We start from the raw sequence: 56,418 nt of genomic DNA, 5'->3' as shown, positions 1-56,418 counted from the left end.
GGCGGCTGGGAAACTAAATACAAATCATCTGGAGAAGACAAAATGAGCTGGATTTTTAACCGACCGTCAGACTTCGCAAAAGAAATGGTGGCGGGCTTCGTCAGCGCCCACGCGTCAATGGTGCGCCAGGTTCCGGGCGGGGTCGTACGTAACACGCAAAGCAGGCAGGGCAGCGTGGCCGTCGTGGTCGGCGGCGGATCCGGGCACTACCCCGCCTTCGCCGGGCTGGTCGGTCAGGGCCTGGCCCACGGCGCGGCGATGGGCAATCTTTTCGCCTCACCTTCGGCGCAGCAAATCTGCTCCGTCGCGCGGGCGGCCAATAACGGCGGCGGCGTGCTGCTGATGTTCGGCAACTACGCCGGCGACGTGCTCCATTTCGGTCTCGCCTGCGAGCGGCTGCGCGCCGAGGGGATTCCCTGTGAAACCATGGCCATCACCGACGACGTCTCCAGCGCGCCGCTGGCTGAAAAAGAGAAGCGCCGCGGCGTAGCCGGCGATCTGGTGGTGTTTAAAGCCGCCGCCGCCGCCGCAGAGCGCGGCGATTCCCTGGCCGAGGTGCTGGCTATCTCCCGCCGCGCCAACGAGCAAACGCGCTCGCTGGGCCTCGCCTTCAGCGGCTGCACCTTCCCCGGCGCGGAGCATCCGCTGTTTACCATTCCGGAAGGGAAGATGGGCTTTGGCATGGGGATCCACGGCGAACCGGGCATTAGCGAGCTGGACACCGTGTCGTCGCACGAGCTGGCGCAGATGCTCACCAGCACCCTGCTGGAAGAGCGCCCGCAGGCTATCGCGCAAACCAAAGGCGCGCGCCTGGGCGTGATCATTAACGGTCTTGGCTCGGTGAAATATGAAGAGCTGTTCGTCTTCTGGCACGACGTGCAGCCGCTGCTGCAGAAAGCCGGCGTCGAAGTGGCTGACATTCAGATTGGCGAGTTTGTCACCAGCTTTGATATGGCCGGGATGTCGATGACCTTCGTCTGGTTTGATGACGAACTGGAGGCCCTGTGGCTTGCCCCGGCCACCACTCCCGCCTTTAGCCGCGGCTCCGTCCTGCCGCACGTCCCTCTCGATCCGCAGCGCCTGGAGCAGAGCGGCGAGGTCAAAATTCCCCAGGGCAGCGCCGAATCGAAAGAGGTCGCCGTTAAGGTGATGCGGATGGTTGACGCCGTCGCGCAAACGGTGATTGATAACGCCGAGGAGTTTGGCCGTATCGATGCCATCGCCGGCGATGGCGACCACGGCATCGGTATGGAGCGCGGCGTCGTTGCCGCCCGCAGCGCGGCGAAAAAGGTGCTGGAACAGGGCGCCGGAGCCGGTACCCTGCTACAATTCGCCGCTGACGCCTGGGCCGATGAGGCCGGCGGTACCTCTGGCGCCATCTGGGGCGTGATTCTTAATACGCTGGGTATCACCATCGGCAATCAGGAAAAACCTGACGCCGCGCGGGTTGCGCTGGCCATCGCCAAAGCCAACGCCGGGGTGATGCATTTTGGCAAAGCCAAACCCGGCGATAAAACCCTGGTCGACGTGCTGCTGCCGTTTAGCCAGGCGCTGAGCGCGGCAACGGACGAGGGTCTCTCGCTCGCGCAGGCCTGGGATAAAGCCGAACGCGTTGCCCGCCAGAGCGCGCAGGATACCGCCCAGCTGCTGCCGAAAATCGGCCGCGCCCGCCCGCTGGCGGAGCGCAGCCTCGGCACGCCGGACGCCGGCGCGGTGTCGCTGGCGATGATTATCGCCGCGGTGGGCGCCTGCCTGAGCGATAACGCAGAAACTCAAGAACCCCGGGAGAACGTATGTCCCTAAGCCCCATCGTCGGCACCAGCCATAAAACCTATTTTGGCTATGGCCAAACCCGGGCGTGGTGCCAGCAGGTTGCCGAGCTGCTGCGCCAGCAGCCGGCAGAGCTGACGGCGCGGCTGCAGCTGTTCACCTTCCCGGCAATGCCGGCGGTGGCGGAGGCGCTGCGCTGCTTTGAGGGAACGGCAATGGCCACGGGAGCGCAGAATATCTGCGCCACCCCGCCCGGCGCCTGGACCGGCGAGAGCAGCGCCGCCATGCTGCAGGAGATGGGCTGCCGCTACGTCGAGCTCGGCCATGCCGAACGGCGCCGCCACTTCGGCGAAACCACCGACGTCATCAACCAGAAGATCGATATGGCCTACGCAACTCATCTCACGCCGGTCGTTTGTATTGGTGAAGAGCAGCAAATGCGCGCTGAAGATGCCGCCGCCTGGGCCATCGGTCAGGTGCAGGAGCTGCTGGCGCACCGCGGAGACGACGCGCTGCCGCCGACGATTTTTGCCTGGGAGCCGCAGTGGGCCATCGGCGCGCCAAAGCCCGCCAGCGACGACTATATCCGCCACGTCTGCCGGGAGCTGCGCGCGCATTTGCGGCAAAATTACGGCCCGCAGTTTCAGGTTATCTACGGCGGAAGCGCGGGCCCAGGCCTGCTCAGCCGCCTGTGGCCCGACGTTGACGGCATTTTTCTTGGCCGTTTTGCCCACCGGCCCGAGGCCTTTGCGTCAATTCTTGCCGAAGCGCAGCAGATAGCGGTCGGGCGCCCGGAGAGCTAGCCGCCCTTCCCCAGGCGCGACGGGTTCATGGAGGGCCGTCGCGCTTACCCTGCTTGAGGTAAAAACGTTTCTGATATACTTTCAGCAAATGTTCACCCCCTAAACATTAATCTACCGCGTGGAGAAAGCAGCCGAATGGAAAAATCGAGCGCGTCCCAGGAGTATGAGCTACTCACCGAGATTGCCGTAGCCTACTACAGTGATGAGATAACGCAGGAAGAGATTGCCAACAAATTTGGCTTCTCGCGTATTAAGGTCGGACGTCTGCTGAAACGGGCAAAAGAAGAAGGGATCGTCGAGATCAACGTCCGCTACCACCCGATCTTCAGCACCCAGCTTGAGAAGCAGCTCAAAGATCGTTTCCCCATCAGCCGCGCGCTTATCGCCCTCGACCATAACGATGAAGAGGAGCAGCGTCGCCAGGTTGCTACCCTGGTCTCCAGCCACCTTAACAATATGCTGAAAGATAACGTGGTGGTGGCGGTAGGTCAGGGTCGCAACGTGGCGGCGGTCGCCGAATTCTCCGGCACCATCCAGGCGCGCGACTGCCGCTTTATTTGCGGCATCGGCGGCACCCATCGCCCGGGCGATATCATCAATGCCGATCATATTAGCCGCCTGCTGGCGAAGAAATTTGGCGGCAGCAGCGAGTCGCTGTACGCGCCGGCCTATGTCGAAAACATGCAGCTAAAAGAGCTGCTGCTGCAGAACGGCACCATTAAAGAGACCCTCGATCGCGCCCGCAAAGCCGATATTGCACTGGTTGGCATCGGCGACATGAACGAAGAGAGCTACATGGTGAAGCTGGGCTGGTTCACGCCGCAGGAGATCAACGATGCCAGCATTAACCAGGGCGTCATCGGCGACGTCGCCGGCTACGACTTCTTCAACTCCCGCGGCGAGCACGTCAACACGGTGATGGACAACCGGGTGATTGGCCTGAGCGTTGAAGAGCTCAAGCAGATCCCCTGCGTGATTGCGATTGCCTCTGAAAATACCAAAGCGATGGCGATTATGGGCGCGCTGCGCACCGGGGCGATCGATATCATCGCCACCAGCGCCCGCAACATCCGCACGATTTTAAGCATGAGCCAGTAACCCGTCGGGCTGTCCCAGGCCGCGCGGCCGTTTGGCGCCGACCTGGGCGCAAAAAAGCTCGATAGGTTAAAAAACCGCGGAAAAGGAGCACGAAGTGAAGAGGAAGTTATAAACACGGCACTTACCATATTGTTTTTCAATATCTAACGTGGTGCTAATGTCTGTACTCAGAAGCCTTCTCTTTTTCCTCGGCGCAGGCGCCGCCTCCGCCGTCGCGGTACTCTGTCTATGGATTGACGTACGGGTATTCGATAACAACATTGCGGAAATCTCGCTCACCGAAATCATGCAGGAGCTGGTGCTGGCGGCAATCGTGCTGATTCACTTCTGCCTGGCAAAGCAATATGCGCTTCTGCGCTACTGCAATATTCTCGTCGGCGGCTTTTTCCTCGCCATGCTAATCCGCGAGCTGGACGCGGCCTTCGATCTGATTTCCCACGGCAGCTGGGTCTGGTTTGCCCTCTTCTCCACGCTCTGTACGCTTATTTATCCGCTCATCCATTTCCGCCAGACCCTTGCGCAGCTGGCGCAATATACCCGCACGCCTTTTTACGGAATGATGCTCAGCGGCCTGCTGGCGGTGCTGGTCTTCTCGCGTCTGTTCGGGATGCACGGCCTGTGGTTCGCCATCCTCGCCGAGGATTACGCCCGGGCGGTGAAAAACGCCGTCGAAGAGGGCAGCGAGTCGTTTGGCTATATGCTCTGCCTGACGGCGTCGATCGGCTACTTCTGCTATTTTCGCTTTGTCGCCCGCGCTTCGGCAGCGGCCAGCGCCCGATCGCCCGCCGCAGGGGCAGACGGCCCTTAATAGTTCCACTTCGGCCTAGCGACGGTATTCTTCTTCAGCAAATTACGAAACTCTTTCAGATAGGGCTCGTTGCTGCGCCCGCGTTTGCAAATCGCCGAGAACGGCGACTGGAAGCCGAATTCGTTGGGCAGCAGCACCCGCAGCCGGTTCTCCTTGATCCACGGCCAGGCGTAGTGTTCCGGGAGATAGCCGATATATTTCCCCGAGAGGATCAGCAGCAGCTGCGCATCGACCGTCTCAACGGTGGCGCTGCCTTTACTGAAGCCGCGCCGCCGCAGATCGCTGGTGTTCCAGTAGCTGCGGGTCACCAGCGGGCACTGGCTGATCTGCTCTTTATCGAGCTGGCGGCTGAAGAACATCGGGTGCAGGTCGCTGCAGTAGAGCCAGTGCTGCTCGCGATAGAGCGGCTCGCTGATGATGTTATGCACCTGGGAGTTGTAGCTGCCGATAGCCAGATCGATATGGTTGTTGAGCACGCCGTTCAGCTGCTCCGCCGGGGTGCGGATAATCAGTTTGATGTGCACGTGGGGAAACTTATCGCTGAAGCTGCGCAGCACCACCGGCAGCGACAGCGCGGTTTCCGTTTCAATCGAGTCGAGCGTCGAGATGCAAATCGTGCCGCTGTGCTCGCCCTTCAGCAGCGCCGACTGGCGTTCCAGCTCGTTCAGCTCGCTGAGCACGCGAATCGCCTGCTGTAAAAACTGCTGTCCTTTCTCGGTCAGCGCAAAGCCGCCGCGCCCGCGCTGGCACAGGCTAAACCCCAGTTGACCTTCCAGCTGAGACATCGCGTTGCTGATCGCCGACACCGAAATTCCCAGCTCCTGCTGGGCCCTGCCGTAGCTTTCAAGGCGGGCCACCGCCTCAAAAATCTGCAGCTGGCGAATGTTAAGGCTACCGTCGTTGAGCATGATTAGTTCACCGTTAAATGAACTAAGTATTTGCAGCAGACGATTTAAAGTCCAGTACATCTTTCGCACTATCACCTCATCGAGCATTTGTGCGTCAGATTCAGGAGCTGAAATGGACAACGTCTTTCATCAACCGCAGGGCGGCAACGAGATGCCGCGTTTCGGCGGCCGCGCAACGATGATGCGACTGCCTTTTATCGAAGATTTACAGGGGCTTGACGCGGCTTTCGTTGGCATCCCGCTGGATATCGGCACGTCGCAGCGCTCCGGCACCCGCTACGGACCGCGCTATATCCGCGCCGAATCGGTGATGATTCGTCCCTACAACATGGCAACCGGCGCGGCGCCTTTTGAATCGCTGTCGGTGGCCGATATCGGTGACGTACCGATAAACACCTACAGCCTGCTCAAATCGGTGCAGATCATCGAGGATTACTACACCGGCTTAAATAGTTTTCCGCTCATCCCGCTGACTCTCGGGGGAGACCACACCATCACCCTGCCGATTCTCCGCGCCCTGACCAAAAAACATGGCCCGGTGGGGCTGATTCATGTGGATGCCCACACCGACACCAACGACGAGATGTTCGGCGAGAAAATCGCCCACGGCACCACCTTCCGCCGCGCCGTCGAAGAGGGGCTGCTGGATCTTAAACGCGTGGTGCAGATTGGCCAGCGCGCCCAGGGCTACGCCGCCGGCGACTTCCAGTGGGGCGTCGACCAGGGCTTTCGTCTGGTGCAGGCGGAGCAGTGCTGGCACCGGTCGCTGGCGCCGTTAATGGCGGAGGTTCGCCAGCAGATGGGCGCAGGCCCGGTCTACCTCAGCTTCGATATCGACAGCCTCGATCCCATCTGGGCGCCCGGCACCGGAACCCCGGAAGTCGGCGGCCTGACCTCCATTCAGGCGCTGGAGATCGTCCGCGGCTGCCGCGGCCTGAACCTGATTGGCTGCGACCTGGTTGAGGTCTCCCCGCCTTACGATATCAGCGGCAACACCTCCCAGCTGGCGGCCAACCTGCTGTATGAAATGCTCTGCGTCCTGCCGGGCGCGAAATATCCATAGGGGATTCCGAATGCAGCCAACCATGCAGCTCAAGGTTTTTCGCACCCTCTGGGGCGTGACGACTCCGTGGCAACAAACCCTCAGCGAGCTAAAAAGCGTCGGCTGCTGCGGCATCGAGGCCCGCGTGCCGCTAAGCGCCGATGAGCGCCAGACGCTGGCCCAACGCCTGCAGGAGTCCGAGCTGGAGTATATCGCTATCGTCTTTAGCGGCGGCGGCGTGATCCCGGCGCAGGCCGAAACGCCGCGCCAGCATTTGGAGCGCTTAAAAAGCCGCTTTGAAGACGCCAGGACGCTGAATCCGCGCTTCGTCAATCTGCTGGCCGGCAACGACCGCTGGCCGCTGGCACAGCAGGTGGATTTTCTCGGCCGGGCCCACGAGCTGGCCGCCGCCTGCGAGGTGGCCTGCAGCTTTGAAACCCATCGCGCCACCTCGCTGTATAGCCCGTGGCTGACCCTGGAAATTATCCAGCAGCTGCCGCAGCTGCGTTTTACCGCCGATATCAGCCACTGGCTGGTGGTGAGCGAGCGACTGCTGGATGACCCCTGCGATGATTTCAGCGCCTTTATCGACCGCGTCCACCACGTTCAGGCCCGCGCCGGCTACGACCAGGGGCCGCAGGTGCCGCATCCGGCGGCGCCGGAATATCAGGCTGCGCTGGGGTTCCAGCAGCGCTTCTGGCAGCAGGTCTGGCAGTCGCAGCGTCGGCGCGGGTATCAGCAGACCACCCTGACGCCCGAGTTTGGCCCCGACGGCTATCTGCACCACCTGCCGTTCACCAACGTCCCGGTGGCCGACCTGTGGTCGCTGAATGCGTGGATGGCGAAACATGAACAGCAGCATTTCGCCGAGTTTTTATCGCTAACCGAAAAGGATCTGTCGTAATGAGCGTCGCAAAAAGTTCTTTCACTGAGTTACCGACCATCGATATCAGCGATCTTGCCAGCGATAGCCTGGCAAAACGTCAGGCCGTCGCCGACACCATCGGCAAAGCGGCGCGGGAGGTCGGCTTTTTCTACATCACCGGCCACGGCATTGACCCTGAGCTGATCGCCGGGATCCGCACGGCGGCCAAACGGCTCTTCGCCCTACCGATGGATCAAAAGATGCAGTACTACATCGGCCACTCCCGCAGCCACAAAGGCTACGTCCCGGAAGGGGAAGAGATCTACGGCTCCGGTAAACCGGACCACAAAGAAGCGTTTGATATTGGCTTTCAGGCCGCGGATGACCATCCGTTTGTGCTGGCCGGCACGCCGCTGATTGGCGCCAACGAGTGGCCGCAGCTGCCCGAGTTTCAGTCCCGGGTGCTGGCCTACTATGAAGCCGTGTTTGCCCTCGGCCATCGCCTGTTTGACGCCTTCGCCCTCGCCCTTGGCCTGCCGGAGGGGTATTTCAAGGCGATGGTGACCTGCCCGCCGTCGAAGCTGCGCCTGATCCACTACCCCTTTGACGCCAGCGCCGAAGACGTTCCCGGTATTGGTGCACACACCGATTACGAATGCTTCACCCTGCTGCTCGCCGACCAGCCCGGCCTTGAGGTGCTGAATGAAGATAGCGCCTGGATTGACGCGCCGCCGCTGAAGAACGCCGCCGGCGAAGAGGCTTTCGTGATCAATATCGGCGACATGCTGGAAGTGCTAAGCGCTGGCACATTTGTTGCTACAGCCCACCGTGTCCGCAAGGTGCCGCAGGAGCGCTACTCCTTCCCGCTGTTCTTCGCCTGCGATTACCACACCCTGATCCGCCCGCTGCCCAACTTTTTAACCGCCGGGGAGGCCAGCGACTATCAGGAACTGAGCATCGGCGAGCATATGTGGAGCCAGGCGCTGCAGACCTACCGCTACCTGCGCGAGAAGGTCAACAAAGGCGAGCTGCAGCTCCCGGAGCGCGCCCGCGGCACCAACACCTTTGGCCATCTGAAAAAACAAGCCCAGCAAAAAACCGTTACTAACCCGTGAGGATACATGATGAAAAAAACGCTCCATAAGCTCTCGCGCCGTGTGGCGGTGGGCATCGCCGTCGCCGCCTGCTTTTCACCGCTGACCCAGGCGGCAGAACTGCTGACGGATGGCGTATTTAAAGTCGGGATGGAGGTGACCTATCCGCCGTTTGAATCCTACGACAGCAATAACAACATCGTCGGCCTCGACCCGGAGTTCGCCGCGCTGATTGCCGAGCAGCTGAAGGCCAAACCGCAGCTGATCGACACCAAATTCACCAGCCTGATTCTGGGGATTGGCAAGAAATATGACGCGGTAATCTCCGGGATGTACGTCACGCCGGAGCGCCTTAAACAGGCCGACGCCGTGCCTTACGCCTTATCCGGCGCGTCGATTATCGCCCTGAAAGGCAGCGATATTCAGCCGAAAACGGAAGATGATCTCTGCGGCGTCAAGGTCGGGCTGCAGCAGGGCACCAGCTGGGTCGCCAGCCTGAAAAATCACTCCGATGAGTACTGCCTGAAAAACGGCAAACCGGCGATCGGCATTCAGGAGTTCCCGACCGCCCCGGAAGTCTCTCAGGCCCTGATATCGAAAAACATTAACGCGCAGTTAGAGATCGCTCCGGCGGCGCAAATTCTTGTCGACAAGAGCCGCGGACGGCTGGCAATCAGCTCCACGCGGCTGGTCTACCCCCTGCCGCTGGGGATTTACGTCAGCAAAGGCAATAGCGAACTGGTGGAAGCGATTAAATCGACGTTAGCCACCTTAAAAGCCAACGGCAAATATGACGCCATCATCAAGAAATACAACTTAGAACGCATCGATTAAATACGATCAAGCCAATGCGCAACAGGAGTCGGTATGGAGTTCGATTGGGGATACTTTTTCTCGTTATTTAGCATTGGGACATTCTGGCAGGCGTGCGTGACCGTCATCGTCGTCAGTGCATTGTCGTGGTTTATTGGCCTGGTATTAGGTTTTCTTTTAGCCTGCGCGAAGCTCTCCGGCCCGCGCTGGCTGAAGGTTCCCGTCGAACTCTATATTTGGTTTTTCCGCAGCGTGCCGCTAATGGTGCTGCTGGTATTTGTCTATAACCTGCCGCAGCTGTTTCCGGCCACCCAGCCGCTGCTCGGCGTTCCGTTTATTGCCGGCCTGGTCTCGATGACCGTCACCGAGGCGGCCTATATGGCGGAAATTCATCGCGGCGGTTTAATTTCGGTGGCGAAAGGACAAAGCGAAGCCGGTCACGCCTTAAGCTTCAGCTTTATCGGCATTCAGCGCCTGATTATTATCCCGCAGGCGTTTCGCATCTCGCTGCCCACGATGATTAATGAATACATCACCATCATTAAACTCAGCTCGATTTTGTCGGTGATCTCGTTGCCGGAACTGCTGCTCACCGGCCAGCGCCTGTATGCGCAGAACTTCCTCGTGATGGAGACCCTGCTGGCGGTAGCGGTGTACTACGTGATGGTGGTGACGGTATTTACCTGGCTGTTCCGGGCGCTGGAAAACCGGCTCGATATTCAGCAAAAGCGCCCGCAAACCTTCAACGACGCCGAATGCGAGACCCTGCGCCAGAGCCTGAAAGCGCCGCCGCAGGCGGTGAAGGCCGAAGCCGCCAGCGGCAGCCCGCCGGCTCTCGACCTGCGGGCGATCGAAAAATCCTGGGGCCAGCATCAGGTGCTGAAAGGCATCGACCTGAAGGTCGATAACGGCGAGGTCATCAGCATCATCGGGCCGTCCGGGTCGGGCAAAACCACCCTCATCCGCACCATCAACGCCCTGGAAAGCCTAGACGGCGGGGAAATTATTCTCTACGGCGAAGATTACCTGAAAGGCGCGGCGATCGTCGATAAGCCGCAGATGCGCGCCGGCGTACGCCGCATCGGCATGGTTTTCCAGAGCTTCAACCTGTTTCCTCATCGGTCGGTGCTCGACAACGTCATGCTCGCCCCGCTGTACCACAAACTGGCCGATCGCCGCGCGGCAAAAGAGCAGGCCCTCTATCTGCTGGACCGCGTCGGGCTGCTGGCCCACGCCGAAAAGTACCCCTGGCAGCTCTCCGGCGGCCAGCAGCAGCGCGTCGCCATCGCCAGGGCGCTGGCCTTAAAACCGGACATCATGCTGTTTGACGAACCCACCTCGGCGCTGGATCCGGAGCTGGTCGGCGAAGTGCTGAAGGTGATTCAGTCTCTCGCCCGCGAAGGGATGACGATGCTGATCGTGACCCACGAGATGGACTTCGCGCTATCCATTTCCGACCGGGTGGTGATGATGGAAAACGGCGTGGTGGTCAGCGATGTGCCGCCACGGCGCATCCGCGACGGCGCCGGCGATCCGCCACTGACCCGCATCCGTGAATTTATGGGAGTACAATAAATGGCTACTGAACGTGAACTGCGCCAGGATCTGGCCGCCGCCTACCGCCTGGCGGCGCTGTTTGGCTGGGAAGATACCCTCTATACCCACTTTTCCGTGCGCCTGCCGGGCGACGGCGAACCACGGTTTCTGATTAACCCGTTCGGCATGATGTTCGATGAGGTGACCGCCAGCAATCTGATTGTCGTCGACATGCAGGGCAAGGTGGTGGAAGGCCACGCTCCGGCTAACTCGGCCGGTTTTACCATCCACAGCGCGGTGCATATGGCGCGGGAGGATGCCCACTGCGTGATCCACACCCATACTCTGCCGGGCATGGCGGTCGCAGCCTGTCAGGATGGCCTGCTGCAGCTTAACCAGATCAGCACCGAGTTTTATCAGCGCGTCGGCTATCACCCGTATGAAGGGGTGGCGTTTGACCTCGACGAACGCGAGCGTATTCAGCGCTCGCTCGGGGATAATATCGCCATGATTTTACAGAGCCACGGGCTGCTGTCGGTGGGACGCAGCGTCGCCGATGCGTTTTGCATCATGTACTACCTCAACCGCGCCTGCGAAATTCAGCTGGCCGCCGCCCAGCTCGCTCCGCTCAGCCCGATTCACCTCATCCCGGCGCACCTGAGCCAGCACGCCTGCGAACAGCTGATGGGCGTGGAGCACGAGCGCCAGCTGGTCTGGCAGGCGTGGCTGCGCCGCCTTAACCGCCTCGACACCTCTTATAAAGACTAACGCCTATGCCGAACCTGACTATCGTTGTCGACTGCAACGACCCAAACTACGCCCGCGAGATTTGCGACGCGCTGCGCCTTTTCCCCGACGTGACGGCGGTCCTCCCCGACCATCCGGCGGCAGGTCGCGCGGAGTATGCCAGCTGCTGGTTTCCCGATCCTCAGCTGCTGGCCCGCTCGCCGGAGCTAAAGCTTATCCAGGCCGCTTCGGCCGGGGTTGACCACCTTCCCGAAGAGGTGTTCGCCAGCCAGGTTCCGCTATGCCGGGTGGTGGACGAAGATTTCCGTCACGGGATGTTCGAATATGCGCTGTGGGGCGTGCTGTGGTTTCAGCGCCATTTTGACCGCATGCTGGCGCATCAGCGCGAGCGGGTGTGGCAGGCCTACCCGCAGCGGGCCGCCGGCGATTTTCGCGTCGGAGTGATGGGGCTCGGTGAAATCGGCGGCTACATCGCCGCCCGTCTTGCCGGGCTGGGGTACTGCGTCTCCGGCTGGGCGCGGAGCGAAAAGCGGCTGGCGGGCGTGCGCTGCTACCACGGCGATGCGCAGGCCGCTGGTTTCCTGGGCGAACTGGACGCGCTGATCAACGTGCTGCCGCTCACCGAGCAGACCCGCGGCATCCTCGCGCAGCCCCTGCTCGACCAGCTCCCGGCCGGAGCGGTGCTGATCAACTGCGGACGCGGCGAGCATATGGTAAATCACGACGTGCTGCAGGCGCTGGACAGCGGCCGGCTGGCGGGCGCGGTGCTGGACGTCTTTCCCGTCGAACCGCTGCCGGACGCCGATCCGCTGTGGTCGCATCCGCGGGTGGTCATCACTCCGCATATCGCCTCCATCGCCCCGGCGCAGGTGATCGCCCGTCAGCTGCTGGAAAATATTCAGCGTCTGCAGCAGGCGCTGCCGCTGAAAAATCTGGTCAATAAACAGATGGGCTATTAACACCTTGCAACCTCTCTCCCCGCCCGGCGCAGGCGTCAGCTGCTACGCTTAATGGTCTGTTACTCACGCAAGAAGGCCAGGGTTATGAAGATTGATTTATCGGGGAAGGTCGCGCTGGTGACCGCATCAACGGCGGGGATTGGCTTCGCTATCGCCAAAGGCCTCGCCGCCAGCGGGGCTGAGGTCGTCATTAACGGACGCAGCGAGCGCAGCGTTAACGCGGCCATCGCCCGGTTGCAAAACGAAGTCCCCGGCGCCAGCGCGCGTCCGGCGGTCGCCGACCTGAGCGACGCCGAGGGCGTGAATCAGCTGCTGCAGGCGCTGGTCGGCATCGATATTCTGGTCAACAACGCCGGCATCTATGGCCCGCAGGATTTCTACGAAACCGATGACGAGACCTGGGAAAACTACTGGCAGACCAACGTGATGTCCGGCGTGCGCTTATCGCGGGCCCTGCTGCCGGCGATGGTGCAAAAAGGCTGGGGCCGGGTGGTGTTTATCTCCTCCGAGTCGGCGCGCAACATTCCGGCGGATATGATCCACTACGGGGTGACCAAAACCGCCCAGCTGTCGCTGGCGCGCGGGCTGGCGAAATACGTCGCCGGCAGCGGCGTCACCGTCAACAGCGTGCTGCCGGGCCCCACCCTTTCCGACGGCTTTGCCGAAATGATGAAAGAAGAAGTCGCGAGGACCGGGAAACCGCTGGAGCAGCTGGCGAAAGAGTTTGTCATGGCCCATCGCCCCGCGTCGGTGATTCAGCGCGCGGCATCGGTGGAGGAGGTGGCGAATATGGTGGTGTACGTCTGCTCGACCCAGGCCTCGGCGACCTCGGGGGCGGCGCTGCGCGTTGACGGCGGCGTGGTGGACGATATCGTCTGATAACGCGGCGCCCGGCCGCCGGCTAGCGGTCGGGCGTTTTTGACGGCTCTTTTACGCTGGTCATTTCGTACTTACCCTCAGGATCCATGGCGTTGACCGCTTTTTGCAGCTCCGCCAGCGCAAACTTGAGGGAGGCCACTTCCTCTCGCAGCGCCTGCACTTCCTGTTCCTGAGTGGTGCTAACCCGGCTGGTTTTGGGGAACGCTTCGAAGACGTCCTCTTCGAAAAACATACGAACCTGACGATTATCAACGTTGACCAGCTGGTACTTCAGCCGGCCGCTGTTGATCGCGTTATAGATAGTTTTACGACTCACCATCGCTAACTCTATGACGTCGCTGATTCGTAACATCTTGTCCCTCTTTGCTGCCGGCATTATCGTATTGAGCCCATCATTTTATCTTACTGCGTGACGATGGCATCGGTGAACACTTTTGCAATCTCCTCTGGCGTCATTTTCACGATTTCGTTAACGCGATCGCTATCGGCCAGCAGGGCGAACAAGGATTGAATAATTGCCACCTTTTCGCAGGTTTCATCAATTGCCATCATCACCACTATCCGGGGAACCACCGCCTCCTCCGGCTCGTCGGTGCGCTGGAACTCAACGCCCGCAAGATTGATTCCGATGGCAAAACCGGTGCGGTTGACGTGCTCAAATTCGGTGTGCGGGATGGCGACGCTGTGGGTCTCCATAAAAATCCCCGTCGGATAGACCTTTTCCCGCTCCAGCACCCCTTCGCTAAAGCTCGGCTTAACCAGGCCATCGGCCTGCAGGCTTGCCGCCAGGCGGGTCAGCAGATCCGTCCGGCTGACGGCCTCGGTGAACTTCACCACGCGCTGCGCGCTAAACATCATTTCCCCACCTCCGCGTTTGCTTCAGCCAACTGCTCGTTTTCCTGCGCCAGCTTGCGCCGGTTCCAGATCATCAGGGCCAGGGTGCATAAGGTTAAAATACCGACCCCAATCTCTTTTAAGTGGAAGCCCTGAATAATCGCCCACGGCAGCATGGCTCCGGCGTAATCGACGCTGCTGATGCTTGTAGTGCCCTGCGGCAGGGAGAAGCCGGTGCTCACCGCCGTGCTGGTGACGATCGGCGCCAGGTTGGTGCCGATGAGCAGCGCCAGGCTGAGCGTCAGCAGGCCGGTAAGCAGCGTACGGAACATATCGCCGCGACATACCGCGGTGACCAGCACAAAGGCAAACGGCAGGCCGGTTAACGAGGCGAAGGGCAGGAACTGGTTGCCCGGAATAATCGCCGCCAGCACCAGCATAATAGGGATCATCAGCATCGATACCGACAGCGTCACCGGATGACCGACGCTGACCGCCGAGTCGAGGCCGATGGCAATTTTACCGAACGAACCGGCGCGCGACTGGGCAATTTCCTGAATACGTTCGCTGATCGGATAGACCCCCTCCATCAGCATTTTGGCCATTCGCGGAATAATGGTCATCACCGCCGCCATGGTAATTGCCGTTTGTAAAATGGCCTTCACTTCGATCCCGGCAATAATACCCAGCAGCGCCCCGATAATTGCGCCAAGCGACGCCGGATCGCCGAGAATAGAGAGCCTTTTCTGAATCACTTCGGTATCAATTTTAATATCGCGAATCACCGGAATACGATCGACAATCGCATTAACCAGCCACGCCGCCGGTACAAACGAGGCGGAGAAACCGTGCGGCACGGAAATAGACGGCAGGTTCAGATATTTCTCGACGTCGCCGCTGGTACGGTCGGCAATAACCATAGTGACGATGCAGTTAATTGCTGCCGCAAAAATACCCAGCCAGAGGCTATCGGTAATAATCGTGACCAGCGAACCGGTAAACGCGTGGTGCCACAGGTTCCAGATATCGACGTTCAGCACCCGGGTGGTTTTGCTGTACAGCATCAGCACGTTAATCGCCACGCACACCGGAATCACCAGCGCGCCCACGCGGGTCCCCATCGCCACCGCCGCCGCCGCGGGCCAGCCCACGTCCAGCACGGTGAGGTTCAGGCCAAAGCGCTCCACCAGCGCATGGCTGACCGGCGTCAGAGAGTCGATCATCAGATTAACGGTAATGCTTAATCCGATAAAACCAATCCCCACCATTAAACCGGCCTTAAGGGCTTTACTCAGCGACAGGCGTAATATCAGCCCGAGGATCATAAATATTAGCGGCATCATCACCGAGGCGCCGAGGCCCACGATATAATCAACAATAAACATGGCTTAACCCTCGGCGAGAATTAATTCTTTCACGCTGCTGAAAACTTTATCGGTGCCCATGCCGGTCAACAGCGGCAGAGCGTTAATAACCGGAATGGAAAGCGCAACCGGTGAAGTCGAGACAATAAAGTCAATATCATCGCGCGTTTTAGCTTCCGCCACGGTGCCCTGCGAAATACGCACCTTGTCGAGGATATTTTCTTTTTTCAGGAACTCCTGCAGCTTATTTAACGCAACGGTGCTGGTTGCTACGCCAGCGCCACAACAAATCATCATGTGTTTCATGAGTATTCCTCTCCGTTTTGGTTGAGAGGATTAAATCATGATGACGGATTGAGAATTGTGATCAGTGTGTAATTTTACACACCGAGTACACACAGAACGACGTAAAATAAATAACTACTTGATAATAAATAATATTTATCTAAGACAGCTTCTTTACCCCTTCACACCGGCGGCCTGGATATAGCGCTGGGGCGAAACGCCCAGCTTTTTGCGGAACATGGCGATAAAGGCGCTGGCGCTGGCGTAGCCCAGCTCGTTTGCCAGGGTGCTCACCGCCACGCCGCGGGCCAGATTACACACCGCCTCCAGCAGGCGAATTTGCTGACGCCATTCGGAAAAGCTCAGCTGCGTCTCCTCACGGAACAGCCGCGCCAGGGTCCGTTCGCTGGCCCCCACCTTTTGCCCCCACCAGGCGAGAGTCGCCGCGTGATCCAGCTCGCGACAGAGCGTATCGCACACCTGGCGCACCCGGCGGTCGCTGGGTAGCGTCACGTGGCACAGGAGGCTGGTGGGCAGGCGCGCCAGCTCGTCGCTCAGCAGGGCGTAAACCAGCGCCTGCCGCTCCGCCGTCAGCCCCTCTTCAAAGCCGGCGGCGATAAGCGCGTGCAGCAGCGGCGTAGCGGATAGCCCGCGGCACCGCTCACTGAAACGTCGCGACGCCGGGGGGGTTAAGTAGAGGTTTTGCGTGACCACGTGGTCAACCGCCTGCAGCCCGTGCGGCAGGCCGCCCGGCAGCCAGATGGCGCGCCCCGGCGACAGCAGCCAGATATGCTGCGGGGTAACAATTTTCGCCACGCCGCGCAGGGCGTAGATCAGCTGCCCCTGTTCATGCTGATGAACCGGCTCTTCGCTGCCCGGGGTATACTTCAGCTGGCGCAGACCTTCAATCGCGTGCTGGGTTGTCATCTTCACCTGCCCTTTGTCTGATTCTCACCATTTGTGCGTACTGCTGCGTTTAGAGACAACTTTTGTCCGAATGGCGACATCCAGGTGACCAGTAGCGCCATTCTGCCACGGACGGGCTTCTCTTTTAAAGGTGAATAATTATCATTTCCATCCAATTCTAATAACAGTCGGAAATGCTATGAGACAGATTGGCAAGCTTTTCAGGGATAAACCGTTGAAAGTACTGGCATGTACGATCATCGCAGGATACAGCGGGCAGGCCTTCACTGCGGATAACGGGCAGGATAGCACAAAAGAACAGACGATGGTGGTCACCGCCGCTCCCGACGTCCAGGGGCAGGATGACGAAAGCAATATCGTCACCCATAGCGCGACGGCGGGCAGCAAATCCAGCCAGCTGATTAGCCGCACCGCGCAAAGTATTGCGGTCGTCACCCAGGCGCAAATTGCCGCCCAGGCGGCGAAAACGATCCCGGAAGCGCTGCGCTACGTCTCCGGCGTCTCGTCGGAAAGCTCCGGACCGGACACCCGTTTCGACACCATTATCGTGCGCGGATTTGAAGCCGACGAGTATCTCGACGGCCTGCGCCTGCCGCGCGAAGCCTGGTGGAGCCGGCCGGCGTGGGACCCGTTCCTGCTGTCGCGCATTGAGGTCGTCAAAGGTCCGGCCTCGGTGCTCTACGGCCAGGCTAACCCCGGCGGGATCGTCAACATGGTCAGCAAGACCCCGCAGGCCGAACCCGGCGGCGAGGTGTACGTTACCACCGGCAACCACAGCCAGTTTGGTACCGGCTTCGACGCGACCGGGCCGCTGAACGATGATAAAACCCTGCTGGGCCGCGTGGCCGGCACCTTTTTCGATACCGAAACCCAAGTCGATCACACCCGCTATCAGCACTATGACATCGCCCCGTCGTTAACCTGGCAGCCGAGCGATCGCACCAGCCTGACGCTCCTGGCGCAGCTGCGCAAGGACCCGGACAGCGGCTTCTACAACCAGATGCCGGTCTCCGGCACGCTGACGCATAACCCGAACGGCCAGATCTCCTCCAGCTTCTATGGCGGGCAGCCCGGCTTCGATAAGTACGAACGCAAGCAGGGCAGTATCGGCTATCAGTTCCGCCACGACTTTAACGATACGGTCACCTTCCGCCAGAACCTGCGCTATATCAGCAGCACCGGCGACTACCTGATGGTCTATCCGTGGGGCGTACACGCCGACGCGCCGCTGATCGACCGCTACTCGATGAACCTGAAAGAGACGATGGTCAACTTCGCGGTGGATAACCAGGCGGAGTTCCATCTGCAAACCGGTCCGCTGCAGCACACCCTGCTGGCCGGTATCGATCGCATGCACAGTTCGGTGCGCAGCCAGTCCGGCTACGGCGATGCCAGCCCGATCAACTATCGCGATCCGGACTACAGCACCCCGGTGGTAAAACCGCCTTTCGACAGCAGCACCCACTCGACGATGGATCAGACCGGCCTCTATCTGCAGGATCAGCTGGAATGGAACAGTTGGATCATGAGCCTCGCCGGGCGCTACGACGCGGCGAAAACCAAAAGCACCGACCTGATCACCGACGCGCGCAGCGAGCGTAACGACTACGCCACCACCGGACGCGCCGGACTGCTTTACCACTTCGATAACGGTCTTGCGCCCTACGTCAGCTACTCCACATCGTTCGTGCCGAGCAGCAGCAGCGATTTCTACGGACGCTCCTTTAAGCCCACCGAAGGTAAGCAGTCGGAGATTGGCCTGAAGTACGATCCGGTCGGCCTCGACGCCCTGTTTACCCTCGCGCTGTTTAACCTGCGCGAAACCAACGTCGCCACTCCCGACCCCGATCACGCCAGCTACAGCGTGCAAACCGGCGAGATCCGCTCCCGGGGGATCGAACTGGACGGGAAAATCAACATCACCCCGGCCTGGTCGGTACTGGCATCCTGGGCCTTAACCGATCCGCAGGTCACCAGCGCCAACGACGGCAGCGAAGGCAAGCATCCGGTAGGGATTGCCCGCAACAGCGCTAAGCTGTGGACGCAATATGCGCTCAGCGGCCCGCTGGACGGCTTCTCAATCGGCGGCGGCGTGCGCTACGTCGGCAGCAGCTACGCCACCACCGATAACAGCCTGAAGGTCCCGGCCGCTACGGTGTACGATGCGCGGCTGGGCTATCAGTGGCGCGAGTGGGGCGTGGCGCTTAACGCCGCCAACCTGACCAACAAAACCTATCTCGCCTCCTGCCAGGATAACGGCTGCGAATATGCGATGAAGCGCCAGCTGGTGGCCACCGTGAACTACAAGTGGTAACTATGCTTTCTCGACGCAGGTTGTTAACCGCCGCTCTGCTGGCCCCCGCGCTGTCGTGGGTCAGCGGTACGTCGGTTCCGCAACGGCTGGCGGTGCTCGACTGGGGGCTGGCGGAGACGATCCTCGCCCTCGGCGTGACGCCGGCCGGCGTCTCGGCGCCGGACTGGTATCGCAAGCTAATCCCCACGCCCGCCCTGCCGCCGGCGGTGCAGGACCTGGGGCTGCTGTTTCAGCCGAACCTCGAAACCCTCTACGCGCTGCGTCCTGACCGCATTGTGGTCACTCCCCAGCACGTCCTGCTCAAGCCGGCCCTCGAAAAGATTGCCCCGATCCTGACGCTTCCCGCCCACGGGCTGGGCGCGTTCATCGAATCCACGCGCCGTCTCGGCGCCACGCTGCAGCGCCAGGCGCAGGCGCAGAGCCTGCTCGCCCGCCTGCATCAGCAAATCGCCCGCGCCCGCGGCTACGCGCAAACCCTGCGCCAGCCGGTGATATTCGCCACTCCGGTCGACGCCCTGCACCTGCAGCTCTATACCGGCGGCAGCCTGCCCGGCGACGTGCTGGCGGCCTGCGGTATGCGCAACGGCTGGTCCGGCGGCGGCGGCGCGGAGGGCAGCGTGCTGATGGAGCTGACCCGCATCGCCCCCCTCGACGCGCGGCTGATCCTGCTGGTGGCCGAAGAGCGGCGCGACGCGGTGGCCCGCTGGCGGCAAAGCCCGCTCTGGCAGCGGCTGCCGCTGACCTCGCGCTACCCGATCGGGCTGATTGAGCAGCCCATCAGCGACGCCGGGGCGCTGGTAACCGCCGGGCGTTTTGCCGATATTTTCAGCCAGCTGATGGTGGGGTGGCGCGATGCCTGAACCCTTTTCCCGTCGCCTGTCGTGGGGCGTTATCACCGCGCTGTGGCTGATTTCCCTGCTGCTGGCGGTCAGCGACGTGCTGCATCAGGGCGGGTTTCATGCGCTATTCAGCGCGCAAAACGCGCGGCCGCAGGCCATTATCCTGCACGGCATGTGGCTCCCACGTCAGGGAATGGCCATCGTCAGCGGCGCCACCCTCGGCCTGTGCGGCTGGCTGATGCAGCGCGCGCTGCGCAATCCGCTGGCGGAGCCGATGACCCTCGGCCTGACCTCGGGCGCGACCCTGGCGATGGGACTGGCTTCGCTGTGGCTGCCGGCGCTGACCGGCGCCCCGCGGCTGGCGGTAATTATCGGCGGCGAGCTGGCGGCGCTGCTGCTGGTGCTGCTGCTGAGCTGGCGCCAGCGTCTCTCCCCGCTGGTGATGATTCAGGCCGGCATGATGATCAACTTATGGTGCGGCGCGCTGACGATGCTGATCGCTATCGTCAACGACCGCTTTCTGCTGACCGTCCTGATGTGGGGCGGCGGCTCGCTGGCGCAGGAAGATGGTCACCTGCTGCTGGCCCTGCTGCCGTGGCTGGCACTGTGCATGCTCCTGCTGGCCCTGCTGCTGCGCCCGCTGGAGCTGCTGCAGCTGCCGGAAACGATGGTCAGCGGCCTTGGCGCCTCGCCGCTGCGCATTCGCGGCGCCGCGGTCGCGCTGGCGCTGGCGATGAGCGCGCTGATTATCAACGTCGTCGGGGTGATTGGCTTTCTTGGTCTCGCCGCGCCGCATCTTGCCCGTTTTGGCGGCGCCCGCACGTCGCGCCAGCTGATGCTGCACAGCGCGCTGACCGGCGCCGGCCTGCTGTGGTTTACCGACCTCTGCGTGTCAAAGGTTTCTCTGTTCAACGGCCAGCTGCTGCCGGTGGGGATGCTGACCGCGCTAACCGGCGGGCCGCTGCTGATCCTGCTGACGCGCCACGCCCGCCAGCACGGGATTGATACCTCCCCGCCGCCGCTGGTCCCGGCGCAGCCCGCCGGCCGCTGGGTTCCGTGGGCGGCGGCCCTGGCGCTGGCGGCGGCAATAGCGATTTCGCTGTTCCTCGGCCACGGGCTAAGCCACTGGCACTGGGCAACCCGCGGCGAGCTGGCGCAGCTGCTGCCGCTGCGGATCCCCCGCCTGCTGGCGGCCATCAGCGCCGGCGCCCTGCTGGCCGCTGCGGGAGTCCTGATGCAGCGGGTGAGCGGTAACCCGCTGGCCAGTCCGGAAGTGCTGGGCATCGGCGGCGGAGCGGCGATGGGGGTGACGGCCTATATCCTGCTGTTCCCCACCCAGGGCAGCGCTTTTTTGCTGCTCAGCAGCCTCGCCGGGGCGCTCATCAGCCTGCTGCTGACGATGTGGAACAGCCGCCGCAGCGCCTTTAATCCACAGCGGGTGCTGCTCAACGGCCTGGCGCTGAACGCCCTTTGTCAGGCGGCGGTGAGCATCGTGATGCTCAATAACCTTGCCGCCAGCGCGGTGCTGCTGCCGCTGATGACCGGCAGCACCTACTACATCAGCGCCCCGCTGGCGCAGGTGCTGTTTATCGCCACCCTGATCCTGCTGGCGCTGGCGCCGCTGTTTCGCCGCTGGCTGGTGCTGCTGCCGCTGGGCGGCGTCGCCGGCTCGCTGGGCGTTTCCCTGCCCCGCGCCCGCCTGGGCGTGCTGACGCTGGCGGCGGTCATGACCGGGCTGGCGACCCTGCTGGTGGGCCCGGTGTCGTTTATTGGCCTGCTGGGGCCGCATCTGGCGCGCCGGCTCGGGGTCAAGGGGCCGCTGGCGCAGCTGTACGCCGCGGCGCTGCTGTCGGCGGTCATTATGACGGTCGCCGACTGGCTGGGGCGCAACGCGCTCTATCCGCGCCAGCTGCCGGTTGGGCTGGTGGCATCGCTTATCGGCGTTCCGCTGCTGGTCTGGCCGCTGATCCGCCCCAGGGCCCATCGTTAATTCGCATAACGCATTGTGAGCAATGAATAAGGAATTTCACATGTCGGTGTTGTTGGTTTTGTTTCGAATGGTCGGCGGCTGGCTGTTGCTGGCGGTGGTCGCCGGGCTGATTAGCGGCTTTAGCAACGCTTCGCTGCTGGCGATGATTAACCACAGCCTGACGCTGCCGCAGACCGACCGCTGGCTCGGGCCCGGCGTGCAGTTTGCGCTGCTGGCGCTGCTGATGCTGGCAACTCGCGTTATCTCGCAGACTACCTTTATGTATCTTGGCCAGAGGGTGAAGGCGCGCCTGCGCGGCGAGCTGACCCGCCAGGTCAGCGAAACCCGCTGGCTGCAGCTGGAGAAGTCCGGGATGAGCAAAACCATCTCGGTGCTCACCCAGGACCTCGACACCCTGGTGGTGTTTTTCGTCAGCCTGCCCAACCTGTTCATCTACGGCGCGGTAATCGCCGGCTGCCTGATTTATCTCGCCACCCTCTCCGCCAGCGTCCTCGGGCTGGCGCTGGCGGCCATCGCCCTCGGCAGCCTCGGCTATCGCGCCGCGCACGGCCGGGCGATGGGGCTGCTGCGCCAGTCGCGGCAGCGGGAAGATACCCTGATTCAGCAGTGCAAAAAGCTGTTTGACGGCGGACGCGAATATCGCCTCAACGCCGACCGCCGCCGCCGCTTCGTCGCCGGCGAGCTGGCCGATAACATCGAGGCCGTACGCCGGCAGCGCACCCGCGGCTACGTGCTGTACGGGCTCGCCACCAGCTGGGGCAGCATTCTGTTCTTCGCCTTTATCGGCCTGGTGCTGTTTGGCCTGCGCGACCTGCTGACGCTGGAGCCGGCGACCATCACCGGCTACGTGATGATATTTCTATATATGATTGTGCCGGTGGAGGGAGTGCTATCATCGTTGCCAACCCTCGCCAGCGCCAGGGTCGCGCTGCAGCGGGTACAGCAGCTGCGCGAGGATCTGCCGCCGGAGCAGCCGCAGCGCCCTCTGCCTGCAGAACCCTTCCGCTGCCTGGCGCTGGAAGCCATTCGCTATCAATACCAGGGGGAAGATGGGGAAAGCTTCACCCTTGGTCCGCTCGATATGCGCTTCTCCCCGGGCGAGCTGGTGTTTATCGTCGGCGGCAACGGCAGCGGTAAAACCACCCTCGCCAACCTGCTGGTGGGGCTCTATCCGCCGGATAGCGGCGCGATCGTGCTTAACGGCCGCGCCCTTGCCGACGACCAGCAGGAGGGCTATCGCCAGCTATTTTCAGCGGTATTTAACGACTTTTTCCTTTTCGACGACGTGGCGTTTGTCCACGAGAGGACGGCGGAGCAGGTTAACCATCTGCTGCAGCTCCTGAGGCTGCAGCACAAGGTCCGCTTTGCCGAGGGACGTTTCTCAACCACCGCCCTGTCGCAGGGGCAGCGCAAGCGGCTGGCGCTGCTGCAGGCGTGGCTTGAGGAGCGCCCGCTGTACCTGTTCGACGAGTGGGCGGCCGATCAGGACCCGGAGTTTAAAGCGGTGTTTTATCTTGAGATCCTGCCGATGCTGAAGGCCGAGGGCAAAACCATCATCGCCATCACCCATGACGATCGCTACTTCCACCTCGCGGACCGCATCATCAAGCTGGAGTCGGGGCGCATCGTCCAGGCTGACCCGCTTTAGCGCTGGCGCCTGGCGCGCGCGCCGAACAGCAGCGCCGCCATTACCGGGACCAGCGAGCCCCAGAGCACGGCGTTCCAGCCAAAGAGATTCATCAGCGCGCCGGAGGCGAAGGCCCCCACCATCATCACGCCGAAAACGATAAAGTCGTTCAGCGACTGTACCTGGGTTTTCTCTTCCGGACGGTGGAAGTCCATAATCTGCGTCGAGGCGCCGGTGAAGCCGAAGTTCCAGCCGATGCCCAGCAGGATAAGCGATACCCAGTAGTGCATCACCTCGGTGCCGGACAGCCCAACCAGCACCGACAGCGCGAGAAGCGCCAGCCCCGTCGCGTTAATGCGTCCGGCGCCGAAGCGGGCGATCAGCCTGCCGGTAAAAAAGCCGGGGCCGTACATCGCCACCACGTGCCACTGAATGCCGAGGTTCGACGCCTGCTGTGAAATCCCGTGCAGGTGCATGGAGAGCGGCGCGGCGGTCATCAGGAAGTTCATCACCATGTAGGCCACCGCCCCGCTGAATACCGTGCGGGCAAAACCCGGCTGGCGCACAATATCCCCGAGCGGGCGGCCGCCGCTCCGCGCCTGGGCCACCGGCTCCGCGGACTTGACCCCCAGCAGCACCAGCGCCGAAACCGCCGCCACCGCGCCCTGGGCAATGAAGGTCATGGCGAAGGTATGCGCCGGCCACAGGTTCATCGTGCCGGTCACCAGCATCGGGCCGATCACCCCGGCGGCCACGCCGCCGCCCATGACCAGCGACAGCGCCCGGGCGCGGCGCTCGGCGCCGACGCCATCGGTGGCGGCAAAGCGAAACGACACCGCCACCGCCGCGTAGGCGCCACCCAAAAATGCCGCCACGCAGAAGAGCCAGAATGCGCCGAGCACCACCGCCAGCGCCGCCAGCATGCCGGTCAGAACCCCGGCGCCGGTGCCCAGCATAAAGACCGCTTTGCGCCCGCGCCTTCTGGCCAGGGCACCAAAGGGTAAAATACAGGCCGCCATCCCGAGGACAAAAATGGCGATCGGCAGCGTGGCAAGGGTACTATCGGGAGCGATGGCGTTGCCGACAATCGCTCCGGTGGCGTAAAAGACCACCGAGTTGGCCCCCGCCAGCGCCTGTGCGGTCGCCAGGCGGATAATATTGTTGTTCTGTTGCCTGACCGGCAGGGTTATCTCAGCATTCATCAATTATCGTTATCCGGTTTATCCCGGCCGCTGTCCGATGCGGCCGCAGGGCGCCTGCGCGGCGGGTAAAACAGCCACTTTACCCGGCAATGAGGCAATCGCCAGCGCCTATTCGTGAATTTTCCACTTCTGCTTGAGCACGTTTTTATCCTGGCTATCCAGCCAGCGGTTGACCTTCTCCAGCAGCGGCTGATTATCCTTGTTCATCATGTAGACCTTAAAGCTGGCGGTTCCCGGGAAGGGCTGCTCGTTGGCGACGCAAAAGACGCCGGGCTCTTTATTCTGGTAATAGATGCCCTCAATCAGGTCGGTCACCATCATATCGGCGGTTTTCCGCCGCAGCGCTTCGAGGTTATCAACGTTGTTTTTCACCCGGATAATCTGCGCATGTTTAATATGCGCATCAACGTAGCTTTGGTTGGTGCCGCCGGGGTTCACAATCACCTTCACGTTCGGCCGATCGATTTTTTCGAGGCTCCCCAGCGCCGGCGCGGCCATGCAGCTGGCGAGGGCAATTTTGCCGTTGGCGACCACCGGATGGCTGAGGGCGAAATCTTTCGCCCGCTCCGGCGTTTCGGTGACGCCGCCCATGGCGATATCAAACTTATCGGCCTGCAGATCGCCCGATAGCGTCGGCCAGCTGGTCTGCACGAACGCCACCTTCAGGCCCAGCTTCTCGCCAAGATCTTTCGCCATGTCAACGTCATAGCCGAGCAGCTCCCCCGCACCGTTATGAAACGCCAGCGGGGCGTAATCTCCCGGCACGCCGACCCTCAGCTCGCCGCTTTGCTGAATTGTTTGCATATCGCGTGCCGAACTGCTGCAGGCCACGCTCGCCAGCGCCAGGGCAATACAAACCTTAACCTTCATACCATCATCCTTATTAATTAGTCAGTTATGTTAATTCTAAGCGTCTGATCCCCGCCGGTATTTTTTTCGTTAACGGGCATTAATGATAATTTTGTTAACCATATGTTTTCTTTTTGTGATGCACAACCAGGAAATGTTGCACCTTCTTTGTGCATATTTTGCTGAAAATCTACGCTCATAGTTCGCCTGCCTCCACTCTTTTCCCCGTCATACCGCAAACGACGGTGTTCCGTAAGAGATGGCATGCATTGTGCTTTGTTAGCTGAGTAACAGCGTAATGACTTATGAGAACCAAATATCACCGGGGGTGAGGATGAACGATAGTAGCGATCGGCTGTTTCGCACCATTGAGGCCACCTTCAGCCAGCTGACGCCCAGCGAGAAGCGCATCGGCAGCTGGCTGCTGAGCCATCGCCAGCATATCCCCTTTGAGACCGCGGACAGCATTGCCCAGGCAACCGGCACCAGCGGGATCACCGTCGGCCGCTATCTGCGCAAGCTGGGCTACCGCAACCTCGACGATGTTAAAAACAGCCTGAAGGATCGCGCGCCGCTGCCCTATAAGCACTGGGGGGTCGTCGATCGCCTCGACTCCTGGGCCCAGCAGCAGGCGCAGCCCGACCGCGCCAGCCTGTCGCTGCAGATGGAGCTTGACGCTATCCGCTACGTCTATCAGCTGGCGCAGGAGGAGACCTTCGCCCGCATCAGCGAGCGGATTGCCCGGGCCGACGCGGTGATTGTGATCGGCATTCAGTCCACGCGCGGTCTCGCCAACGCCTTTTTTAGCCATCTTGAGTATCTGCGCCCGCGGGTGACCTACGCCGACGGCAGCTCCGGCAGCTGGCTGGAGGCGCTGAACTCCGAATATGAACATCCCTACGTGGTGATCACCGATACCCGCGCCTACTCCAGCTCCGCCCGCCAGTTCTGCCGGGTGGCCGCCGAGCGGCGCATTGCCACCGCGCTGGTCACCGACATCTGGTGCCCGTGGGCCCGCGACTATCCGCTCGATCTGCTGCAGGTCAAAACCGATACCGGCCACTTTTGGGATTCGCTCGCGCCAATCAGCTGTCTTTTCAACCTGCTGCTCTCGGCGGTGGTCGAGCGGCTCGGGCCGTCGCTGTCGCAGCGGCTGGCTGAGAACCGCGCGCTGCAGCAGGAATTTGGTCAATTTGAACGTGAATAAGCGCCTGCTCGCCAGGCTCCAGGACAGGAAATAACAGATGAATCAGCAAGTCACTCTGGTCGATATCCGCGCGCGGTTTCCGGCGCTGGCCATCGATCTCAAGTACGCCAGCGCCGATAACATTACCGGCCAGCCCATCTATGCCGAAGCCCGCTGCCTGCTGCATCCGGACGCGGCGGAGGCGCTGGAGAGATCCCTGCGCATCGCCCGTCTGGCAGGCCTGAATCTGCAGGTTCTCGATGCCTATCGTCCGCAGCAGGCTCAGCAGCTGCTGTGGAACGCCTGTCCGAACCAGGACTACGTGGTGCCGATTGCGCTGGGTTCGAACCACAGCCGCGGTACCGCTATTGATGTGACGTTAATCGACGAAAACGGCCAGCCGCTGGATATGGGCACCGCCTTCGATGAGATGGACGCTCTCTCTCACCCTTACCACCCGGCGGTTCCTGCCGCCGCTCAGCGTCATCGCCTGCTGCTGAACGCCGTGATGTTTGGCGGCGGCTTTAAGGGTATTTCCACGGAATGGTGGCACTTCGAACTACCGGACGCGGCCGGTTATCCGCTCCTTGATGATGTTTTTGCCTGCCTGGCTCCCGCTAAGACTGACGGAGTAATTCCATGAAAAAGATGCGTACCTCCTTAACCGGTTTTCGTCCGCTGCTGCTGGCCGTGGCGCTGGCCGCCGCCGTCGCGCCGGCCTATGCCGCGGTTCCCAAAGATATGCTGGTCATCGGCAAAGCCGCCGATCCGCAGACCCTCGATCCGGCCGTAACCATCGATAACAACGACTGGACGGTCACCTACCCGGCCTATCAGCGGCTGGTGAAATATAAAACCGATGACGGTAAAGGTTCAACGGACGTCGAGGGCGAGCTGGCGGAGAGCTGGCAGGTCTCCGATGATGGTAAAACCTGGACCTTTACGCTGCACAAAAGCATGCAGTTTGATGACGGCTCGCCGGTCACCGCCGAGGCGGTCAAGCTCTCGTTCGAGCGCCTGATGCGCATTAAGCAGGGTCCTTCGGAAGCCTTCCCGAGCGGGCTGAAAATTGAAGCCGTCGATCCCACCACCGTCCGCTTCACCCTGCCGGAGCCTTTCGCCCCGTTCCTGCATACCCTCGCCAACGACGGCGCGTCGATCGTCAACCCGGCGGTACTGAAGGCTAACGCCGCCGACGACGCCCGCGGCTGGCTGGCGGAGCATACCGCCGGCTCCGGCGCCTATATGCTGCAGCGCTGGCAGAAAGGCCAGCAGCTGGTGCTGGTGCCCAACCCGCACTACAGCGGCATTAAGCCGGTCTTTAAGCGGGTGACGGTGAAGATTATCGGCGAAAGCTCCGCCCGCCGCCTGCAGCTGACCAAGGGCGATCTGGATATTGCCGATGCCCTGCCGGTAGACCAGTTCGCGGCGCTGAAAAAAGAGGATAAGGTCGCGGTGTATGACTATCCGGCGCTGCGCGTCACCTATCTGTACCTTAACAACGGCAAGGCGCCGATGAATCAGGTCGATCTTCGCCGCGCCGTCTCCTGGGCTACCGACTATAAAGGGATGGTCAGCGGGATCCTCGGTGGCAACGGCAAGCAGATGCGCGGCCCGATCCCGGACGGCATGTGGGGCTATGACGCCAGCGCCATGCAGTACTCACTTGATATAGATAAGGCCAAAGCCGCGCTGGAGAAAGTGGCGGATAAGCCGAAAACCCTGTCGTTCCTCTACTCCGATAATGACCCGAACTGGGAGCCTATCGCCCTCTCCACCCAGGCGAATCTCAGGCGCTGGGTATCCAGGTGAAGCTCGAAAAGCTGGCTAACGCCACCATGCGCGAGCGGATTGGCAAAGGGGATTACGACATCGCCATCGGCAACTGGAGCCCGGATTTCGCCGATCCCTATATGTTCATGAACTACTGGTTTGAGTCGGATAAGAAAGGGCTGCCGGGCAACCGTTCATTCTACGAGAACCCGCAGGTTGACGCCCTGCTCAAGAAGGCGGTCTCCACCGCCGATCAGGCGCAGCGAACCGCGGATTATCAGGCGGCGCAGAAAACGGTGATCGATGAGGCCGCCTACGTCTATCTGTTCCAGAAAAACTATCAGGTGGCGATGAACAAAGAGGTCAAAGGCTTCGTCTTTAACCCGATGCTCGAGCAGATCTTCAATATTGCCGAGATGCGCAAATAGCGGGCCGCACCTTAACCTTGTGATGCCGGGCCGCTATCGGCCCGGCAGAGGACGTCATGATGAGTTTCTGGGGTTTACTACGACAACGCAGCTGGGGGCTGATCCTCGTCGTCGCCGGCGTATGCGCAATCACCTTTATTATTTCGCACCTTATTCCCGGCGACCCGGCGCGGCTGCTGGCGGGCGATCGCGCGAGCGACGAGATCGTGCGCCATATTCGCCAGCAGCTGGGGCTGGATTTACCGCTCTGGCAGCAGTTTTTGCACTACGTCAACGCGCTGCTGCACGGCGACCTCGGCACCTCTATCCGTACCGGACGCCCGGTGCTGGAGGATCTGAAAACCTTCTTCCCCGCGACGCTGGAGCTGGCGATATGCGCGCTGCTTATCGCGCTGGTGGTCGGCATTCCGCTCGGCGTGCTCTCAGCGGTGTACCGCAACCGCTGGACCGATCATCTGGTACGCCTGATGGCGCTCACCGGCATCTCCACCCCGGCGTTCTGGCTGGGCCTGGGGGTGATCGTCCTGTTTTACGGCAAGCTCAACTGGCTGCCGGGCAGCGGACGGCTTGACGACTGGTTTGACCCGCCGCCCCACGTGACCGGCTTCTACCTGATCGATGCGCTGCTGGAAGGCAACTTTGAGGTGTTCTTCAACGCGCTGCAGCACCTGATTCTGCCGGCCACCACCCTGACCTTCGTCCACCTGGGGATCGTGGCCCGGCAGATTCGCTCGGCGATGCTGGAGCAGCTCAGCGAAGATTATATCCGCACCGCGCTGGCCAGCGGCCTGCCGAAGTGGACCATCGTGATGCGCTACGCCCTGCCCAATGCGCTGATCCCCTCGGTGACGGTGCTCGGCCTCGCGCTGGGCGACCTGCTGTACGGCGCGGTGCTGACCGAAACCGTCTTCGCCTGGCCGGGCATGGGCGCCTACGTAGTCTCCTCCATTCAGGCGCTCGATTTCCCGGCGGTGATGGGCTTCGCCGTGGTGGTGTCCTTTGCCTACGTGCTGGTCAACCTGCTCGTTGACCTGCTCTATTTGTGGATCGACCCGCGTATGGGTCGGGGAGAAAGCTAAGTGATGATGACCCAGGAACGCCCCGGCGTCGGCGTGAAAGCCGCCCGCAGCCACGCGTGGAAACGCCGCCTGTGGCTGGTACGTAAAAGCCCGCTGACGCTGATCGGCGGCGGCATTATGCTGATCATGCTGTTCCTGATGATCTTCTCCCCCTGGCTGGTGCCGCACGATCCCAACGCCATCGATCTGACCGCCCGCCTGCAGGCGCCGTCGCTGAGCCACTGGTTTGGCACCGACGAAGTGGGCCGGGATCTGTTTAGCCGGGTGCTGATCGGCAGCCAGCAATCGATCGCCGCCGGGCTGGCGGTGGTGCTGATCGCCGGGATCGGCGGTTCGCTATTGGGCTGCCTCTCCGGCGTGCTGGGCGGGCGCAGCGACGCGCTGATCATGCGGCTGATGGATATCATGCTGTCGATCCCCTCGCTGGTGCTGACGATGGCGCTGGCCGCCGCGTTAGGCCCCAGCCTGTTCAACGCCATGCTGGCGATCGCCATCGTGCGGATCCCCTTTTACGTGCGCCTCGCCCGCGGGCAGACGCTGGTGGTGCGCCAGCACAGCTTCGTTGAGGCCTCCGTCACCTTCGGCGCCTCCCGCTGGCACCTGATCAGCTGGCATATCCTGCGCAATGCGCTGCCGCCGCTGGTGGTGCAGGCGTCGCTGGATATCGGCAGCGCCATCCTGATGGCGGCGACGCTGGGCTTTATCGGCCTCGGCGCCCAGCAGCCCACCGCCGAATGGGGGGCGATGGTGGCCAACGGCCGTAACTATGTTCTCGATCAGTGGTGGTACTGCGCCTTCCCCGGCGCCGCCATTCTGATTACCGCCGTCGGTTTTAATCTGTTTGGTGACGGGATTCAGGATTTACTGGATCCGAAGTCCGGAGGACGCAGCTAATGAATAACCGGGTTCTGACTATCGATAACGTCCGTTTAAGCTTCCCCGTCTACCAGGGCGCGGTGCACGTCCTGAACGCCGTCTCCATGCATATCGACCGCGGCGAAATTGTTGGCGTGGTGGGCGAGTCGGGTTCGGGGAAATCCGTCACCGCGATGCTGGCGATGCGTCTGCTGCCGCCGGACAGCTATCAGATTCACAGCGGCCAGGTGACCCTGATGGGCGACGATATCCTCGGCGCGACTGAAAAAGAGATGCGCGATATTCGCGGCCGCCGGGTGGCGATGATTTTCCAGGAGCCGATGACCGCCCTGAATCCGACGCGGCGGATTGGCAAACAGATGGTGGACGTTATCCGCCAGCACCGTCCGCTCTCCGCCCGCGAGGCGCGCGCCAGGGCGGCCGCGCTGCTGGCGGATATGCAGATCGCCGACCCGCAGCGGGTGATGGAGCGTTATCCCTTCGAACTCTCCGGCGGGATGCGTCAGCGGGTGATGATCGCCATCGCCTTCTCCTGCGAGCCCGACCTGCTGATTGCCGACGAACCCACCACCGCGCTGGATGTCACCGTCCAGCGCCAGGTCCTGCGCCTGTTAAAGCAAAAAGCGCAGGCCACCGGAACCGCGGTGCTGTTTATCAGCCACGATATGGCGGTGGTTTCCCAGGTCTGCGATCGGCTGTACGTCATGTACGCCGGGGCGGTTATCGAAAGCGGTTCCACCCCGCAGGTGCTGCATCATCCGCTGCATCCCTACTCCGTTAGCCTGCTGAACAGCGCTCCGGATAACGGCGAACCACGATCGCTGCTGCAATCGATTCCCGGCACGGTGCCAAATCTCGCGCGCCTGCCGGGCGGTTGCGCCTTCCGCGAGCGCTGCTTCGCCGCCGGCGAGGGCTGTGGGATAGTCCCGATGCTGCGACCGATAGAAGACACCGACCAGCAGGCGGCCTGCTGGTATCCGCAACGGGAGAACGCCCATGTCTGACAGACTATTAACGCTGAGCGATGTTCATCTTAACTTTCCGGCGCGCAAGAACTGGCGCGGTAAGGTCGTCGAGCGCGTCTATGCGCTAAACGGCCTGGATATGACGGCCTATCGCGGCGAAACCCTGGGTATCGTTGGCGAATCCGGCTGCGGAAAAAGCACCCTCGCCAGGCTGCTGATGGGCATGCTCAAACCCTCTTCCGGCCGCTTCGAGCGCGGCGGGGACTCCGCAGCCGGGCATGATGCCGGCAGCATGCAGATGGTCTTCCAGGACCCGCTCTCTTCGCTGGATCCGCGTCTGCCCGTCTGGCGAACCATCACCGAGCCGGTATGGATCCAGTCGCGACCCGGCGAAAAGGCGCGGCGCGCGCTCGCCGAACGGCTGGCGCTGCAGGTTGGGCTGCGCCCGGAGTACCTCGACCGCCTGCCGCACGCCTTTTCCGGCGGCTAGCGCCAGCGCATTGCGATTGCCCGCGCGCTATCGGCGAAGCCGGATATTATCGTGCTGGATGAGCCCACCTCGGCGCTGGATATTTCGGTGCAGGCGCAGATCCTCAATCTGCTGGTTGAGCTGCAAAAACAGCAAAACCTGACCTTCGTGCTGATCTCGCACAACGTCTCGGTGGTGCGTCATATGAGCGACCGCGTGGCGGTGATGTATCTCGGGCAAATCGTCGAGATGGGCGAGGCGCGCCAGGTCCTCGACGCCCCGGCTCATCCCTATACCCGGCTGCTGATGGATTCGGTGCCGCGCATTGGCATGCCGCTGGGCGACGCGCCGCGCAACACCGAGCTGCCCGGCAACCGGCATCTGCCGGAAGGCTGCTATTTTCGCGATCGTTGCCCCTTCGCCGGCGCGGGCTGTGAAAAGCCGCAGCCGCTGCGCCCGCTGGCTAACGGCACCTCGGCCCGCTGCTGGAAAGCGGAGGCCCTTGCCCGCAGCGGCGTAAACTAAAAAAACCGCCACCTGAGCATAAGGTGGCGGTTTTATCTGCCGGTCACGGAGTGACGCGGCGGAGGTTCAATCAAAACAGACCGAGCGGCGCGGTGCCGTAGCTCACCAGCAGGTTTTTGGTCTGCTGGTAGGCATTGAGCGCCATTTTGTGGGTTTCGCGCCCGACGCCGGACTGCTTATAGCCGCCAAACGCCGCATGGGCCGGATAGATGTGGTAGCAGTTTGTCCACACGCGGCCCGCTTTAATCCCGCGCCCCATGCGATAGGCCAGGTTAGTATCCCGCGTCCAGACGCCGGCCCCGAGGCCAAACTGGGTCTCATTGGCGATCGCCAGGGCTTCCGCTTCATCCTTAAAGGTGGTGATGCCAATAACCGGACCAAAAATCTCCTCCTGGAAGCTGCGCATATCGTTGCGCCCCTTAATCAGGGTCGGCTGAATGTAGTAGCCGTTATCCAGCTCCGCCGTAATGCTGGCGCGCTCGCCGCCGGTGAGGATCTGGCCGCCTTCTTCGCGGGCAATTTTAATGTACGACAGAATCTTGTCGAACTGCTGGCGCGAGGCCTGGGCGCCGATCATCGTGTCGGTGTCGAAGGGGTCGCCGCGGCGAATCTGCGCCACTTTCGCCATCACCCGCTCCATAAACGGTTCGTAGATGGACTCGTGGATCAGCGCTCGCGACGGACAGGTGCACACCTCGCCCTGGTTGAAGAAGCCGAGCACCAGCCCTTCCACCGCCTTCTCAATATAGTCGTCTTCACCGTCCATCACGTCGGCAAAATAGATGTTCGGCGACTTGCCGCCGAGCTCAACGGTGCAGGGAATAATATTCTCCGCGGCGCAGGCCATAATATGCCGCCCGACCGGCGTGGAGCCGGTAAAGGCGATTTTGGCGATCCGCTTGCTGGTCGCCAGCGCTTCGCCGGCCTCTTTACCGAAGCCCTGCACCACGTTCAGCACGCCCGGCGGGAAGATATCGCCGATAATTTCCAGCAGCAGCGTAATGCTCAGCGGCGTCTGCTCTGCCGGCTTAAGCACCACGCAGTTGCCCGCGGCCAGCGCCGGCGCCAGCTTCCACGCCGCCATCAGCAGCGGGAAGTTCCACGGAATGATCTGCCCCACCACGCCCAGCGGCTCGTGGAAGTGATAGGCCACGGTGGTTTCATCGATCTCGGCGGTGCTTCCCTCCTGCGCGCGCAGGCAGCCGGCAAAATAGCGGAAGTGATCGACCGCCAGCGGCAGGTCGGCGTTCAGCGTTTCGCGGATCGGCTTACCGTTATCCCAGCTTTCCGCCACCGCCAGGTACTCGAGGTTTTTCTGGATACGATCGGCAACTTCCAGCAGCAGATTGGAGCGCTGCTGGACCGACGTTTTGCCCCATGCCTCCGCGGCGCGGTGCGCGGCATCAAGGGCAAAATCGATATCTTTGGCATCGGAGCGGGGAAATTGCGCAATGTCGCTCCCGTCTACGGGGGAGGTATTCATAAAGAATTCGCCGCCGAGCGGCTCGACAAACCTGCCGTCAATATAGTTACCGTAGGCGGATTTGAGTGAAACTAACGCGCCTGAGGTGCCAGGATGAGCATAACGCATTGCAATCTCCTTCTTGTAGGGTTGAGGCGCAGCGGCGTATTGGTTTTTTGCGCTTGCCCGCTGCTGCAACGCTATTGCAGGGGTTGTGCCAGTTTTCTCGCCATTAAAAATATTAAATAAAATCAAAATATTAATAGTTGTCGCTTTTATATACGGCGCCGATTTTTGCTTCTGTGTCGCAAATCGCAACACATAAGAAACCGCAAAGCTACAATGTTGCAACATAACTCAGTCAACCATGAGGTGCTCCGTGCAAGGAAACCCGTTTACCCTCGCCCCGGAGGGAACAGCTAATCCGTTGCTCAGCGATTCGTGGTTTCGCAGCCAGCTGTATGGCCTGCAGCCCACGACGGATGACTTCCCGCGCCTGCGCTCCGGCGAGCTGGCGGATCTGCTGGCCAGCCATAGCGGGCTGCAGCAGCTTGCGCAGCCGGTGATTGGCGCCCTGTCGCGTAAGGTCGCCGACCTACAGTCGGTGGTGATCCTCTCCGATGCCAGCGGCCTGGTGCTGCAAACCTTCGGCAATATGCACGCCATGCAGAAGGCGCAGAGCTTTGCCCTCGCGCCGGGAAATTTATGGAGCGAGAGCGGTCGCGGGACCAACGCCATCGGCACCGCGCTGGCGATTGATGACAGCTGTGAAATTGACGGCCGCCAGCATTTTCTCACCAGCAACCAGGATCTCTACTGCGCGGCGATCCCCATTCAGAGCCCCGACGGGCAAATTGCCGGCGTGCTGGATATTTCCGGGCCGGCGCATTTCCCGCACCCGCATACCCTGGGCTGGGTGAAAGAGGCGGCTAAGCAGATCGAGTACCTGTGGGTAAAACAGAGCCTACACCCGCAGCAGTGGCTGATGAGCCTGCACTCTCAGCCGCAGAAGCTCGACAGCGTCGAGGAGCTGCTGCTGGTCTTTTCCGATAACGTGCTCACCGCCGGCAACCGGCTGGCGATGCGCGAGCTGGGGCTCAGCAGCGAGCAGCTGGGCCATATCACCTTCCAGCAGCTCTTTCCGCTGCTGACGCAAACCGCGGTCAGCGTTCCGCTGCCGCTCACCGTGCGCCGGCAGGGCTACTACTATCGGCTACGCGCCCCCACCCGCAGCGCCGTGGCGGTAGCGGCCCCTCCCGGCGTCGACCTCCCCTTCGCCGGCCCGCGCGAAGGGGAAAAAATGCTGCGCCTGCTCAACGCCGGCATCGCGCTGTGCATTGAGGGGGAAACGGGGTGCGGAAAAGAGTACGTCAGCCGCACGCTGCATCAGCATAGCCGCTGGCGCAGCGGTAAGTTTGTGGCCATCAACTGCGCCGCCATTCCCGAATCGCTGATTGAGTCGGAGCTCTTTGGCTATCAGCCGGGGGCCTTCACCGGCGCCAGTAAAAACGGCTATATCGGTAAAATCCGCGAGGCCGATGGCGGCGTGCTGTTCCTGGATGAGATTGGCGATATGCCGATGCTGCTGCAGACGCGGCTGCTGCGGGTGCTGCAGGAAAAAGAGGTCACTCCGCTCGGCGCCAGCCAAAGCTCGCCGGTCAACTTCGCGGTGATCTGCGCGACCCACCGCAACCTGGCGCAGCGCGTCGCCGACGGCGAGTTTCGCGAGGATCTGTTCTATCGCCTGCGGGAATTTGCCCTGGCCATTCCGCCCCTGCGCGACTGGCCGGCGCTGCCGGCGTTTATCCAGCGGCTCTGGCAGGCGCTCGGCGCGGGCCAGCGCCGGATGCAGCTAGCGCCGGAGCTGCTGGAGAACCTCTCCCGTCAGCCGTGGCCGGGCAACGTGCGCCAGCTGCAAAGCCTGATGAAAGTGCTGCTGGCGCTGGCCGACGACGGCGCCCGCCTCGGGGTTGACGATTTGCCCGCCGAGTACCGGGCAACGCCGGCGCCCGCCGCGCCGCGCGGGCTGCAGCAGCATGATAGCCAGCTGATTGCCGATACCCTGACCACCTACAACGGTAACGTCAGTAAAGCGGCGCAGGCGCTGGGCGTAGCGCGCAGCACGCTATACCGCCGGGCCGCGCGATCGGGACGCAATTAGCCCTCCGCGGGGCATCGCGCCCCGCCAACACAGCAACATACCGCCATCCGCGCTGGCGTTATGCGCCCCTTTATTTTAGAATAAGCTAAATTTAGATAATACTAAAATAAAGAGATGAACACGCCACAAGAACTGCAGGTCAGCGCCGGGGAAGCCGCGGCCCTGTTAAAAGCAATGAGTAATCCCAACCGGCTGATGATTCTGTGCACGCTTTGCGACGCACCGCAAGCCAGCGCCGGCGAGCTGGCGCTGATTACCGGCCTGAGCCCTTCCGCAACTTCACAGCATCTGGCGCGTATGCGCGACGAAGGCCTCATCGACAGCAGGCGCGAGGCGCAGCGCATCCATTACTTCATCACCGATCCTGCCGTCCAGCGGATTATCGCCACGCTGAAGGCCATCTATTGCCCTTAAGGAGCCGCCATGACTATCGCCACCCTTTCTCCTGAAGAAGCCCGGACGCAAATCGCCCGGGGCGCCAGATTAATTGATATCCGCGACGCCGATGAGTATGCCCGCGAGCATATTCCCGACGCCGAGCTGGTTCCGCTCAGCGCCCTGAACGGCGGCGCCACGCTGCACGCCAGCGCAGATGAGACGATTATTTTCCACTGCCAGGCGGGCTCGCGGACGCAAAATAACGCCATTCGCCTGCTGGCCGCCGCCGCTCCGGCGCAGGTCAGGCTGCTGGCCGGCGGTATTCAGGCCTGGAAAGCGGCGGGCCTGCCGGTTAAAGAAGATAAATCCCAGCCGCTGCTGCTGATGCGCCAGGTGCAGATCGCCGCCGGCGGGCTGATACTCCTCGGCGTGGCGCTGGGATACGGCCTCAGCAGCGGCTTTTTCCTGCTGAGCGCCTTCGTCGGCGCCGGGCTGACCTTCGCCGGGATCACCGGCTTTTGCGGCATGGCGCGCCTGCTGGCGGTGATGCCGTGGAACCGACGCTGAGAGATACTCCTTCAGGTCAGTTGTCTCCTGCCGTTTAGCTGAGCTATGGTTAATATCCGCAATCGCGACGCTGGGTCAGGCCAGGTAACAGGATGAGGCGTCGGATTATTCACGCAGAGGAGAGAGAGAATGTATTCACCGGGCGATCTGGTACAGCCGCGAACGGGCGGTCCAAAGCTTAAAGTAGTGACCGTCGATGGCGATCAAATTGTCGCCGTACAGGCCAGCAACGAGCAGGGCGAGAAGCTTACCCTCAAAACGGTCGACGTTACGCCCTATACCGAAGACGGTGATTTCGGCGTGTGCTAATATTCACGGTGGGTCGCCCCACCGTTATTTCCCACTGTTACAACAAACCTGCAGCTGCGGGGACAAATATTAAATCAGCAAACTCTTCAGCGTCTTACTCGCCGGGATCGCGCGGGCGATCGGCTTCGGCATGCGGCCCTGGCCGGTCCAGTTTTTTTCCTGATATTCCGCTTTCTGCTCACCGGAAGCCTGCCGTTGGGTGAGTTTTTTTCAGTGCCGGCCCTGAGCTTTTCCCGCATATCGTCAAGAGCGTCAATGGAGAATTCACGCGTGATGGCACGCAGCGAGCGGATATTATTCAGTTCCGGTAACATTAAAGATATAAATTTTAAAAAAACAGAATGACAAATAAAACAAATTTACGCGGCCAGCTTAATGGCGGCGATTATTTATTAGCACCTTTAACCTCCCCTATAAATATATAAAGATAATTTCGTAGCGAATTTATTTATACATAACCCAGGAAGCCGGCTTTTGCGGAGCAGGTCTATTATCGCGCGGGGCTCCGGTATGCGCACATCGCGAGGATCCGTAGAACCTGAGCATAATATCGCCCGCGCCTGGCGGCGTCTGCATAGCCATTCATTAAAACCGCATGTACAAAATCGAACCATTTAAGAATATTACTCTGTTAAAAGCGCAATTTGTTGGCAAATAACTCCATAAGTGACGTAAATCACATTACTCTGCGAGAGTCACGCTGGCAGGGGACTTCTTCAACGGCATTATCTTTTGCGCAACATAAACACAACAATCTCAATATATTGATAATTAACGATAAAAATAATAATCAGCATAAAACTGGCGAAACGCTCAGCGAACCGCCTTTCTCAGAGTATTTTATAGACAAAAAGCCTTTAAATAAAAATTTACAGCTAGTTGCCACCTTTAAGCCAGAGATATAACCTACTCACATCATAACAGGCAGCCAAAAAACGCTATAACGACGCGCATTTTCTGGCGTGACAGACTTTATTTTCGAGGAGCATACCGATGTTCTCTGCGCAGTCCCGCTTGCGCCATGCGGTAGCAGACACCTTTGCGATGGTCGTGTACTGCACCGTCGTAAACATGATGATCGAGATTTTCCTCTCCGGAATGACTTTTGAGCAGTCGTTATCTTCACGTCTGGTCGCGATTCCGGTAAACATTATTATTGCCGTACCCTACGGTTTTTACCGCGACCGCGCGATGCGCATGGCGAACCATATCAGCCCGAAAGGCTGGATGAAGAACATTGCCGACGTCGTTGCCTATGTAACCTTCCAGTCGCCGGTGTACGTCGCGATTCTGTTTGTGGTGGGCGCCGACTGGCATCAGATTGCCGCGGCGGTAAGTTCGAATATTGTCGTGTCAATGCTGATGGGCGCCGCGTATGGCTACTTCCTTGACTACTGCCGTCGTCTGTTCCGCGTCAGCGCCTGGCACCAGGCGAAAGCCTGAGCCGGTGACCACCAGCGACTGGCCTGCGCCAGTCGCTTACCGCAGCCACGTCCTTGTTATCGTCCCTCCGCTGAATTCCGCCCGCACAGCGATGCGCAAATCCCCCGGTTAATTATGCGACATCGTCGGCTGCGCTTCGCCAAATAAGCCGCTCAGAAAACGCTCAAGCGCAATACGTGAGCTAAATCCGTGTGGAATACCATAATGCTGCTGCGCATCGCCGGCTAAATAGAGTGGGAACTGCTCATAATGATCGCAGGTCTTGATATCCGAAGCGGGGTCCGCCAGCGTATTGCTGCGCTCTTTCAGCGCCGGATGAATAATTAAAGCGGTACGCCCCATGCGCGCTTCACGGTTCACATAAACATAATTATCGCCACGGCGATAGCCGTACGCTTTTTGCGTCACAACATCCATGGTGAAGCCGGCTTTTTCAAGAACACGCGCCACCTCATCGGGTCTTAAATACATACTCATTCCTCGTTATCTTTTACCGCACATTTACCTTACCTTATTCGCGCCTGGCAGGGCTTTCGGAAAATTCCAGAAACCACGGTTTAAAGCATAATTCAAAATCCTGTCCTACACTTAATCGCTCTACCTTAAATAATTCGGGTTGCAGCGCGAGCGCTACCTGAAGTATGGCGGGTATCGATGAAATTAAGGGAGAAATCAATGGCCAACCGTGTGAATCGCAACAATGTAGATGAAAGCGCTGAGGATATTCATAACGATGTCAGCCAATTAGCGGATACGCTGGAAGAAGTGCTGAAATCGTGGGGCAGCGATGCAAAAGACGAAGCCGACGCGGCGCGCAAAAAGGCGCAGGCGTTGCTGAAAGAGACCCGCGCGCGCATCAACGGCAACAACCGCGTGCAGCAGGCCGCGCGTGATGCCGCCGACTGTGCCGACACCTACGTGCGCGACAAACCCTGGCAAAGCGTCGGCGCCGCCGCCGCAGTTGGGTTATTTATTGGCGTATTGCTGAATTTACGTCGATAATATAAACGTAAAACGAAGATAACAAATGCGCGTCAACCCCTGTATGCCCCGGCATGCAGGGGTTTTTTACTTCTCGCCGCTGCGCAAGGCCAGCCTGAGCTGACCCACGAGGTCAGCGGCCATCTCTGCTGACGTCAGATTGGTAAAGCTCGCCAGCAGCCCGCCCTCGCCGCGGCTGTGCATCCGCCAGTCGCTCAGCGCCTGTACGTCCAGCCCGGCCTCCCTTGCCCGCCGCGCCAGCAGCCGGTCGTCGCCGGGCACGGCAATAACCAACTGAATGCCGCCCAGCTGCGGCACTACCGCAAAGCCGGCGGCGGCGAGCGCCGACTCCAGCCACTGGCGGCGCAGGGCGTAGCTGGCGCGCATTTTTTTCAGATGGCGCCAGAAATGACCTTCCAGAATAAAATCGGCCAGCGTCTGCTGCCACAGCGTCGGCACGCTGCAGCTCATTAGCTGCGCCTGGCGTCGGAAGGCGGCCACCTGCGGCGGCGGAACCACCAGCCACCCGGCGCGCAGCGCGGGAAAGAGCGATTTGCTGAACGTCCCGCAGTAGATCACCCGCTGCGGGGCGTCGAGGCTTTTCAGCGGCGACAGCGGCTTGCCCCGGTAGCGAAACTCGCTATCGTAATCATCCTCAATAATCCAGCCGTCATTTTGCGCCGCCCACGCGAGCAGCTGTCTGCGTCTCGCAAGCGAGAGCGCGACGCCGGTCGGGCTTTGGTGAGCCGGCGTCAGCAGCGCGAAGTGCGCGTCGGGAAAGCGGCGCAGCGCGTAGTCCACGTCCATGCCTTCATCATCGACGGGGATCGGATTAATGATGATATTTTGCCCCGTGACCACCGGGCGGATCAGCGGAAAACCGGGATCTTCCATCCACATTTTCTGCCCGGGCTGCGCCAGGCTACGCAGGATCAGCGTCATTGAGGCGGCGTAGCTGCCTGTCACCAGCACCTGCTCCGGCTGGCACTCAATGCTGCGCGACAGGCGGAGATAATCGACAATCGCCCGGCGGAGGAGCGGCTCGCCGCAGGGCTCGCCCGGCGCCAGATCGAAGCGGGTTTGCGTGCGCAGGCGGCGGCCCATCACCCGCGCCCACAGGCCGCGCGGAAAAAGATCCAGCGCCGGCAGACCCATTTTAAACGGCAGCGGCGCGGTCGGCTCGCCGCCGGTTGCGAGACGCATCGGCGGCTCCTGCTGCGGGCTGAGACGCTCGCTGACGAAGGTTCCCGCCTGGCCGCGCCGCTCAAGCCATCCCTGAGCCACCAGCTCGCCCCAGGCGTTTTCCACCGTCGCCCGCGATACGCCAAGCTCCTGGGCATAGACCCGGCTGGCGGGCAGACGGCTGCCCGGCGCCAGCTCGCCGCGCTCAATGGCGGACTTCAGCTGGCGGGCGATACGCTGATAGTGCGGCGCTTTTTTGGCTTCCATTATGGTCTGCTTTTTTCATTAAAATATGGCTATCTTTTGCAGTCCATTATAGTGCTATTTTGGCTGCCGTCTTAGAGACTATCTCATCCGACGTCACCGTTGACGTCCGCCCGGGGCTCCGGGCAGCCTAAGGGATAGCTCTTAATGTGGAGAGAAAAATGAGCACACTGCGTCAGCCCTATAATGAACTGAGTCCGGAAGTCTATAACGCCCTGGTACAAGCGAAAGTGGCGCTGGAAAAAAGCGCGCTCGACGGCACGCTGCTGGAGCTGGTCTACCTGCGCGTATCGCAGATTAACGGCTGCGCCTTCTGCCTGGAGATGCACAGTAAAGCGCTGCGCAAATCCGGCGTCGCCCAGAGCCGTCTGGACGCGCTGGCCGGCTGGCGGGTAAGCGCCCACTTTGATGCCGCGGAGCGCGCGGCGCTGGCGTGGACGGAGTCGGTGACCCACATCGCCAGCAGCCACGCGGAAGATGAGGTTTATCTGCCGCTGCTGGAGCACTTTAGCGCCCGTCAGATCAGCGATTTAACCTTCGCCATCAGCCTGATGAACGCCTTTAACCGCCTTGCCGTCAGCATGCGCCTGTAGTTTACGCCCGGCCGCCACCGCCCTCACAGGATCGCTCCGTGGGGGTTTTTCTTATTTTAAAACGCTATATATTGCGTGGTTGAACTTTTCTACAACTACATCTAGTATTTCCTGAACAGTTACCCGATACCAACCGCTGCGCCTTTTTGCGCCGTCCTGTTATCTTAAATGGAAATACGAATCATGCGCATTACTATTTACACTAAAAACGACTGTGTTCAGTGCCATGCTACCAAGCGCGCCATGGAGAGCCGCGGGTTTGACTTCGAGATGGTCAATATCGAGCATCATCCCGACGCCGCCGAGATGCTGCGCGAGCAGGGCTTTCGCCAGCTGCCGGTGGTGATTGCCGGCGAGACCCGCTGGTCCGGCTTCCGTCCGGATATGATTAATCGCCTGCATCCCGCCGCGGCGGCCAGCGCATGAGCCTCATCGTCTACTTCTCCAGCAGCTCCGAAAATACGCACCGGTTCGTCCAGCGTCTGGGGCTGCCCGCGGTGCGCATTCCGCTTAACGAGCGGGAGCGGATCCAGGTAGACGAGCCCTATATTCTCATCGTCCCCAGCTACGGCGGCGGCGGAACCGCAGGCGCGGTGCCGCGCCAGGCGATCCGCTTTTTAAACGATCCCCACAATCGACGGCTCATTCGTGGCGTCATCGCTGCCGGCAACCGCAACTTTGGCGACGCCTACGGCCGGGCCGGCGACGTTGTCGCGCAGAAATGCAGCGTGCCGTACCTCTATCGCTTTGAGCTGATGGGCACCCCACAAGATGTCGACAACGTGCGTAAAGGAGTAAGCGAATTTTGGCAACAACAACCGCAGAACGTCTAACCATAGAGGCGCCGGATTTCCACGCCCTGAACGCCATGCTGAATCTGTACGACAGCAGCGGCCGCATCCCGTTTGACAAGGACCGCCAGGCGGTGGACGCCTTTATGGCGACCCACGTCGAGGCCAACACCGTCTCTTTCGTCAGCCAGAACGATAAGCTGGAGTGGCTGGTGGCCGAAGGCTACTACGACGCCAGCGTACTGGAGAGATATGACAGAAGCTTTGTGCTGGCTCTCTTTGCCCACGCCGGGCGCCATAATTTTCGCTTCCAGACCTTTCTCGGCGCCTGGAAGTTTTATACCAGCTATACGCTGAAAACCTTCGACGGCAAGCGCTACCTTGAGCACTTCGCCGACCGCACCTGTATGGTGGCGCTAAGCCTCGCGCAGGGCGACGAAACCCTGGCCCGCCAGCTGACCGATGAGATCCTCAGCGGGCGCTTCCAGCCGGCGACCCCGACCTTCCTGAATGCCGGCAAGCAGCAGCGCGGGGAGCTGGTCTCCTGCTTCCTGCTGCGCATCGAAGACAATATGGAGTCGATTGGCCGGGCGGTGAATTCGGCGCTACAGCTCTCAAAGCGCGGCGGCGGCGTGGCGTTCCTGCTGTCAAACCTGCGCGAGGCCGGCGCGCCGATTAAGCGCATCGAAAACCAGTCCTCGGGGGTGATTCCGGTGATGAAAATGCTGGAGGACGCCTTCTCCTACGCCAACCAGCTCGGCGCCCGCCAGGGGGCCGGAGCGGTCTACCTGCACGCCCATCATCCGGATATCCTGCGCTTCCTCGACACCAAGCGCGAAAACGCCGATGAGAAAATCCGTATCAAAACCCTGTCGCTCGGCGTGGTGATCCCGGATGTGACCTTCCAGCTGGCGAAAGAGGACGCGCAGATGGCGCTGTTCTCGCCCTACGACGTCGAGCGGCTATACGGTAAAGCGTTCGGCGATATCGCCGTCAGCGAGATGTACCCGCAGCTGGTCGCCGACGAGCGGGTCAGCAAGCGCTGGATCCGCGCCCGCGATCTGTTCCAGCGGCTGGCGGAGATTCAGTTTGAGTCCGGCTACCCGTACATCATGTTTGAAGATACCGTGAACCGCGCCAACCCGATCGCCGGGCGGGTGAATATGAGCAACCTGTGCTCGGAAATTTTGCAGGTCAACACCCCGTCGACCTTTGACGAGAACCTCGACTACGCCAGCGTCGGCCAGGATATCTCCTGCAACCTCGGTTCGCTAAATATCGCCCATACCATGGATTCACCCGACTTTGCCCGCACGGTTGAGGTCGCCGTTCGCGGCCTGACGGCGGTGTCCGATATGAGCGACATTCGCTCGGTGCCCTCGGTGGCGGCCGGCAACGCGGCGTCTCACGCCATCGGGCTCGGGCAGATGAATCTGCACGGCTATCTGGCGCGGGAAGGCATCGCCTACGGCAGCCCGGAGGGGCTGGACTTCACCAACCTCTATTTTTACACCGTGACCTGGCATGCGCTGCATACCTCGATGCTGATGGCGCGCGAGCGCGGCCAGCGCTTCGCCGGTTTCTCGCAATCGCGCTACGCCAGCGGGGAGTATTTCCAGCAGTATCTGCAGGGCGACTGGCAGCCGAAAACGGCGAAGGTTCGCGAGCTGTTCGCCCGTGCCGGCGTCACCCTGCCCGACCGTCAAATGTGGCAGCAGCTGCGCGATGACGTCATGCGCTACGGTATCTATAACCGCAACCTGCAGGCGGTGCCGCCGACCGGCTCGATCTCCTATATCAACCACGCGACGTCGAGCATCCATCCGATCGTCTCGAAGATAGAGATCCGCAAAGAGGGCAAAACCGGCCGGGTTTACTATCCGGCTCCGTTTATGACCAACGAAAACCTGGCGCTGTACCAGGACGCGTATGAAATCGGCCCGCAAAAAATTATCGACACCTACGCCGAGGCGACGCGACACGTCGATCAGGGGCTCTCTTTAACGCTCTTTTTCCCCGATACCGCCACCACCCGCGATATCAACCGGGCGCAGATTTACGCGTGGAAAAAAGGCATTAAGACGCTCTACTACATCCGCCTGCGCCAGCTGGCGCTGGAAGGTACCGAAATTGAGGGCTGCGTGTCCTGCGCGCTGTAAGGAGAACCCGATGACCTATCTATCGCGCGTTAGCGCCATTAACTGGAACAAGATTCAGGACGACAAGGACCTGGAGGTATGGAACCGCCTGACCAGTAACTTCTGGCTGCCAGAAAAGGTGCCGCTGTCCAACGATATCCCCGCGTGGCAGGCCCTCAGCCCGATGGAGCAGCAGCTGACTATCCGCGTGTTCACCGGCCTGACGCTGCTCGATACCATTCAGAACACCGCCGGCGCGCCGGCGCTGATGGCCGACGCCCTCACCCCGCACGAAGAGGCGGTAATGTCGAATATCAGCTTTATGGAGGCGGTGCACGCCCGCTCCTACAGCTCGATTTTCTCCACCCTGTGCCAGACCAAAGACGTCGACGCCGCCTACGCCTGGAGTGAAGAGAACGCCCCGCTCCAGCGCAAAGCCGAGCTGATGCTGGAGTATTACCGGGCGGACGAGCCGCTGAAGAAGAAAATCGCCAGCGTCTTCCTCGAATCCTTCCTCTTCTATTCCGGATTCTGGCTGCCGATGTACTTCTCCAGCCGCGGCAAGCTGACCAATACCGCCGACCTGATTCGCCTGATCATTCGCGATGAGGCGGTGCACGGGTACTACATCGGCTACAAATATCAAAAAGGGCTGGAAAAAGTCAGCGCCGAAAAGCGCGAGGAGCTGAAGGATTTCGCCCTCAACCTGCTGATGGATCTCTACGATAACGAGCTGGCCTATACCCATGAGCTGTACGCCGAAAGCGGCTGGGCCGAGGAGGTGACGGCTTTCCTGTGCTACAACGCCAACAAGGCGCTGATGAACCTCGGCTATGAGGCGCTGTTCCCGGCGGAAATGGCCGCGGTCAATCCGGCGATCCTCGCCGCGCTCTCGCCAAACGCCGATGAAAACCACGACTTTTTCTCCGGCTCAGGATCGTCCTACGTGATGGGTAAAACCGAAGAAACCGCCGACGCCGACTGGGACTTTTAACCTTACTTTCACCAGGAATATATTCACTCGATTCCTGGTGATCTCTTTCACATTATTTCCATTCATCATACCATTATTCGTTCCGATATTATCAGGAAATCCCCCTGTCATATTCAGCCCAACCCCCGCGATTTTGACAATAATTACCCGGCGATCGTTAAAAATATTTCCGTAGCGCAATCAACGCTCAGCCCTTATATCACGGGGAGTGCGCCGGCATTGGCCCCGTGCCATATCGGCTATCCGCGGACATTGAGGGTTGTCACAGAATCTGAGTATGTTAGGGTGTAAAAAGGTAATTATCTCCACCAGGTACTATATCGACATAATACAAATAACGGGAAACTCTCTATTGCATGGCAATTAAATTAGAAATTAAGAATCTCTATAAGATATTTGGCGAGCATCCGCAGCGAGCGTTCAAATATATTGAAAAAGGATTTACTAAAGAACAACTGCTGGAAAAAACGGGGCTTTCACTTGGCGTAAAAGACGCCAGTCTGACCATTGAAGAAGGCGAGATATTCGTCATCATGGGGCTTTCCGGATCGGGAAAATCCACCATGGTTCGCCTTCTCAATCGCCTGATTGAACCCACCCGCGGGCAGGTGCTGATTGACGGCGTCGATATCGCCAGAATCTCAGAGGCCGAGCTGCGCGAGGTGCGCAGAAAAAAAATCGCAATGGTATTTCAGTCATTTGCGCTGATGCCGCATATGACCGTGCTGGACAATGCCGCCTTCGGCATGGAGCTGGCCGGCGTCTCAACCCAGGAACGCCAGCAGAAAGCGCTGGAAGCGCTGCGCCAGGTCGGCCTGGAAAACTACGCTCACGCTTATCCGGATGAACTCTCCGGCGGGATGCGTCAACGCGTTGGGCTCGCCCGCGCGCTGGCGATTAACCCCGATATCTTATTAATGGATGAAGCCTTCTCGGCTCTCGATCCCTTAATTCGTACCGAAATGCAGGATGAGCTGACAAAATTACAGGCAAAACATCAGCGTACCGTGGTATTTATTTCCCACGATCTTGATGAAGCCATGCGCATCGGCGACCGGATTGCCATCATGCAAAATGGCGAGGTTATTCAGGTCGGTACTCCGGATGAAATCCTCAATAATCCGGCCAATGATTATGTGAAAACCTTCTTCCGCGGCGTTGATATTAGCCAGGTGTTCAGCGCCAAAGATATTGCCCGCAGAAGCCCGGTTGGCTTAATTCGTAAAACGCCGGGCTTTGGCCCCCGTTCGGCGCTGAAATTATTGCAGGATGAAGACCGCGAATATGGCTATGTGATCGAGCGCGGTAATAAGTTTGTCGGCATTGTCTCCATTGATTCGCTGAAATCCGCGCTGAGCGAAGGTCAGGGAATTGACGCGGCGCTACTCGACTCCCCGCTGGCGGTGGATGCGCAAACGTCGCTCAGCGACCTGCTCTCCCACGTAGGCCAGGCGCCGTGCGCGGTGCCGGTTGTGGACGAAGGGCATCAGTATATCGGCATCATTTCGAAACGCATGCTGCTGCAGGCTTTAGATCGCGAGGGGGCAAACAATGGCTGATCAATCTAACCCGTGGGATACCGCACCGGCGGCGGATAGCGCCGCGCAATCTGCCGATGCCTGGGGCGCTCCGGCCGCCGCGCCGACCGACGGCGGCGGCGGTGCCGACTGGCTGAACAGCGCCCCGGCGCCGCAGCCGGAACATTTCAACATTATGGACCCGTTCCATAAAACGCTGATCCCGCTCGACAGCTGGGTCACCCACGGTATCGACTGGATAGTGATGCACTTCCGCCCGCTGTTCCAGGGGATCCGCGTGCCGGTGGACTACATCCTCAGCGCCTTCCAGCAGCTGCTGTTAGGGATGCCGGCGCCGGTGGCGATTGTGCTATTCGCCCTGATCGCCTGGCAAATTTCCAGCGTCGGCATGGGCGTCGCCACGTTGATCTCGCTCATCGCTATCGGCGCTATCGGCGCCTGGTCGCAGGCGATGGTCACCCTGGCGCTGGTGCTGACCGCCCTGCTGTTCTGCATGCTGATCGGCCTGCCGCTGGGGATCTGGCTGGCGCGCAGCCCGCGGGCGGCAAAAGTTATTCGTCCGCTGCTCGACGCCATGCAGACCACCCCGGCGTTCGTCTACCTGGTGCCCATCGTGATGCTGTTCGGGATTGGTAACGTTCCAGGCGTGGTGGTGACCATTATCTTTGCCCTGCCGCCTATCGTGCGCCTGACCATTCTGGGGATTAACCAGGTGCCGGCGGATCTGATTGAGGCCTCGCGCTCCTTCGGCGCCAGCCCGCGCCAGCTGCTGTTTAAAGTTCAGCTGCCGCTGGCGATGCCGACCATTATGGCCGGGGTCAATCAGACGCTGATGCTGGCGCTGTCGATGGTGGTTATCGCCTCGATGATCGCCGTCGGCGGCCTCGGCCAGATGGTGCTGCGCGGGATCGGCCGTCTTGATATGGGCCTCGCCAGCGTCGGCGGCGTCGGGATTGTGATCCTCGCCATCATTCTTGACCGCCTGACTCAGGCCGTTGGGCGCGATTCGCGCAGCCGCGGCAGCCGCCGCTGGTACGCCACCGGCCCGCTGGGGCTCATCACCCGCCCCTTCAGTAAATAACCTTCTCATCGCCCGGCGGCTTTGCGCCTGCCGGGCCAGCAGTTATCCTTTCATATGTATAGAGGAACAACGATGCGACATACAGCGATTCTTGCCACAGCGTTCACCGCTCTCATTGCCACCGGCGCCTTTGCCGCCGACCTGCCGGGTAAAGGCATTACCGTCAAGCCGATTCAGAGCACCATCACCGAAGAGACCTTCCAGACCCTGCTGGTCAGCCGCGCGCTGGAGAAGCTGGGCTACACCGTCGATAAGCCGAGCGAAGTTGACTATAACGTCGGCTACACCTCCCTCGCCTCCGGCGACGCCACCTTTACCGCCGTTAACTGGCAGCCGCTGCATGACGACATGTACGCCGCCGCCGGCGGGGACAAGAGCTTCTACCGCGAAGGCGTTTATGTGAACGGCGCGGCGCAGGGCTATCTGATTGATAAGAAAACCGCCGAGCAGTATCACATTAAGTCTATCGATCAGCTGAAAGATCCGAAAATCGCCAAACTGTTCGATACCAACGGCGACGGCAAGGCCGATCTCACCGGCTGTACGCCTGGCTGGGGCTGCGAAGCGGTCATCAACCATCAGATTGACGCCTACGGCCTGAGCAACACCGTGGTGCACAACCAGGGCAACTACGCCGCGATGATGGCCGATACCATCGCCCGCTATAAAGAAGGCAAACCGGTGATTTACTACACCTGGACGCCGTACTGGGTCAGCGACGTGCTGAAGCCGGGTAAAGATGTGGTCTGGCTGCAGGTGCCGTTCTCCTCCCTGCCGGGCGTGCAGAAGAACATCGATACCAAACTGGCTAACGGCGCCAACTACGGCTTCCCGGTCAGCACCATGCATATCGTGGCCAACAAAGCCTGGGCCGAGAAAAACCCGGCGGCGGCGAAGCTGTTCAGCATCATGAAGCTGCCGATTGCCGACATCAACGCCGAAAACGCCATGATGCACGAAGGCCACGCTTCGGAAGCGGATATCCAGGGTCACGTTGACGGCTGGATTAAAGCCCACCAGCAGCAGTTTGACGGCTGGCTGAAAGAGGCGCTGGCGGCGCAGAAATAGTCTGCCCTCGTCAGATTGTCCTATCGCTCCGGCGCGCGTCACGCCGCCGGAGGTTCCCGGGTTCGCCTTCTGCGCCCTGCCCGGGCGCCGCTTCTCTTTCACTATTCCACAAAATCGCCTCCGCTCCTGCCGACTCACTATCTCCCGTCACTCACCTGCGCTAACCTACGAAACGGCAAAGAGATTTCACTCCAGTGATATAGGTTTAACGTATCAAGTTTAGTCAATAATTCATTTGATTTATTTGTCACAATAGTTATTATATCGACTGTAATTAATGAGGTCATACCCAAATGGATAGTTCGTTTACTCCCATTGAGCAAATGCTCAAATTCCGCGCCAGCCGTCACGAAGATTTCCCGTTCCAGGAGATTCTGCTTACTCGCCTCTGCATGCACATGCAGGGTAAGCTTCTGGAAAATCGCAATAAAATGCTGAAAGCGCAGGGAATTAACGAGACACTGTTTATGGCGCTGATCACCCTGGAATCTCAGGAAAACCACAGCATTCAGCCCTCCGAGCTGAGCTGCGCCCTGGGGTCGTCACGCACCAACGCCACGCGCATTGCCGACGAGCTGGAAAAACGCGGCTGGATTGAACGCCGTGAAAGCGATAACGATCGCCGCTGTCTGCATCTGCAGCTTACCGACAAAGGCCATCAGTTTTTGCGCGAGGTTCTGCCTCCGCAGCACAACTGCCTGCATCAGCTCTGGTCTTCTTTAAGCACCAGCGAAAAAGATCAGCTCGAGCACATCACCCGTAAACTGCTTGGTCGTCTTGACCAGATGGAAGAGGACGGTGTGCTTGCGGAGTCCCTGCGCTAAGCGTGGAGCCGCTCGAAATTGTCTGAATTGACAAGGAAAAACAGACCAGGCCAGCAGATCTTCTGCTGGCCTTTCTGATAAACAGGTCGGCCCTGCCGATGTGAAATAATAAGATCGTGGAGAATAACATGAGCGCAAATGCGGAGAGCCAGACCCCGCAGCAACCGGGCAGCAAAAAAGGGAAGCGCAAAGGTGCCCTTCTGCTGCTGACATTGCTCTTTATTATTGTTGCCGTGGCATACGGGATTTATTGGTTTTTGGTACTGCGTCATTATGAAGAGACCGATGACGCCTATGTGGCAGGGAATCAGGTACAAATCATGGCGCAGGTCTCCGGCAGCGTGACGAAAGTCTGGGCCGACAACACTGATTTCGTGCAAAAAGGCGATCCGCTGGTCACCCTCGACCAGACCGATGCCCAGCAGGCGTTTGAGAAAGCGCAAACCCAGCTGGCCGCCAGCGTGCGCCAAACCCGTCAGTCGATGATCAACAGCAAGCAGCTGCAGGCCAATATCGACGTCAAAAAAACCGCGCTCTCGCAGGCGCAAACCGACCTCAACCGCCGTATCCCGCTGGGAGCCGCTAACCTGATCGGCCGCGAGGAGCTGCAGCACGCTCGCGATACCGTCGCCAGCGCCCAGGCCGAACTCGACGTGGCGGTGCAGCAGTTTAACGCCAATCAGGCCATTATCCTCGGCACCCGCCTCGAGCAGCAGCCTGCCGTCCTGCAGGCGGCCACCGAAGTGCGTAACGCCTGGCTGGCCCTGCAGCGTACGCAGATCGTCAGCCCGATTAGCGGCTACGTTTCCCGCCGTTCGGTACAGCCCGGGGCGCAGATAAGCCCGACCACTCCGCTGATGGCGGTCGTTCCGGCGACGAATCTGTGGGTTGACGCCAACTTCAAAGAGACCCAGCTGGCGCATATGCGCATCGGCCAGTCGGCCACCGTCATCAGCGATATCTACGGCGACGATGTGAAATATACCGGCAAGGTCGTGGGGCTGGATATGGGGACCGGCAGCGCCTTCTCCCTGCTGCCGGCGCAAAACGCCACCGGCAACTGGATTAAAGTGGTCCAGCGTCTGCCGGTGCGTATCGAGCTCGATGAAAAACAGCTGGCGGATCACCCGCTGCGTATTGGCCTCTCTACGCTGGTTGAGGTGGATACCACCAACCGCGACGGCGCGGTGCTGGCTAACCAGACGCGTAAAGACCCGGCTTATGAAAGCAATGCCCGTGAAATCGCCCTTGAGCCGGTGAATAAACTGATCGACGGCATCATCCAGGCTAACGCCGGATAATTCGGGGTGAGCGTAATGCAACAGCAAAAACCGCTGGAGGGCGCGCAGCTGGTCATCATGACCATTGCGCTGTCGCTTGCGACCTTCATGCAGGTGCTGGACTCCACTATCGCCAACGTGGCTATCCCAACCATCGCCGGTAACCTTGGCTCGTCCCTGAGCCAGGGCACCTGGGTGATTACCTCGTTTGGGGTGGCAAACGCCATCTCCATTCCGATAACCGGTTGGCTGGCAAAACGCGTAGGGGAAGTGAAGCTGTTCCTGTGGTCAACGGTGGCGTTTGCCATCGCCTCCTGGGCCTGCGGCGTGTCCAACAGCCTGACGATGCTGATTTTCTTCCGCGTGATTCAGGGGATCGTCGCCGGTCCGCTGATCCCGCTGTCGCAGAGCCTGCTGCTCAGCAACTACCCGCCGGCAAAACGCTCCATCGCCCTGGCGCTGTGGTCGATGACGGTTATCGTGGCGCCAATCTGCGGACCGATCCTCGGCGGCTATATCAGCGACAACTACCACTGGGGCTGGATCTTCTTTATCAACGTCCCGATTGGCGTTGCGGTGGTGATAATGACGCTGCAAACCCTGCGCAGCCGGGAAACCCGCACCGAGCAGCGGCGCATCGACGGCGTCGGGCTGGCGCTGCTGATAGTCGGTATCGGCAGCCTGCAGGTGATGCTCGACCGCGGCAAGGAGCTGGACTGGTTCGCCTCCACGGAGATCGTCGTGCTGACGGTGGTGGCGGTGGTGGCCATCAGCTTCCTGATCGTCTGGGAGCTTACCGATGAAAACCCGATAGTCGACCTTTCGCTATTTAAGTCGCGAAACTTCACCATCGGCTGTCTGTGCATCAGCCTCGCCTATATGCTCTACTTCGGCGCTATCGTGCTGCTGCCGCAGCTGCTGCAGGAGGTATATGGCTACACCGCGACCTGGGCGGGCCTGGCGTCGGCGCCGGTTGGGGTGATCCCGGTCCTGCTCTCGCCGATTATCGGCCGCTTTGCCCATAAGCTCGATATGCGTCGGCTGGTGACCTTCAGCTTTATCATGTATGCGGTGTGCTTCTACTGGCGCGCGTGGACCTTCGAACCGGGAATGGACTTCGGCGCTTCGGCCTGGCCGCAGTTTATCCAGGGCTTCGCGGTGGCCTGCTTCTTTATGCCGCTGACCACCATCACCCTGTCCGGCCTGCCGGCAGAGCGGCTGGCGGCGGCCTCGAGCCTGTCGAACTTCACCCGTACGCTGGCGGGCTCGATCGGGACCTCGATAACTACCACCATGTGGACCAACCGCGAGGCGCTGCACCATGCGCAGCTCACCGAGTCAGTCACGCCCTATAATCCTAACGCCCAGCAGATATACGACCAATTGCAGGGGCTGGGGATGACCCAGCAGCAGGCGTCCGGCTGGATAGCTCAGCAGATAACCGACCAGGGGCTGATTATTTCCGCCAACGAAATATTCTGGGTCTCGGCGGGGATCTTTATCCTGCTGCTCGGGCTGGTGTGGTTTGCCCGACCGCCGTTCAGCGCCGGCGGCGGCGGAGGCGGTGCGCACTAGCGTGAATACTAAGGGATCTGCGGATCCCTTTTTTATTGGCGGATAAAAACGCCCGCCTGTCCAGTTTGCGCTAGTTTCTGTCCACTGCGCTAAAGCGCCCCGCTCTCCTTGTCGTGCAGGATTAAGATCCAACCCAAGGAGCTCATCATGCTGAAAAATCCTCACCAAAAGTATCGCCCCTCGCCGGTCATATCCCTGCCCGACCGCCGCTGGCCGGAGCGGCAGATCGCCCACGCGCCGCGCTGGCTCTCTACCGACCTGCGCGACGGCAACCAGGCGCTGGCGGAACCGATGGACGGCGCGCGCAAGCTGCAGTTCTGGAACCTGCTGCTGGAGTGCGGATTCAAAGAGATTGAAGTCGCCTTCCCGTCCGCATCGCAGACTGATTTCAACTTCGTTCGCCAGCTGATTGAGGAGCAGCGTATCCCCGAGGACGTCACCATTCAGGTGCTGACCCAGGCGCGGGAAGACTTAATCCTGCGCACCTTCGAATCGCTGCGCGACGCCCGCAGCGCCACCGTGCACCTCTATAACGCCACCGCGCCGCTGTTTCGCCGGCTGGTCTTCGGCATGGAGAAAGCGCAGGTGGTTGAGCTGGCGACCCGCGCCACCCGCCTGATCCGCCAGCAGTGCGAACGGCAGCCGCAAACGAGCTGGCAGTATGAATACTCGCCGGAAACCTTCTGCTTTACCGAACCGGAGTTTGCGCTGGAGATCTGCGAAGCGGTGGCGGACATCTGGCAGCCCTGCGCCGAACGCCCGATGATCATCAACCTGCCCGCCACCGTGGAGGTCAATACCCCCAACGTCTATGCCGATCAAATCGAGTATTTTTGCCGTCACTTCTCGCGCCGCGCCGACGTTTGCATCAGCGTCCACCCACATAACGATCGCGGAACCGGCGTTGCCAGCGCCGAGCTGGCGGTGATGGCCGGCGCCGATCGCGTTGAGGGCTGCCTGTTTGGCAACGGCGAACGCACCGGCAACGTCTGTCTGGTGACCCTCGCCATGAACCTCTACAGCCAGGGCGTCGATCCCCGGCTCACCTTCGCGGAAATGAAGCGGGTCGTGGAGATCGTGGAGAGCTGTAACCAGCTACCGGTTCACCCGCGCCATCCGTGGGCCGGAAGCCTCGCCTATACCGCCTTTTCCGGCTCGCATCAGGATGCGATTAAGAAAGGGTTCGACGCCCGCCGGCCCGGCGAAATTTGGCAAATGCCCTACCTGCCGGTCGACCCGCAGGATATCGGCTGCAGCTATGAGGCGGTTATCCGCGTCAACAGCCAGTCGGGTAAGAGCGGCAGCGCGTGGCTGATTGAGCAGAATCACGGCTTAAAGCTGCCGCGCATGCTGCAGCAGGATTTCAGCCTGCACGTGCAGCGCGCAACCGATAGCCACGGCAAGGAGATGACGCAAAACGCCCTGTGGCTGCTGTTTCGCGAACGCTACGGCCTGGTGGCGCAGCCGCCGCTGGCGCTGCTGGATTACCAAAGCGACGGTCAGCAGGACGGCCAGCTCTCGCTGCAGGCGACGCTCAGGGTCAACGGCGAGACGCGCAGGCTGCAGGGCAACGGCAACGGGCTGCTTTCCGCCGCCGCGAGCGGGCTGGGCGCGCTGCTTAAGCAGCCCTTTGTGATTAAGGATTATCATGAGCATACCCTCGGCGAGCGCAGCGACAGCCGTTCGGTAGCCTATATCCGCTGCGTCTTCCCGAATGGCGACAGCCGCTGGGGGGTCGGGATCGATAACGATGTCGCTCGCGCCTCGCTCCAGGCGCTGTGCAATGCGCTCAGCGGCGGCGATCACTCATCCGGCGAGCGGAAGTAATCGCTGGGCGCCATCCCCATCACCCGGCGGAACATGACGCTGAAGGCGCTGTGGCTGCCGTAGCCAAGGTCCAGCGCCACCCGCAGGACCGACTGCCCCTGCGCCAGGCGCACCAGCGCTTCCATCAGCTTCGCCCGGCGCACCCACTCGCTCCAGGTCAGCGTGGTCTGCTGCTGGAAATGGCGGTTGAGCGTCCGCTCGCTCATATTGCTCTCTTTTGCCGCCTGGGGGCTGCCCCAGGCGTCGCCCGGCGTTTCGCGGACCTTTTGACACAGCCGGCGCAGCGCTTCGCTTTGCGGTTCGATCAGGCCAAACGGCAGCACGGTCATGCCGCGGATCTCATCAAGAATTAATTCATAGACGCGCTCGTCGCGGCTGCCGGGATCGTAGCGTTCGGCCAGCGTCAGCGAAGCGACGATCAGCTCGCGCAGCAGCGGCGAGATCTGCACGATCTGGCACGATGACGGCAGATCGGCGCGGGCAAGGGGATCGATAAACAGCGTACGCGCCGCGACTTTGCCGGTGATGCGCAGCGCGTGGGGCGTCCCCGCCGGCAGCCAGACGCCGCGCCCCGGCGGCACGACCCAGTAGCCGGCCGGGGTCTCAACGCGCACCACGCCGCTCAGGATATGCAGCAGCTGGACGCAGTCGTGCTGATGCCACGGCTCGCTATCGCCATGGGCGTAATCATGGGCAAAGGGCACCAGGGAACGGTACTGAAAGGAGAAGCGGGAAGTCGTCGACATCGCGGCGTAAGGATATCGGCCCGACGCTATCGCCGGGCCGGGGCAGAAGAACTAGATATGCAGTTCTTGCAGCGTTTCTTTCGGCAGCGCCAGCTCGTCATTGCTGTTGATGCGTACGTCGCGCTCAAGGATATGACGCGCGATCTCCTGCGCTTCTTCCAGCGAGTGCATGGTGTAGGTACCGCACTGGTAAACGTTGAGCTCGGGGATCTGGCTCTGCTCTTTTACCTTCAGCACGTCGGCCATTGCCGCTTTCCAGGCATCCGCTACGCGCTGCTCGTCCGGCGTACCGATCAGGCTCATATAGAAGCCCGTGCGGCAACCCATCGGAGAGATATCGATAATTTCCACACCCTTACCGT

54 protein-coding genes and 3 pseudogenes (1 of these 57 only partly in view) are annotated in these 56,418 nt (G+C 60.7%); 42 read left to right on the top strand and 15 right to left on the bottom strand.

Going from position 1 to position 56,418, the window contains the following annotated elements:
- The first annotated feature begins 42 nt into the window (after window positions 1–42).
- The 4 genes from AC1M2H_RS06530 to AC1M2H_RS06515 all read left to right on the top strand — a co-directional run bounded on the left by AC1M2H_RS06530 (window position 43) and on the right by AC1M2H_RS06515 (window position 4,479).
- Window positions 43–1,803 carry a dihydroxyacetone kinase family protein gene (locus AC1M2H_RS06530; RefSeq protein ID WP_480150751.1) on the top strand — a complete coding sequence of 587 codons (1,761 nt, stop codon included), beginning with the start codon at window positions 43–45 and terminating at the stop codon, window positions 1,801–1,803.
- The gene (locus tag AC1M2H_RS06525) at window positions 1,794–2,573 is read left to right on the top strand and encodes a triose-phosphate isomerase family protein (protein WP_480150750.1); all 780 of its coding nucleotides are present in this window, start codon (window positions 1,794–1,796) and stop codon (window positions 2,571–2,573) included. Before AC1M2H_RS06530 ends, AC1M2H_RS06525 begins: the two co-directional genes overlap by 10 nt.
- Window positions 2,574–2,708: 135 nt before the next feature.
- Window positions 2,709–3,671 carry a sugar-binding transcriptional regulator gene (locus tag AC1M2H_RS06520; RefSeq protein WP_426812203.1) on the top strand — a complete coding sequence of 321 codons (963 nt, stop codon included), beginning with the start codon at window positions 2,709–2,711 and terminating at the stop codon, window positions 3,669–3,671.
- Window positions 3,672–3,828: 157 nt separating this feature from the next.
- Window positions 3,829–4,479 carry a transporter gene (locus AC1M2H_RS06515; protein ID WP_480150749.1) on the top strand — a complete coding sequence of 217 codons (651 nt, stop codon included), beginning with the start codon at window positions 3,829–3,831 and terminating at the stop codon, window positions 4,477–4,479.
- Here the strand turns inward: AC1M2H_RS06515 and AC1M2H_RS06510 are convergent.
- Complete coding sequence (locus tag AC1M2H_RS06510; RefSeq protein ID WP_426812201.1) at window positions 4,476–5,387, bottom strand: LysR family transcriptional regulator; 912 nt, start codon at window positions 5,385–5,387, stop codon at window positions 4,476–4,478. The two genes, AC1M2H_RS06515 and AC1M2H_RS06510, sit on opposite strands and share 4 nt — an antisense overlap.
- A 112-nt stretch (window positions 5,388–5,499) precedes the next feature.
- Between AC1M2H_RS06510 and speB the strand changes: the two genes are divergently transcribed.
- The 8 genes from speB to AC1M2H_RS06470 all read left to right on the top strand — a co-directional run bounded on the left by speB (window position 5,500) and on the right by AC1M2H_RS06470 (window position 13,322).
- The gene (speB, locus tag AC1M2H_RS06505; RefSeq protein WP_480150748.1) at window positions 5,500–6,450 is read left to right on the top strand and encodes an agmatinase; all 951 of its coding nucleotides are present in this window, start codon (window positions 5,500–5,502) and stop codon (window positions 6,448–6,450) included.
- Between the two features lie 22 nt (window positions 6,451–6,472).
- Window positions 6,473–7,333: a sugar phosphate isomerase/epimerase family protein gene (locus AC1M2H_RS06500; protein ID WP_480150747.1), complete on the top strand. Its 861-nt coding sequence runs from the start codon at window positions 6,473–6,475 to the stop codon at window positions 7,331–7,333.
- Window positions 7,333–8,409: an isopenicillin N synthase family dioxygenase gene (locus AC1M2H_RS06495; protein ID WP_480150746.1), complete on the top strand. Its 1,077-nt coding sequence runs from the start codon at window positions 7,333–7,335 to the stop codon at window positions 8,407–8,409. Before AC1M2H_RS06500 ends, AC1M2H_RS06495 begins: the two co-directional genes overlap by 1 nt.
- Window positions 8,410–8,418: 9 nt before the next feature.
- Window positions 8,419–9,222: an ABC transporter substrate-binding protein gene (locus AC1M2H_RS06490; RefSeq protein WP_480150745.1), complete on the top strand. Its 804-nt coding sequence runs from the start codon at window positions 8,419–8,421 to the stop codon at window positions 9,220–9,222.
- A 33-nt stretch (window positions 9,223–9,255) separates the two neighbouring features.
- On the top strand, window positions 9,256–10,776 hold the full coding sequence (locus AC1M2H_RS06485) for an amino acid ABC transporter permease/ATP-binding protein (protein ID WP_480150744.1): 1,521 nt from the start codon (window positions 9,256–9,258) through the stop codon (window positions 10,774–10,776).
- Window positions 10,777–11,505 carry a class II aldolase/adducin family protein gene (locus AC1M2H_RS06480; RefSeq protein ID WP_480150743.1) on the top strand — a complete coding sequence of 243 codons (729 nt, stop codon included), beginning with the start codon at window positions 10,777–10,779 and terminating at the stop codon, window positions 11,503–11,505.
- 5 nt (window positions 11,506–11,510) lie between these two features.
- On the top strand, window positions 11,511–12,443 hold the full coding sequence (locus tag AC1M2H_RS06475) for a 2-hydroxyacid dehydrogenase (protein ID WP_480150742.1): 933 nt from the start codon (window positions 11,511–11,513) through the stop codon (window positions 12,441–12,443).
- Between the two features lie 84 nt (window positions 12,444–12,527).
- Window positions 12,528–13,322 (top strand): SDR family NAD(P)-dependent oxidoreductase, encoded by a 795-nt coding sequence (locus AC1M2H_RS06470; RefSeq protein ID WP_480150741.1) that lies wholly within the window; start codon window positions 12,528–12,530, stop codon window positions 13,320–13,322.
- Between the two features lie 22 nt (window positions 13,323–13,344).
- Here the strand turns inward: AC1M2H_RS06470 and AC1M2H_RS06465 are convergent, their stop codons facing one another.
- The 5 genes from AC1M2H_RS06465 to AC1M2H_RS06445 all read right to left on the bottom strand — a co-directional run bounded on the left by AC1M2H_RS06465 (window position 13,345) and on the right by AC1M2H_RS06445 (window position 16,732).
- The gene (locus tag AC1M2H_RS06465; RefSeq protein WP_426812196.1) at window positions 13,345–13,674 is read right to left on the bottom strand and encodes a DNA-binding protein; all 330 of its coding nucleotides are present in this window, start codon (window positions 13,672–13,674) and stop codon (window positions 13,345–13,347) included.
- Between the two features lie 50 nt (window positions 13,675–13,724).
- Window positions 13,725–14,180 (bottom strand): PTS sugar transporter subunit IIA, encoded by a 456-nt coding sequence (locus AC1M2H_RS06460; protein ID WP_480150740.1) that lies wholly within the window; start codon window positions 14,178–14,180, stop codon window positions 13,725–13,727.
- Window positions 14,177–15,541, bottom strand: coding sequence for a PTS galactitol transporter subunit IIC (locus tag AC1M2H_RS06455; protein ID WP_480150739.1), 1,365 nt, complete (start codon window positions 15,539–15,541; stop codon window positions 14,177–14,179). Before AC1M2H_RS06455 ends, AC1M2H_RS06460 begins: the two co-directional genes overlap by 4 nt.
- A 3-nt stretch (window positions 15,542–15,544) precedes the next feature.
- Window positions 15,545–15,826, bottom strand: coding sequence for a PTS sugar transporter subunit IIB (locus AC1M2H_RS06450; protein ID WP_426812193.1), 282 nt, complete (start codon window positions 15,824–15,826; stop codon window positions 15,545–15,547).
- A 153-nt stretch (window positions 15,827–15,979) separates the two neighbouring features.
- Window positions 15,980–16,732, bottom strand: coding sequence for an AraC family transcriptional regulator (locus tag AC1M2H_RS06445; protein WP_480150738.1), 753 nt, complete (start codon window positions 16,730–16,732; stop codon window positions 15,980–15,982).
- 214 nt (window positions 16,733–16,946) lie between these two features.
- Here AC1M2H_RS06445 and AC1M2H_RS06440 point away from each other — a divergent pair, with 214 nt between their 5' ends.
- From AC1M2H_RS06440 to AC1M2H_RS06425, 4 genes are read left to right on the top strand one after another with little or no spacing between them, the layout of a single operon-like run.
- Window positions 16,947–19,046: a TonB-dependent siderophore receptor gene (locus AC1M2H_RS06440; protein WP_480150737.1), complete on the top strand. Its 2,100-nt coding sequence runs from the start codon at window positions 16,947–16,949 to the stop codon at window positions 19,044–19,046.
- A 2-nt stretch (window positions 19,047–19,048) separates the two neighbouring features.
- Window positions 19,049–19,906 (top strand): ABC transporter substrate-binding protein, encoded by an 858-nt coding sequence (locus AC1M2H_RS06435; RefSeq protein WP_480150736.1) that lies wholly within the window; start codon window positions 19,049–19,051, stop codon window positions 19,904–19,906.
- Entirely contained in the window at window positions 19,899–21,875 is a 1,977-nt protein-coding gene (fhuB, locus tag AC1M2H_RS06430; protein WP_480150735.1) for a Fe(3+)-hydroxamate ABC transporter permease FhuB, read from the top strand. Before AC1M2H_RS06435 ends, fhuB begins: the two co-directional genes overlap by 8 nt.
- A gap of 40 nt (window positions 21,876–21,915) precedes the next feature.
- Window positions 21,916–23,523: a cyclic peptide export ABC transporter gene (locus AC1M2H_RS06425; RefSeq protein WP_480150734.1), complete on the top strand. Its 1,608-nt coding sequence runs from the start codon at window positions 21,916–21,918 to the stop codon at window positions 23,521–23,523.
- Here AC1M2H_RS06425 and AC1M2H_RS06420 read toward each other — a convergent pair.
- The 3 genes from AC1M2H_RS06420 to AC1M2H_RS06410 form a co-directional block, all read right to left on the bottom strand.
- Window positions 23,520–24,704, bottom strand: a complete 1,185-nt coding sequence (locus AC1M2H_RS06420) for an MFS transporter (protein ID WP_480150733.1) — start codon at window positions 24,702–24,704, stop codon at window positions 23,520–23,522. The genes AC1M2H_RS06425 and AC1M2H_RS06420 overlap by 4 nt on opposite strands.
- A gap of 108 nt (window positions 24,705–24,812) precedes the next feature.
- A complete protein-coding gene (locus AC1M2H_RS06415) occupies window positions 24,813–25,574 on the bottom strand; it encodes a transporter substrate-binding domain-containing protein (RefSeq protein ID WP_480150732.1) in 762 nt (253 codons plus the stop codon).
- Window positions 25,575–25,591: 17 nt separating this feature from the next.
- The gene (locus AC1M2H_RS06410) at window positions 25,592–25,753 is read right to left on the bottom strand and encodes a hypothetical protein (protein WP_161795693.1); all 162 of its coding nucleotides are present in this window, start codon (window positions 25,751–25,753) and stop codon (window positions 25,592–25,594) included.
- A gap of 134 nt (window positions 25,754–25,887) precedes the next feature.
- Here AC1M2H_RS06410 and AC1M2H_RS06405 point away from each other — a divergent pair, with 134 nt between their 5' ends.
- From AC1M2H_RS06405 to AC1M2H_RS06375, 7 genes and pseudogenes are all read left to right on the top strand, one after another.
- On the top strand, window positions 25,888–26,760 hold the full coding sequence (locus AC1M2H_RS06405) for a MurR/RpiR family transcriptional regulator (RefSeq protein WP_480150731.1): 873 nt from the start codon (window positions 25,888–25,890) through the stop codon (window positions 26,758–26,760).
- Between the two features lie 37 nt (window positions 26,761–26,797).
- Entirely contained in the window at window positions 26,798–27,382 is a 585-nt protein-coding gene (gene ddpX, locus AC1M2H_RS06400) for a D-alanyl-D-alanine dipeptidase (protein ID WP_480150730.1), read from the top strand.
- A 5-nt stretch (window positions 27,383–27,387) separates the two neighbouring features.
- A pseudogene (locus tag AC1M2H_RS06395) lies at window positions 27,388–28,940 on the top strand (ABC transporter substrate-binding protein).
- A 59-nt stretch (window positions 28,941–28,999) separates the two neighbouring features.
- Window positions 29,000–30,019, top strand: a complete 1,020-nt coding sequence (locus AC1M2H_RS06390; RefSeq protein WP_480151857.1) for an ABC transporter permease — start codon at window positions 29,000–29,002, stop codon at window positions 30,017–30,019.
- Window positions 30,020–30,913 carry a D,D-dipeptide ABC transporter permease gene (gene ddpC / locus AC1M2H_RS06385; protein ID WP_426812185.1) on the top strand — a complete coding sequence of 298 codons (894 nt, stop codon included), beginning with the start codon at window positions 30,020–30,022 and terminating at the stop codon, window positions 30,911–30,913.
- Entirely contained in the window at window positions 30,913–31,899 is a 987-nt protein-coding gene (locus AC1M2H_RS06380; protein WP_480150729.1) for an ABC transporter ATP-binding protein, read from the top strand. The genes ddpC and AC1M2H_RS06380 overlap by 1 nt, the downstream gene beginning before the upstream one ends.
- Window positions 31,892–32,854: pseudogene (locus tag AC1M2H_RS06375) on the top strand (oligopeptide/dipeptide ABC transporter ATP-binding protein). Before AC1M2H_RS06380 ends, AC1M2H_RS06375 begins: the two are co-directional and overlap by 8 nt.
- 70 nt (window positions 32,855–32,924) lie before the next feature.
- Here the strand turns inward: AC1M2H_RS06375 and exaC are convergent.
- Complete coding sequence (exaC, locus tag AC1M2H_RS06370) at window positions 32,925–34,445, bottom strand: acetaldehyde dehydrogenase ExaC (protein WP_480150728.1); 1,521 nt, start codon at window positions 34,443–34,445, stop codon at window positions 32,925–32,927.
- 250 nt (window positions 34,446–34,695) lie between these two features.
- Here exaC and AC1M2H_RS06365 point away from each other — a divergent pair, with 250 nt between their 5' ends.
- The 4 genes from AC1M2H_RS06365 (at window position 34,696) to AC1M2H_RS06350 (ending at window position 37,731) form a co-directional block, all read left to right on the top strand.
- Window positions 34,696–36,477: a sigma-54-dependent Fis family transcriptional regulator gene (locus tag AC1M2H_RS06365; RefSeq protein ID WP_480150727.1), complete on the top strand. Its 1,782-nt coding sequence runs from the start codon at window positions 34,696–34,698 to the stop codon at window positions 36,475–36,477.
- 114 nt (window positions 36,478–36,591) lie between these two features.
- Entirely contained in the window at window positions 36,592–36,891 is a 300-nt protein-coding gene (locus AC1M2H_RS06360; RefSeq protein ID WP_480150726.1) for an ArsR/SmtB family transcription factor, read from the top strand.
- 9 nt (window positions 36,892–36,900) lie between these two features.
- Entirely contained in the window at window positions 36,901–37,422 is a 522-nt protein-coding gene (locus AC1M2H_RS06355; RefSeq protein WP_480150725.1) for a rhodanese family protein, read from the top strand.
- 129 nt (window positions 37,423–37,551) lie between these two features.
- Window positions 37,552–37,731: a hypothetical protein gene (locus AC1M2H_RS06350; protein ID WP_480150724.1), complete on the top strand. Its 180-nt coding sequence runs from the start codon at window positions 37,552–37,554 to the stop codon at window positions 37,729–37,731.
- A gap of 69 nt (window positions 37,732–37,800) precedes the next feature.
- On the opposite strand, the pseudogene AC1M2H_RS06345 reads toward AC1M2H_RS06350, so the two are convergent.
- A pseudogene (locus AC1M2H_RS06345) lies at window positions 37,801–38,054 on the bottom strand (H-NS family histone-like protein).
- Window positions 38,055–38,378: 324 nt separating this feature from the next.
- Here AC1M2H_RS06345 and AC1M2H_RS06340 point away from each other — a divergent pair.
- Both AC1M2H_RS06340 and alaE read left to right on the top strand, forming a co-directional pair.
- Complete coding sequence (locus AC1M2H_RS06340) at window positions 38,379–38,636, top strand: hypothetical protein (RefSeq protein WP_480150723.1); 258 nt, start codon at window positions 38,379–38,381, stop codon at window positions 38,634–38,636.
- A gap of 88 nt (window positions 38,637–38,724) precedes the next feature.
- Window positions 38,725–39,174, top strand: a complete 450-nt coding sequence (gene alaE, locus AC1M2H_RS06335) for an L-alanine exporter AlaE (RefSeq protein ID WP_480150722.1) — start codon at window positions 38,725–38,727, stop codon at window positions 39,172–39,174.
- 108 nt (window positions 39,175–39,282) lie between these two features.
- On the opposite strand, the gene AC1M2H_RS06330 is transcribed toward alaE, so the two are convergent.
- Complete coding sequence (locus AC1M2H_RS06330; RefSeq protein WP_331833947.1) at window positions 39,283–39,645, bottom strand: DUF2002 family protein; 363 nt, start codon at window positions 39,643–39,645, stop codon at window positions 39,283–39,285.
- Between the two features lie 204 nt (window positions 39,646–39,849).
- Here AC1M2H_RS06330 and AC1M2H_RS06325 point away from each other — a divergent pair, with 204 nt between their 5' ends.
- Window positions 39,850–40,176 carry a DUF883 family protein gene (locus AC1M2H_RS06325; RefSeq protein ID WP_123708533.1) on the top strand — a complete coding sequence of 109 codons (327 nt, stop codon included), beginning with the start codon at window positions 39,850–39,852 and terminating at the stop codon, window positions 40,174–40,176.
- Window positions 40,177–40,242: 66 nt separating this feature from the next.
- Here AC1M2H_RS06325 and pdxR read toward each other — a convergent pair whose 3' ends face one another.
- Window positions 40,243–41,604, bottom strand: a complete 1,362-nt coding sequence (gene pdxR / locus AC1M2H_RS06320; protein ID WP_480150721.1) for a MocR-like pyridoxine biosynthesis transcription factor PdxR — start codon at window positions 41,602–41,604, stop codon at window positions 40,243–40,245.
- Between the two features lie 158 nt (window positions 41,605–41,762).
- Between pdxR and AC1M2H_RS06315 the strand changes: the two genes are divergently transcribed.
- From AC1M2H_RS06315 to leuA, 12 genes are all read left to right on the top strand, one after another.
- Entirely contained in the window at window positions 41,763–42,194 is a 432-nt protein-coding gene (locus AC1M2H_RS06315) for a carboxymuconolactone decarboxylase family protein (protein WP_480150720.1), read from the top strand.
- Between the two features lie 183 nt (window positions 42,195–42,377).
- Window positions 42,378–42,620, top strand: coding sequence for a glutaredoxin-like protein NrdH (nrdH, locus tag AC1M2H_RS06310; RefSeq protein WP_480150719.1), 243 nt, complete (start codon window positions 42,378–42,380; stop codon window positions 42,618–42,620).
- Window positions 42,617–43,027, top strand: a complete 411-nt coding sequence (gene nrdI / locus AC1M2H_RS06305) for a class Ib ribonucleoside-diphosphate reductase assembly flavoprotein NrdI (RefSeq protein ID WP_480150718.1) — start codon at window positions 42,617–42,619, stop codon at window positions 43,025–43,027. The genes nrdH and nrdI overlap by 4 nt, the downstream gene beginning before the upstream one ends.
- Complete coding sequence (gene nrdE / locus AC1M2H_RS06300; protein WP_480150717.1) at window positions 43,000–45,144, top strand: class 1b ribonucleoside-diphosphate reductase subunit alpha; 2,145 nt, start codon at window positions 43,000–43,002, stop codon at window positions 45,142–45,144. Before nrdI ends, nrdE begins: the two co-directional genes overlap by 28 nt.
- A 10-nt stretch (window positions 45,145–45,154) precedes the next feature.
- Window positions 45,155–46,117 (top strand): class 1b ribonucleoside-diphosphate reductase subunit beta, encoded by a 963-nt coding sequence (gene nrdF, locus AC1M2H_RS06295; RefSeq protein ID WP_480150716.1) that lies wholly within the window; start codon window positions 45,155–45,157, stop codon window positions 46,115–46,117.
- A gap of 356 nt (window positions 46,118–46,473) precedes the next feature.
- Entirely contained in the window at window positions 46,474–47,676 is a 1,203-nt protein-coding gene (gene proV / locus AC1M2H_RS06290) for a glycine betaine/L-proline ABC transporter ATP-binding protein ProV (protein ID WP_480150715.1), read from the top strand.
- Complete coding sequence (gene proW / locus AC1M2H_RS06285) at window positions 47,669–48,736, top strand: glycine betaine/L-proline ABC transporter permease ProW (protein WP_480150714.1); 1,068 nt, start codon at window positions 47,669–47,671, stop codon at window positions 48,734–48,736. The genes proV and proW overlap by 8 nt, the downstream gene beginning before the upstream one ends.
- Window positions 48,737–48,808: 72 nt before the next feature.
- Entirely contained in the window at window positions 48,809–49,804 is a 996-nt protein-coding gene (gene proX, locus AC1M2H_RS06280; RefSeq protein ID WP_480150713.1) for a glycine betaine/L-proline ABC transporter substrate-binding protein ProX, read from the top strand.
- A gap of 293 nt (window positions 49,805–50,097) precedes the next feature.
- Window positions 50,098–50,628: a transcriptional repressor MprA gene (gene mprA, locus AC1M2H_RS06275; protein ID WP_041146855.1), complete on the top strand. Its 531-nt coding sequence runs from the start codon at window positions 50,098–50,100 to the stop codon at window positions 50,626–50,628.
- 128 nt (window positions 50,629–50,756) lie between these two features.
- Window positions 50,757–51,929: a multidrug efflux MFS transporter periplasmic adaptor subunit EmrA gene (gene emrA / locus AC1M2H_RS06270; RefSeq protein ID WP_480150712.1), complete on the top strand. Its 1,173-nt coding sequence runs from the start codon at window positions 50,757–50,759 to the stop codon at window positions 51,927–51,929.
- A gap of 15 nt (window positions 51,930–51,944) precedes the next feature.
- On the top strand, window positions 51,945–53,483 hold the full coding sequence (emrB, locus tag AC1M2H_RS06265; RefSeq protein WP_480150711.1) for a multidrug efflux MFS transporter permease subunit EmrB: 1,539 nt from the start codon (window positions 51,945–51,947) through the stop codon (window positions 53,481–53,483).
- 147 nt (window positions 53,484–53,630) lie between these two features.
- Complete coding sequence (gene leuA, locus AC1M2H_RS06260; protein WP_480150710.1) at window positions 53,631–55,310, top strand: 2-isopropylmalate synthase; 1,680 nt, start codon at window positions 53,631–53,633, stop codon at window positions 55,308–55,310.
- On the opposite strand, the gene AC1M2H_RS06255 is transcribed toward leuA, so the two are convergent.
- Both AC1M2H_RS06255 and luxS read right to left on the bottom strand, forming a co-directional pair.
- Window positions 55,286–56,056, bottom strand: coding sequence for an AraC family transcriptional regulator (locus tag AC1M2H_RS06255; RefSeq protein WP_480150709.1), 771 nt, complete (start codon window positions 56,054–56,056; stop codon window positions 55,286–55,288). The genes leuA and AC1M2H_RS06255 overlap by 25 nt on opposite strands.
- 51 nt (window positions 56,057–56,107) lie before the next feature.
- Window positions 56,108–56,418: the 3' portion of an S-ribosylhomocysteine lyase gene (gene luxS / locus AC1M2H_RS06250; protein WP_426812170.1), read on the bottom strand. The gene runs 205 nt beyond the window's last position; the window shows 311 of its 516 coding nt (coding positions 206–516); its start codon lies beyond the right edge, outside the window; the stop codon is at window positions 56,108–56,110.

It is taken from the genome of Klebsiella sp. F11 (genome assembly GCF_056712265.1).
The sequence above is the reverse complement of the archived record's forward strand: the minus strand, read 5'-3'. Positions and strand labels throughout refer to the sequence as shown.

Coding starts and splice junctions, on each gene's coding strand:
- AC1M2H_RS06530 (WP_480150751.1), top strand. CDS start 43: ATGAGCTGGATTTTTAACCGACCGTCAGACTTCGCAAAAGAAATGGTG.
- AC1M2H_RS06525 (WP_480150750.1), top strand. CDS start 1,794: ATGTCCCTAAGCCCCATCGTCGGCACCAGCCATAAAACCTATTTTGGC.
- AC1M2H_RS06520 (WP_426812203.1), top strand. CDS start 2,709: ATGGAAAAATCGAGCGCGTCCCAGGAGTATGAGCTACTCACCGAGATT.
- AC1M2H_RS06515 (WP_480150749.1), top strand. CDS start 3,829: ATGTCTGTACTCAGAAGCCTTCTCTTTTTCCTCGGCGCAGGCGCCGCC.
- AC1M2H_RS06510 (WP_426812201.1), bottom strand. CDS start 5,387: ATGCTCAACGACGGTAGCCTTAACATTCGCCAGCTGCAGATTTTTGAG.
- speB (WP_480150748.1), top strand. CDS start 5,500: ATGGACAACGTCTTTCATCAACCGCAGGGCGGCAACGAGATGCCGCGT.
- AC1M2H_RS06500 (WP_480150747.1), top strand. CDS start 6,473: ATGCAGCTCAAGGTTTTTCGCACCCTCTGGGGCGTGACGACTCCGTGG.
- AC1M2H_RS06495 (WP_480150746.1), top strand. CDS start 7,333: ATGAGCGTCGCAAAAAGTTCTTTCACTGAGTTACCGACCATCGATATC.
- AC1M2H_RS06490 (WP_480150745.1), top strand. CDS start 8,419: ATGAAAAAAACGCTCCATAAGCTCTCGCGCCGTGTGGCGGTGGGCATC.
- AC1M2H_RS06485 (WP_480150744.1), top strand. CDS start 9,256: ATGGAGTTCGATTGGGGATACTTTTTCTCGTTATTTAGCATTGGGACA.
- AC1M2H_RS06480 (WP_480150743.1), top strand. CDS start 10,777: ATGGCTACTGAACGTGAACTGCGCCAGGATCTGGCCGCCGCCTACCGC.
- AC1M2H_RS06475 (WP_480150742.1), top strand. CDS start 11,511: ATGCCGAACCTGACTATCGTTGTCGACTGCAACGACCCAAACTACGCC.
- AC1M2H_RS06470 (WP_480150741.1), top strand. CDS start 12,528: ATGAAGATTGATTTATCGGGGAAGGTCGCGCTGGTGACCGCATCAACG.
- AC1M2H_RS06465 (WP_426812196.1), bottom strand. CDS start 13,674: ATGTTACGAATCAGCGACGTCATAGAGTTAGCGATGGTGAGTCGTAAA.
- AC1M2H_RS06460 (WP_480150740.1), bottom strand. CDS start 14,180: ATGATGTTTAGCGCGCAGCGCGTGGTGAAGTTCACCGAGGCCGTCAGC.
- AC1M2H_RS06455 (WP_480150739.1), bottom strand. CDS start 15,541: ATGTTTATTGTTGATTATATCGTGGGCCTCGGCGCCTCGGTGATGATG.
- AC1M2H_RS06450 (WP_426812193.1), bottom strand. CDS start 15,826: ATGAAACACATGATGATTTGTTGTGGCGCTGGCGTAGCAACCAGCACC.
- AC1M2H_RS06445 (WP_480150738.1), bottom strand. CDS start 16,732: ATGACAACCCAGCACGCGATTGAAGGTCTGCGCCAGCTGAAGTATACC.
- AC1M2H_RS06435 (WP_480150736.1), top strand. CDS start 19,049: ATGCTTTCTCGACGCAGGTTGTTAACCGCCGCTCTGCTGGCCCCCGCG.
- fhuB (WP_480150735.1), top strand. CDS start 19,899: ATGCCTGAACCCTTTTCCCGTCGCCTGTCGTGGGGCGTTATCACCGCG.
- AC1M2H_RS06425 (WP_480150734.1), top strand. CDS start 21,916: ATGTCGGTGTTGTTGGTTTTGTTTCGAATGGTCGGCGGCTGGCTGTTG.
- AC1M2H_RS06420 (WP_480150733.1), bottom strand. CDS start 24,704: ATGAATGCTGAGATAACCCTGCCGGTCAGGCAACAGAACAACAATATT.
- AC1M2H_RS06415 (WP_480150732.1), bottom strand. CDS start 25,574: ATGAAGGTTAAGGTTTGTATTGCCCTGGCGCTGGCGAGCGTGGCCTGC.
- AC1M2H_RS06410 (WP_161795693.1), bottom strand. CDS start 25,753: ATGAGCGTAGATTTTCAGCAAAATATGCACAAAGAAGGTGCAACATTT.
- AC1M2H_RS06405 (WP_480150731.1), top strand. CDS start 25,888: ATGAACGATAGTAGCGATCGGCTGTTTCGCACCATTGAGGCCACCTTC.
- ddpX (WP_480150730.1), top strand. CDS start 26,798: ATGAATCAGCAAGTCACTCTGGTCGATATCCGCGCGCGGTTTCCGGCG.
- AC1M2H_RS06390 (WP_480151857.1), top strand. CDS start 29,000: ATGAGTTTCTGGGGTTTACTACGACAACGCAGCTGGGGGCTGATCCTC.
- AC1M2H_RS06380 (WP_480150729.1), top strand. CDS start 30,913: ATGAATAACCGGGTTCTGACTATCGATAACGTCCGTTTAAGCTTCCCC.
- exaC (WP_480150728.1), bottom strand. CDS start 34,445: ATGCGTTATGCTCATCCTGGCACCTCAGGCGCGTTAGTTTCACTCAAA.
- AC1M2H_RS06360 (WP_480150726.1), top strand. CDS start 36,592: ATGAACACGCCACAAGAACTGCAGGTCAGCGCCGGGGAAGCCGCGGCC.
- AC1M2H_RS06355 (WP_480150725.1), top strand. CDS start 36,901: ATGACTATCGCCACCCTTTCTCCTGAAGAAGCCCGGACGCAAATCGCC.
- AC1M2H_RS06350 (WP_480150724.1), top strand. CDS start 37,552: ATGTATTCACCGGGCGATCTGGTACAGCCGCGAACGGGCGGTCCAAAG.
- alaE (WP_480150722.1), top strand. CDS start 38,725: ATGTTCTCTGCGCAGTCCCGCTTGCGCCATGCGGTAGCAGACACCTTT.
- AC1M2H_RS06330 (WP_331833947.1), bottom strand. CDS start 39,645: ATGTATTTAAGACCCGATGAGGTGGCGCGTGTTCTTGAAAAAGCCGGC.
- AC1M2H_RS06325 (WP_123708533.1), top strand. CDS start 39,850: ATGGCCAACCGTGTGAATCGCAACAATGTAGATGAAAGCGCTGAGGAT.
- pdxR (WP_480150721.1), bottom strand. CDS start 41,604: ATGGAAGCCAAAAAAGCGCCGCACTATCAGCGTATCGCCCGCCAGCTG.
- AC1M2H_RS06315 (WP_480150720.1), top strand. CDS start 41,763: ATGAGCACACTGCGTCAGCCCTATAATGAACTGAGTCCGGAAGTCTAT.
- nrdH (WP_480150719.1), top strand. CDS start 42,378: ATGCGCATTACTATTTACACTAAAAACGACTGTGTTCAGTGCCATGCT.
- nrdI (WP_480150718.1), top strand. CDS start 42,617: ATGAGCCTCATCGTCTACTTCTCCAGCAGCTCCGAAAATACGCACCGG.
- nrdF (WP_480150716.1), top strand. CDS start 45,155: ATGACCTATCTATCGCGCGTTAGCGCCATTAACTGGAACAAGATTCAG.
- proV (WP_480150715.1), top strand. CDS start 46,474: ATGGCAATTAAATTAGAAATTAAGAATCTCTATAAGATATTTGGCGAG.
- proW (WP_480150714.1), top strand. CDS start 47,669: ATGGCTGATCAATCTAACCCGTGGGATACCGCACCGGCGGCGGATAGC.
- proX (WP_480150713.1), top strand. CDS start 48,809: ATGCGACATACAGCGATTCTTGCCACAGCGTTCACCGCTCTCATTGCC.
- mprA (WP_041146855.1), top strand. CDS start 50,098: ATGGATAGTTCGTTTACTCCCATTGAGCAAATGCTCAAATTCCGCGCC.
- emrA (WP_480150712.1), top strand. CDS start 50,757: ATGAGCGCAAATGCGGAGAGCCAGACCCCGCAGCAACCGGGCAGCAAA.
- emrB (WP_480150711.1), top strand. CDS start 51,945: ATGCAACAGCAAAAACCGCTGGAGGGCGCGCAGCTGGTCATCATGACC.
- leuA (WP_480150710.1), top strand. CDS start 53,631: ATGCTGAAAAATCCTCACCAAAAGTATCGCCCCTCGCCGGTCATATCC.
- AC1M2H_RS06255 (WP_480150709.1), bottom strand. CDS start 56,056: ATGTCGACGACTTCCCGCTTCTCCTTTCAGTACCGTTCCCTGGTGCCC.